We start from the raw sequence: 57,671 nt of genomic DNA, 5'->3' as shown, positions 1-57,671 counted from the left end.
GAACTGAAAAAGAAGGGTGTCATTAGAACCGTTAAGGAAAAAAGAAAATACTCTGATCAGCCTCAGGTCTAGAAGAGCGAAGTCTAGCTGCTGAGCGCTGAAGCTAGACAGGTCTAATATCTTTCTAAAAAACTGCAAATCTTTTTGCAGTTTTTTCTTTTGATTGAAAGCTTATGCCTACTCCTGTATAATTAGAAAGTCTGAGGGGTGAACGTACCAATGTTAAAATCAAAAACAAAATGGATTGTTCGCAATTCTGATCGTAATCTCGCCCAAATGCTTGTAAATGAATTGAAAATCACACCGCTAGTTGCATCCCTACTTGTAAACCGTGGACTTAATACCGTAGAATCTGCTCGGTATTTTTTATTTGGAAAAGATGAGTTTCACGATCCTTTCTTACTAAAAGGAATGGAAACAGCGGTTAAGCGAATTCGTGAGGCGATTGAAAAACAAGAACCTATCCTCATTTTTGGAGATTATGATGCAGATGGTGTAAGCAGCACCTCGGTGTTAATGATTACACTTCGTGATTTAGGGGCAAACGTCCAATTTTATATCCCTAATCGTTTTACAGAAGGTTATGGACCAAACGAACCCGCATTCCGTCAAGCGGCGGAAAATGGTATAAAATTGATTATTACCGTCGATACAGGAATAGCTGCCGTTCATGAAGCATCAGTTGCGCATGAAATTGGCTTAGATCTTATTATTACCGATCACCATGAACCTGGACCGGTTTTACCAGAGGCCCTAGCAATCATTCATCCCAAACTGCCTGATAGCATTTATCCCTTTCGTGAACTGGCCGGAGTAGGAGTAGCTTTTAAACTCGCCCATGCATTGTATGGGGAAATTCCCGAGCATTTATTTGAAATCGCCGTTATTGGCACGATTGCTGACTTAGTATCGTTGAAAGGTGAAAATCGCCTTATCGCTAAAAAAGGCCTCGAAAAACTTAAAGTAACCCAAAATATTGGACTAAAAGCAATCTTAAAAGTAGCAGGTGTGGATCCGATGTCGATCAATGAAGAGACGATTGGATTTACACTTGCACCTAGAATAAATGCCGTCGGCAGGCTGGAAGATGCCGATTTAGCCGTTCAATTATTATTGACGGACGACCCGCACGAAGCGGCGAGCTTAGCAGAAGAAATGGATGCCTTAAATAAAACCAGGCAGGAGATTGTCAATGCTATTACGGTTGAAGCGATCGAAGAGGTTGAAAAAAACTACCCAATTGAGACCAATAAAGTACTGGTTATTGGTAAAGAGGGCTGGAATCCTGGTGTTATTGGAATTGTGGCTTCAAGACTTGTTGAAAAGTTCTATCGGCCAACGATTGTGCTGAATTTTGATCCGGATAAAGGGCTCGCTAAGGGTTCGGCAAGAAGTATTGTGGGATATGATTTATTTAAAAATTTATCCACCTGCCGAGAACTTTTGCCGCATTTTGGCGGACATCCGATGGCTGCAGGGATGACTTTGAAACTTGAAGACGTGGCAGAGCTTCGTGAACGCTTAAACCGCCTTGCTGACGAGCAGCTGACGGATACCGATTTAATTCCGATAACACAGCTCGATGAGGAGATTCGTCTTCGAGATATTAGCTTATCCTCATTAAATGAACTCAGTTTGCTGGCGCCGTTTGGAATGGACAACCCAAAGCCAAAAGTGTTAATAGATAATGTGGCGATTACAAGTATGAGAAAAATTGGCAGTGAACAGAACCATCTTAAGGTTTTAGTCAGTGAAGAAGATTCAACCCTTGACGGAATTGGATTTGGTTTGGGAACTCTCGTTGACCATATTTCACCTGCCTCAAAAATTTCATTAATTGGGGAATTATCTATTAATGAATGGAATAATATACGTAAACCACAAATCTTTATTCATGATATGGCTGTTCATTCGTGGCAATTATTCGATTTTCGGGGGCAAAAGCGAGCGAATCATATCGAAACCACAGTACCTGCTGAAAACAGAAAAATTATCCTTTTTAATAAAGAAAACCTTGAAAAATTAAAACCTGAGCTGCGGTCTGAAGTGATTTTTATCCAAGATATGGAAGAGGCTAAGTCGTTTGATGGGTACAAAGCTAATATTGCATTAGTGGATTTCCCCCCGTCAAAAGACCTTTTAAAAGGATTGTTCGCCGGAAAAGAACCTGCAAGAATTTATGCTTATTTCTTTAAAGAAGCAAGCGATTATTTTTCCACCATTCCTACACGCGATCATTTTAAATGGTTCTATGCCCTCCTGTTAAAAAAGGGCCCAATCGACTTGAAACTTCATGGTGAAACGATCGCGAAACACCGCGGCTGGTCGCAGGAAACGATTAAATTTATGTCAAAGGTGTTTTCTGAACTGGATTTTGTTACAATAAACAATGGATTTATTACTTTGAAAACGGGAGCGCCAAAGCGTGACCTGACTGATTCCCAAACTTATCAAACAAAACAGGCCCAGTATGCTCTTGAAAGAGAATTATTGTTTTCCTCATTTCAAGAATTAAAAGGCTGGTTCGATCAAGTCATTCAAGGATCGGTTGAATCTGAGGAGGCAATTAAAGAATGGATTTAAGAGAATTTATTACAATCGTACCCGATTGGCCAAAACCAGGAATTAAATTTAAAGACATTACCCCTTTAATGAATAATGGTGAAGCCTATAAATACGCAACAGACCAAATCGTGGCATATGCAAAAGAGAGGCAAATCGACATTATTGTTGGACCGGAAGCGCGAGGCTTTATTATTGGCTGCCCGGTTGCCTATTCGTTAGGAGTAGGGTTTGCACCAGTCCGTAAAGAAGGAAAGCTGCCACGAGAAACGATTAAGGTCAGCTATGGTTTGGAATATGGTAAGGATGTTTTAACAATTCATAAAGATGCCATTCAGCCAGGACAAAGGGTGTTAATCACTGATGATTTGCTGGCAACAGGAGGCACGATCGAAGCAACAATTCAATTAGTAGAGCAGCTTGGCGGTGTTGTAGCGGGGATTGCTTTCCTAGTAGAATTGAGCTATTTAGAAGGCCGTAGTAAACTAGACGGCTACGATGTTCTTACATTGATGCACTATTAATGGAGAATCGAGGGCACTCAGGAAACGAGTGCTCTCTTTATATAATAGTTGAGGTGAGTTTTTTTTACGTAAAACTCATGTTGACAAGCTTTATAAGTGAAAAAAACGACAAATATTTCGTGATTTAGTAAAAAAACAGCACAATCTCTTTACAACTTCGCTATTTTTTTCGATAATAGTAACAATCATTCTAATTTAGTAACCATTTTTTTAAAATATATTTATTTATTGATTTTGTCCAACAGGTATAGTTCCAAAAAACTTTGATATAAAAAATGAGATGAAAATAAAGGTGATTTCATGGCGAACGATCAAGTGTTAACGGCCGACCAAGTCATCGACAAGACCAGAAAGTATTTGAATGATGAGCATGTTGAACTAGTCAAAAAGGCTTATGAGTACGCGAAACATGCCCATCGTGAACAATATAGAAAATCGGGAGAGCCATATATTATTCATCCTATTCAGGTAGCCGGTATTTTAGCCGACCTTGAAATGGATCCGGCAACGGTGGCCGCTGGTTTTCTCCATGACGTTGTAGAAGATACCAATGTAACCTTAGGGGATATTGCAGAGGCTTTTAACGGCGAAGTGGCAATGCTTGTTGATGGGGTTACAAAGTTAGGGAAAATTAAATACAAGTCTCATGAGGAGCAGCAGGCAGAGAATCACCGGAAAATGTTTGTGGCAATGGCGCAGGACATCCGCGTGATCCTTATTAAGCTCGCTGACCGCTTGCATAATATGCGGACACTTAAACATCTTCCTATGGAGAAACAGCGCCGAATTTCAAATGAAACACTTGAAATTTTTGCACCTTTAGCTCATCGTCTTGGTATTTCTAAGATTAAATGGGAGTTGGAAGATACCGCATTAAGATATTTAAATCCGCAACAATATTACCGGATTGTCAACTTAATGAAGAAAAAACGTGCAGAACGTGAGCAATATTTGGATGATGTCGTTGAAGAAGTAAAGGGCCGCCTGGATGAAGTATCTATTAAGGCAGAGCTTTCAGGCCGACCAAAGCATATCTACAGCATCTATCGAAAAATGGTACTGCAAAATAAACAATTCAGTGAAATTTATGATTTGCTAGCGGTTCGAATTGTTGTCAATAGTATTAAGGACTGCTATGCCGTTCTTGGCATTATTCACACCTGCTGGAAGCCAATGCCCGGCCGTTTCAAGGACTATATCGCGATGCCGAAACCGAACATGTATCAGTCCTTGCACACAACGGTTATTGGACCAAAAGGAGATCCGCTTGAAGTACAAATCCGGACGTACGAAATGCACCGAATTGCGGAATTTGGGGTTGCGGCACACTGGGCATATAAAGAAGGAAAAACGATAAGCGATAGCTCCACTTTCGAGCAGAAACTTACCTGGTTTAGAGAAATCCTTGAGTTCCAAAATGATACGGCGAATGCCGAGGAGTTTATGGAGTCATTGAAAATTGATTTGTTTTCCGATATGGTATTTATTTTCACACCGAAGGGTGATGTTATCGAACTGCCATCTGGTTCTGTTCCTATCGATTTTGCCTATCGGATTCACTCTGAAATCGGCAATAAGACGATTGGCGCAAAAGTGAACGGCAAAATGGTGACACTTGATTATAAATTGAAGACCGGTGATATCATTGAGATTCTCACATCAAAACACTCATACGGACCAAGTCAAGATTGGTTGAAGCTTGCTCAGACATCACAAGCTAAGAACAAGATTCGCGCATTTTTTAAGAAGCAGCGCCGGGATGAGAATGTCATTAAAGGCAAAGAGCTGGTTGAAAAAGAAATCCGTAATATGGAATTTGATCTTAAGGAAATTTTAACACCGGACAATCTAAAAAAAGTCGCCGAAAAATTTAACTTTATGAATGAAGAAGATATGTATGCGGCAGTTGGATATAACGGTGTGACAGCCTTGCAGGTGGCAAACCGCTTAACGGAAAAAGAACGAAAAAAACGAGATAAGGAACAATCGGCAACCATTGCCAATGCCATTACCGATTTGAAATCCTTCCCGTCAATGAAAAAGTGGGAATCAGGTGTACGAGTTCAAGGGATTGATAACCTTTTAATCCGGTTGTCAAAATGCTGTAGTCCTGTCCCTGGGGATGAAATAGTTGGTTTTATTACGAAGGGGCGCGGTGTCTCTGTCCATCGTTCCGATTGCCCTAATATTGATTCCAATGATGCTCAATCCAGACTGATTCCGGTTGAGTGGGAATCTTCCTTGAACGACCGTAAAGAGTATAACGTTGATATCGAAATCAGCGGTTATGACCGTCAAGGGCTCCTTAATGAGGTGCTCCAGGCAGTTAGTGAGACGAAGACCAATATTTCGGCTGTTACCGGGAAGTCTGATCGGAATAAAATGGCGACGATTATTATGTCGATTGCTATTCATAATGTTAACCACCTCCAAAAGGTTGTGGAACGCATTAAGCAAATCCCAGACATTTATTCGGTTCGCCGGATCATGAATTAAGGAGTTTCTAGCATGAGAATAGTAGTGCAGCGCAGCAAGGGGGCTAAGGTAACTGTCGATGGTGAAATAACCGGACAGATTACCAAAGGCTTTGTCCTGTTGGTTGGGGTGACACACGACGATAAGGAAGAGGATGCCGCCTATTTAGCGGATAAAATTGCTAACTTACGGATCTTTGAAGATCATGATGGGAAAATGAATCATTCTTTATTGGATGTTGGCGGAGAAATTCTCTCTGTCTCCCAGTTCACCCTTTATGGGGACTGCCGAAAAGGCCGGAGACCGAACTTTATGGAGGCAGCAAGGCCTGAACAGGCGATAGTCTTATATGAAGCCTTTAATCAGATGCTTCGTGACAAAGGAATTACCGTTGAAACTGGTGTGTTTGGCGCCATGATGGATGTAGAACTAGTCAATGATGGCCCTGTAACGTTGATTGTGGAAAGCAAGTAGGCAGCCTTGGCATTCATGCCGGGCTTTTTTTGTTGCGATTCTCTCAAAAAAATTTCTAAAAATAACTTCTAGTAAGGTAGAAATTGGCTCTGGCAGCGAGTGGAAGTAGTCGTTTTCCTAAGAAACAAGCCTGATACCCAGCCAAAACTACCGGACTTATACTCTATTTTCCCCCAATAATACTTCTACTTTTTTGTCATCGTAACCTCCTTTATCAGTTTAGTTTATCGTAAAAATCCCAAAAATTATTCCTTAATTAGTTAATTACGCCAATTTTACTAGAAGTAAGCCATAAAAATCACCTAAACATGTAAGATTTTTGCCGGAGTGGAAATACTAGAAAAAAAGACTGAGGTGATTGGTTATGAGATCGAGTGATAAGGGAATGAACATACAGTCAATGGACGGCCGTCTTTTTGGAGCAGATTTTCATGATTTTATACAAAAAGAGGGTCATTCAAACTCCATTGAGCTTGCATCTGAATTTGGGCTAACGATGGGCGATATCAGAAAGTTAAAAAAACATATGGGAAGGTCTTAAATGTCTCTTGACATTACCATTGTTGCTACGTATTATTATATAAATATGAAAGATATTCGGAATAACCAATGATGGAGCATAGTAATTAAGATAATCCATGAAAAGAGAGGAAATGCCTTAGGCTGAAAGCATTTCTACATGTACCTTAGTGAAAGAACACTCCGTAGGCTTCTCTCTGAAAAAGCAGCCGCTTTATTAGGAGATGAACGTTGCAGGCGTTAACTGTTTAAGCGGAAGAGCATTTTTTTCATGTTCTTCAACTAGGGTGGCACCGCGGGACTAAAACTCTCGTCCCTTGTATGATTACAAGGGATGGGAGTTTTTTTGTGTTTCCAGAAAAAGCAAGCACCCTAATAGCGTCTATTTAACAATATCTACATAAGCGTTATGTTTATAAAGGAGGTAAATCACCATGTCAATCAGCATCCCGAGAGGCACGCAAGACATACTGCCTGGTGAAGTAGAAAAGTGGCAGTTAATTGAAGCAAAAGCAAGAGAACTTTGTGAAAAATACCAATATCAAGAGATTCGTACACCAATCTTTGAACATACAGATCTTTTTTCTAGAGGCGTCGGCGATAGCACCGATATTGTCCAAAAAGAAATGTACACCTTTGAAGACAGAGGCAAACGCAGTTTAACGCTTAGACCTGAAGGAACAGCTGCAGTCGTTCGCTCGTTTGTAGAGAAGAAAATGTTTGGTCTTGCTAATCAGCCTGTTAAGCTTTATTACATGGGACCTATGTTCCGTTATGAACGCCCGCAGGCAGGACGATTCCGCCAATTTGTTCAATTTGGTGTGGAGGCATTAGGAAGTAACGACCCAGCGATTGATGCAGAGGTAATTTCTTTAGCCATGAATCTTTATAAAGAAATGGGATTGCAGAAGTTAAAACTTATCATCAACAGCTTAGGGGATAAAGAAAGCCGGACGGCTCACCGTGAGGCGCTAGTGAATCATTTCAAACCGCGGATTGGGGAGTTTTGTCATGACTGTCAAAACCGTTTAGAAAAAAATCCGCTTCGAATCCTGGATTGTAAGCAGGACCGTGACCACGAATTAATGAAAACGGCGCCTTCGATCTTAGATTATTTGAATGATTTTTCTAAAGCTTACTTTGAAAAATTACAACAGTATTTAACGCAGCTCGATATTCCATTTGAAGTAGATTCAAACTTAGTCCGTGGCTTAGATTATTATAATCATACGGCATTTGAGATTATGAGTAATGCGGAGGGCTTTGGAGCAATTACCACCCTTTGTGGAGGCGGACGTTATAATGGTCTTGCAGAAGAAATTGGCGGCCCTGAAACGCCTGGAATCGGTTTTGCTTTAAGTATTGAGCGGTTTATTGCGGCACTTAATGCGGAAGGTATTGATCTTGAAATCAATCAAGGAATTGACGTGTTTGTAGCTTCACTTGGGGAAGAAGCAAAGGATTATACGGTCGGACTTTTGCAGCAGCTTCGAATGGCTGGTTTTTCTGCGGAAAGAGATTACCTGGACCGGAAAATCAAGGCCCAATTTAAAGCAGCTGACCGTTTAAAGGCTAAATATGTAGCGATACTTGGTGATGATGAGCTTAAAAATAACAAAATTAATGTAAAAAATATGGCTACAGGTGAACAGGTAGAAATAGACTTAAACACATTTATTAAACAATTCCAGGAATTCCAAGCTTAAAAGGGGGATAAACATGTTTGGCAGATCGTATTTTTGTGGAGAAGTTCCAGAATCAGCAGTAGGTGAGAAGGTAACATTAAAGGGCTGGGTTCAAAAGCGCCGCGACCTCGGCGGGTTAATCTTTATTGATTTGCGCGACCGTTCCGGAATTGTTCAAGTAGTGTTTAATCCAGATACATCAAAGGAAGCACTGCAAATTGCAGAAACAATCCGTAACGAGTATGTTCTAAATGTGGTCGGAACCGTTGTCGGCCGTGAAGCAGGAACCATTAATGAAAACATTACAACTGGAACGATCGAAGTTCAGGCTGAGGAAGTAATGATTATCAATGAAGCGAAAACGCCGCCGTTCCAGATTTCTGATCGGACAGATGCTTCAGAGGATATCCGCTTAAAATATCGCTACTTAGATTTCCGCCGTCCGGTTATGTTTGAGACACTCAAGATGCGCCATCAGGTAACAAAACATATTCGAAACTACCTTGACAGTGAGGGTTTCTTAGATATTGAAACACCAATTTTAACAAAAAGTACACCAGAGGGAGCACGTGACTATTTAGTGCCTAGCCGTGTCCATCCAGGTGAGTTCTATGCATTGCCACAATCACCACAGTTGTTTAAACAATTGTTAATGGTGGGCGGAGTAGAACGGTATTATCAAATTGCCCGCTGTTTCCGTGATGAGGACTTGCGTGCAGACCGTCAGCCGGAATTTACCCAAGTCGATATTGAAACAAGCTTCTTAAGTCAAGAAGACATTATCAGCATGATGGAAAAAATGTTGTCTGGATTAATGAAGGAAGTTAAAGGGGTGGAAGTCCCTGCAAGTTTTCCGCGGATGACCTATGCAGAAGCAATGAGCCGATTTGGGTCTGATAAACCAGATACACGGTTTGGATTAGAGCTTGTGGACCTTTCTGAAATTGTGAAGGATTCAGGTTTTAAGGTGTTTGCTGCAGCAGTTGCAAATGGCGGCCAGGTAAAAGCCATTAATGTAAAAGGCGCAGCTGATAAATATTCTCGTAAAGATATTGATGCTTTAACTGAATTTGTCGCTGTCTATGGTGCAAAAGGCCTTGCTTGGTTAAAAGTTGATGCTGAAGGCTTAAAGGGACCAATTGCTAAATTCTTCACCGAAGAGGATGCACAAGCAATTAAGGCAACACTTGATGCGGCTGATGGAGATTTACTATTATTTGTTGCCGATAAAAAGAGTGTTGTAGCGGATTCCCTTGGTGCATTAAGACTTAAACTTGGGAAAGAGTTAGGCTTAATCGACCCAAGCCAGTTTAACTTCTTATGGGTAACTGACTGGCCGCTGTTAGAGTACGATGAAGAAGAAGGCCGTTATTATGCAGCACACCATCCATTTACAATGCCATTCAGGGAAGACCTTGAACTATTAGATACAGACCCTTCCCAGGTCCGTGCGCAGGCATATGACATTGTTTTAAATGGATATGAACTTGGCGGCGGCTCACTGCGGATTTTCGAACGCCACATTCAAGAAAAAATGTTTAGTGTGCTTGGATTTTCTCCAGAAGAAGCGCAGGAACAGTTTGGCTTTCTCTTAAATGCCTTTGAATATGGAACACCCCCACATGGTGGAATTGCTATCGGTCTAGACCGCTTGGTGATGCTGCTTGCAGGCAGTACCAACCTGCGTGATACGATTGCCTTTCCAAAGACAGCAAGTGCAAGCTGCTTGTTAACGGATGCACCAGGTGAAGTTTCTGAGGCGCAATTGAAGGAATTAAATTTGTCACTAACTGTTAATAAATAGCAAGAATTCGCTTTCATAAATCCTTGATGAACGTTTAAGGATATGATATGATAAAAGCAATTAAAGAAGAGTCCTGAAATGTACGTTGTGTTACCTGAAGTTTTGACCGAACATTAATGATACGGGAGTCTAGAGTTTTCTGCCATGCGTAAATGCCCCACCTATACGGTATAGGGACTTACAATAGCGGAAACAGGACACCCACCTGCTAGTAGCGGGATCAAAACGAAGGATTATAAGCGACGGCACCATTGGGACTCTTCGTTATTTTCCTAAAAAATAACCTTCTGCTTAGGCAGAAGGTTTTTCTTTTATGAATAATTCCTAGTTGATTACTTGTTTTTATAAGCAAGTATGATATATTCTTATGGTGAAAAAATATAATAAAAAGTGATTATAAATTTGGAGTGAATCTAATGCTGCATCAATTTTCTCGAAACGAGCTTGCTATTGGTAAAGAAGGACTAACTATTATGAAAAACAGCACGGTTGCTGTTTTAGGAATCGGCGGTGTCGGTTCATTTGCGGCGGAAGCTCTGGCCCGGTCCGGGGTTGGCAGATTAATTTTGATTGATAAAGATGACGTAGATATTACTAATATCAACCGTCAGCTGATTGCACTATTATCCACGGTCGGCAGACCAAAGGTAGAAATCATGACAGAGCGGATTAAAGATATTAACCCTGATTGTGAAGTCATTCCGTTGAAAATCTTTTATACAGAAGATACCTATGAAGAAATATTTAGTCATAAATTGGATTTTGTTGTGGATGCTTCGGATACGATTGTTTATAAAATTCATTTAATGAAAGAATGCCTGAAGCGAAATATCCCGATTATTTCTAGCATGGGGGCAGCAAACAAAATGGATCCGACTCGTTTTAAGATTGCGGATATTTCAAAAACGCATACGGACCCGATTGCAAAGGTCATCCGTACAAAACTTCGCAAAGAACGGATTCACAAAGGGATTCCGGTAGTCTTTTCTGATGAAAGTCCAATCGTGATTCGGGAGGATATTAAAAAAGAAGTGGGAAATGAAAATGCACCGATTCGCAAAGCGCAAATGCCGCCTGCCTCTAATGCTTTTGTGCCTTCTGCAGCTGGCTTGATTATGGCGAGCTATGTTGTCAGAGAATTGCTAAAAGACATTAAAATTCAGCGCGTTGCTGATGAAAAATAAGCAATTTGCCCTAAACTATTTGATGTTTAGGGTTTTTCTTTTTGCATCAGTCTTGAGACCTAGAGATTATCCATCCGGAGCCGTTTTAACTCGCTCTTCTTTTTTGTTACAATACTTTCCGAATATAGGAAGGGAGAATTTTTTACTAGATTCAGGTAAACTTGATTAATATAGTTTGTTCCTGAGAGGAGAGAGAAATTGGAGAGCATTGTAGAACTTAAAGAGGTTACGAAGGTTATTAAAGGAAGAACCATTATTGATCAAATTAGCTTCCGAGTAAATAAAGGGGAAGTGTTTGGATTTTTAGGTCCAAACGGAGCAGGGAAAACCACCACCATTCGGATGATTGTTGGTTTAATGGGAATTACCTCCGGTGACATAACTATAGGCGGTTATAGTATAAAATCTCAATTCGAGGAGGCAGTCGGTCATATCGGAGCGATTGTTGAAAATCCGGAAATGTATAAATTTTTAACAGGTTATCAGAATTTGGTTCATTATGCACGCATGTCGAAAGGAATCTCAAAAGATAAAATTGCGGAAACGGTAGAATTGGTAGGACTGTCAGAACGAATCCATGACAAAGTCAAAACCTATTCACTTGGAATGAGGCAGCGGTTGGGGCTGGCTCAATGTCTTTTACATGACCCGGCTGTATTAATTCTTGATGAGCCTACTAACGGATTAGACCCTGCAGGGATTAGAGAAATACGCGATTATGTCCGCCTGTTGGCCCGAGAAAAAAATATGGCTGTGATTGTTTCTAGTCATTTACTGTCTGAAATGGAAATGATGTGTGACAGAATCGGAATCATTCAAGATGGCAGGTTAGTCGATGTACAGCGTGTTAATGAATTTGTGCATGAAGGTACCGAGGTAACCTATGAGCTGGAAGTAATACCGGCTGAAAAAGCAATGATTCTTTTAACTGTGCATCATCCAAATCTTAAAGCAAATCATTCAAGAAATGGCTTAACTGTTGAATTGAGCAAAGAGGAAATCCCTAATTTAGTTAAATTACTAGTTGCCGATGATATTTCCATTTTTGGGATTAAGGAAGTAGGGAAAACATTAGAAGATCGCTTCCTTGAAGTGACGTCTGAAAAGGAGGTGGCTTTACGTGGTTAATTTAATTAAAAATGAATGGATGAAAATTTTTAGGCGTCCTGGAACGATGGTTATGATTGCTATTTTGATTCTTTCCTTAGCTGTAGTTGCTATTGTCATTAAATCACAACAAACTAGTATGGATGTGCAGCAGGATAATAATTGGCAGCAGGTCTTACAGGAGGAAAACAATGCTTTAAAGCAGCAGATGGCGAAAAGCCAAATCAAATCGGAGAAGCAATATTTCAAAAAAGAAATTGCGATTAATGATTACAAAATTAAACATGATATTCCACCTAAAGAGAAATATACGGTTTGGTCCTTTGTAAAAGATTCATCACAGCTGATTATGTTAGCAGGCGTATTTATTATTATTGTAGCTGCTAGCATAGTGGCCAGTGAGTTTAACTGGGGGACAATTAAGCTGTTATTAATCCGGCCCATTAATCGAACTAAAATTCTTTTATCGAAATATGTGACAGTATTATTATTTGCAATCCTTATGCTGGCGATCATGTTTATTTTCTCTAGCGTATTGGGTGCCATATTGTTTGGTATGCCGGACAAAGCAGTTCCTTATTTAAATTATTTTAATGGCCATGTTACGGAACAGAATATGGTTGTCCATCTGCTCGTTTACTACGGACTAAGTTCTATTGATATGATTATGTTAGTAACCATGGCATTCATGATTTCTGCTGTATTTCGAAATAGTTCACTTGCGATTGGGCTCTCATTGTTTTTATTATTTACCGGGGGTCAATTTACAGCTTTGTTAGCAATGAAATTTGACTGGGCTAAATATGTTTTATTTGCCAACACAGATTTAATGCAATATTTTGAAGGAACACCACTCGTCGAAGGAATGACAATCCCCTTCTCAATTATCATGCTAGTCATTTACTTCGCCCTATTCCAGCTCCTCACTTTCTACGTCTTCAAAAAACGAGACGTAGCAGCATAAACACTATAAGAACATAAATAAAGGTGACAGGCACCATGTGAATTCTTCACATGGTGCCTGTCACCTTTTCTATTGTTTCTACTTTCTCGATCTGGTTAATTTTTCATATACGGTTGCTAGGGCTTGTTCGAATTTGCCTGTTTTTTTAGGCTGGTAGTATGTTTTGTTTTTTAGTTTGTTCGGTAAATATTGCTGAGGTACCCAGCCATTTTCATAGTCATGTGGATATAAGTAGCCAATTCCTCTGCCGAGCGCTTTTGCACCTTTATAATGGGCATCCTTTAAGTGGTCCGGCACTTCGCCGACAATTCCTTTTTGGATGTCATCTAGGGCCGCTTGAATGGCCAAAACGGCTGAATTAGATTTAGGTGATAAGCAAAGTTCAATTACTGCATTTGCGAGTGGAATCCTTGCCTCGGGAAAGCCAATTCTTTCAGCTGTTTCAATGGCTGCTAATGTCCGTGCTCCCGCTTGTGGATTAGCTAGACCTATATCCTCATAAGCAATCACAATCAATCTGCGGCTGATACTTGGCAGGTCACCCGCTTCAATTAAGCGGCCAAGGTAGTGAAGGGCAGCATCCACATCGCTCCCGCGAATAGACTTTTGAAAAGCAGAGAGGACATCATAATGACCATCGCCATCTTTATCTGCAACCAAACTTTTCTTTTGCAAACATTCCTCAGCCGTTTCCACATCAATATGAATGACACCTTCAGCACCTTTATCGGTTGATAGAATGGCCAGTTCCAGTGCGTTCAACGAGCTGCGAACATCCCCATTTGACCCTTGAGAAAAATGCAATAATGCTTCTTCAGAAATCTCTACCTTTTCTCTACCATAGCCGCGCTCATCATCACGGAGTGCTCGCACTAAGGCTTGCTTGACCTCATCCGGGGACAAAGGCTTTAGTTCAAAAATTTGACAGCGGCTTCGAATCGCCGGGTTAATCGCATGATAGGGATTACTTGTTGTGGCTCCAATTAATACGATCATTCCGTTTTCCAGATAGGGGAGAAGAAAATCTTGTTTGGCTTTATCTAAACGGTGGACTTCATCAAGCAGCAGAATGACTTTCCCAGACATTTTTGCCTCTGCTGCCACAATCTCCATATCTTTTTTATTATTTGTTACCGCGTTTAATGTGCGAAAGGCGTATTTTGTACTTCCGGCAATGGCGCTTGCAATCGAAGTTTTCCCAATGCCAGGCGGTCCATATAGGATCATGGAGGTAAGCTGTTTCGCCTTCACCATTCTTGCGATAATTTTCCCATCCCCCACAAGATGCTGCTGTCCGACAACTTCCTCGATTGTTCGTGGCCGCATACGGAATGCTAATGGTTTTTGCTGCATAATCATCTCTCCAAAATTGAACTGACTGTCTTGCTTGAAAATTTATTTTTTATAGTAGAATAGGTACTGATTTTATAAGGACTAAATAGAATCTTCCAATTTAACTTTACCATTTTCCATTGAAAAAGCATATTAAAGAAGAATATGATATAATTTTTAATGCCTATCAATTTACTGAGATTATTTTTATTAATAGATACATTAACGAATAGGGGTGCAATAGATAGATGAAGATTTCTACTAAAGGTCGTTATGGTTTGACAATTATGATTGAACTAGCTAAAAAACATGGTGAAGGTCCTACCTCTCTAAAGACGATTGCTCAAGCAAATGAACTATCCGAGCATTACTTAGAACAATTAATTGCTCCATTACGCAATGCAGGTTTGGTCAAAAGTATAAGAGGAGCTTATGGTGGATATGAATTGACTAATGTGCCATCAAAAATTACCGCTGGCGATGTCATTCGTGTGCTAGAAGGTCCGATTACCCCTGTCGAAGGGATTGAAGATGAAGAACCTGCCAAGCGCGAGTTGTGGATCCGAATCCGTGATGCGATTAGAGGTGTTTTGGATAACACTACATTAGAGGATTTGGCCAGCCACAGTGATGACCAGGAGCCAGATGGCTATATGTTTTATATTTAGGGTTAAAGATAAAAGCGAGTCAGTAATGGAAGCAGCAGCCATTAATTTATAATATTTTTAGATGAATGATAAATGAGAATTATTTGATTGAAGGTGTAATTATGGAACGAATCTATCTCGACCATGCCGCAACGAGTCCGATGCATCCAAAGGTGATTGACAAGATGGTAACCATTATGAATGCTACATTTGGGAATCCTTCGAGCATTCATTCATTCGGCAGGGAGGCTCGTCATTATATTGATTTAGCGCGGGCCGCACTTGCTCGCAGTATCGGAGCCCAGGAAACAGAGATTATTTTTACAGGCGGCGGGACTGAAGCAGATAATATGGCGTTATTTGGTGTCGCTGAAAGTTACCAAACAAAGGGCAAACATATTATCACAACGCAGGTAGAACATCATGCTGTGCTGCATGCTTGCGAAAAGTTAGAAAAAATGGGCTACGAAGTTACCTATCTGCCAGTGGATGAAACAGGGCGAATCCGAATAACAGACCTCCAAGCGGCATTAAGGGATGATACGATTCTAGTATCGGTTATGTATGGCAATAATGAAGTCGGAACCATCCATCCAATTAACGAAATTGGTCAGCTGCTTCAAGAGCACCAAGCTATTTTTCATACTGATGCAGTCCAAGCTTACGGGGTAGAAGACATCGATGTTAACGATAGTAAAATTGATTTGTTATCTGTTTCTGCTCATAAAATAAATGGCCCAAAGGGAGTTGGCTTTCTTTTTGCAAGATCAACGGTCAAAATAGCACCACGTCTCTTTGGTGGTGAACAAGAAAGAAAACGCCGAGCCGGGACGGAAAATGTTGCTTCAATCGTAGGATTTCATGAAGCGGTTTTGATAGTGAACGAAGAGCGGTCAGTTAAACGTGAAAAGTTTATTGAACTGAAAGAAACGTTAATAGAAAAGCTCCATGAAGGACAGGTTGAATTTAACATAAACGGATCGCTTGAATATTCACTGCCACATGTATTAAACTTAAGCTTTCCTGGAACTAGTGTGGAAGCAATGCTTGTCAATCTTGATTTGGCTGGTGTTGCTGTTTCGAGCGGCTCAGCTTGTACAGCTGGTTCGATTGAGCCTTCCCATGTTCTTGTTGCCATGTATGGTAAACAATCAGAGCGGCTGACCAATTCCATCCGTTTCAGCTTTGGTTTTACTACGACAAAGGAAGAGGTTAGTAAAACCGCTGAAGAAATTGCGAAAATTGTTAAGCGCCTGAAAAAATAGATGTAGATGAATTGCTAGACGAGAGAGGTGAAAACATGGAAAGAAAGGATCCAAAGGATACACGGGTAGTAGTTGGGATGTCAGGTGGAGTGGATTCCTCTGTTGCAGCCCTTTTATTGAAGCAGCAAGGCTATGATGTTATCGGCATTTTTATGAAAAACTGGGATGATACCGATGAAAATGGTGTCTGTACAGCAACAGAAGATTACGAGGACGTTATTCGTGTCTGCAATCAAATTGGCATTCCCTATTATGCTGTAAACTTTGAAAAACAATATTGGGACAAGGTATTTACTTATTTCCTTGATGAATATAAGGCGGGCAGGACGCCAAATCCTGACGTGATGTGTAACAAAGAAATCAAATTTAAAGCCTTCCTAGAACATGCGATGAACTTAGGTGCGGATTATCTTGCGACAGGACACTATGCCCGCGTCGAGTTCCGCGATGGCGAATATAAAATGCTTCGCGGCCTTGATGAAAACAAAGATCAAACCTATTTCCTAAATCAATTATCGCAGGAGCAGATAAGTAAAGTAATGTTCCCAATTGGTAATCTTGAAAAGTCCAGGGTTCGGGAAATTGCCAAGGAGGCAGAGCTTGCTACTGCAACGAAAAAAGACAGTACCGGGATTTGCTTTATTGGCGAACGGAATTTTAAAGAGTTCTTAGGTCAATATTTACCTGCACAGCCCGGGAATATGGAGACGTTTGACGGTGAGGTCAAAGGCAAACATGAAGGACTCATGTATCATACGATTGGCCAGCGTCATGGTCTTGGGATTGGCGGTTCTGGTGAGCCATGGTTTGCCATTGGTAAGGATTTAAAAAGAAATATCCTTTATGTCGGCCAAGGTTTCCATCATGAAAAACTTTATTCCGATGGGATTACAGCTGTGAATGTAAGCTGGGTTTCAAATCGTGAAAAGCCTGCTGAATTTGAATGCACAGCAAAATTCCGTTATCGTCAGGAAGACCATAAAGTCACCGTTCGCCTGTTAGAAGGCGATAAAGTTCAAGTCATGTTCCATGAACCTATCCGAGCGATTACGCCTGGACAAGCCGCTGTTTTTTATCTAGGTGACGAATGCCTTGGCGGCGGAACGATTGATGAAGTTTATAAAAATGGTGAACGTTTAACATATGTTGGCTAAAAAAGATCCTGATTCCTTTATTGGAGTCAGGTCTTTTTTTGCGAGAGTATTGCTGTTTGGCGGAATAAATGGCAATATGGGCGGAATTAATGAAAAAATGTGCGGAATAATTCCAATATGGAGTGGAATAAAAGCTGGATTCGGCGGAATTACTTCAAAAACCGACGGAATCCCACAATACGGTCTCAGCCTAAGATACAAACGGTAACTTTTAATTAAAATATGATATACTTTCTTTTAGGATTGGAGTTGAAAAAATGGATAAAAACCAATTAGGTGTACAATACATGCAAGAAGGTAACTGGGAAGAGGCTGCTAAAGCCTTTAACGATGCAATTGAAGCAAACCCAAAAGACCCAGTAGCCTATATCAATTTTGGCAATGTTCTATCAGCAGTAGGCGACGACGAAAAAGCAATCAAATTTTATCAAAAAGCAATAGAAATCGACGAAAACGCGGCTGCTGCTTACTATAGTATCGGAAACATCCTCTTTAGCCATGACCGCTTCTCGGAAGCAAAACATAGTTTCGAGCAAGCCATGAAAAAAGGACTTGACTCAAGTGACACCTACTTTATGTTAGGTCTAACACTCCTGCAGCTAGACCAAGGCAAGCTAGCTCTTCCATACCTGCAGCGAAGTGTCGAGTTAAACGAGAAGGACTCAGAGGCCCGCTTCCAGTACGGACTATGCCTCGCTCAAAATGATCTTATTGATGAAGCCATCATTGAACTAGAAAAATGCATTGACCTAGACCCTGTTCATTCCGATGCTTATTATAATTTAGGTGTCTCGTATGCATTCAAGGAAAATCAGACCCAAGCACTGGCTATGTTTAATAAAGCACTCGAGATCCAGCCAGACCATTTACTAGCAGGTCATGGCAAGAAATTACTTGAACAAAATCTCTAATATATAAAAAACCGAAAGGAGGGAGCAGAATGGAAAAACAAGACACCCTTGATTTATTCGCGGAACAAGGAAAGTTTGTAAAAGGAAGACCAATTGTAACGATTTTCCATAACGAACAAAACCTCTATACAGTCCTCAGAATCCGCGTCGATGAAACCAATGATCAATACGATGACAAAGAAGCGGTCATAACAGGATATTTTCCGAAAATCCATGAACAGGAAACCTATGTATTTTTCGGAGAGTTTAAAGAACATCCAAAGTTTGGACTCCAGTTCCATACGAATCATTTTCGCAAGGACATGCCTCAGACGAAACAAGGGGTCATTGCTTATTTATCAGGTGATATGTTTAAGGGTATTGGGAAGAAAACAGCAGAGAACATAGTGGAGACTCTTGGTGAAAATGCCATCTCAAAAATTCTTAATCAGCCGTCATTACTCGATTCCATTCCAAAGCTCCCTCCTGAAAAAGCTAAAATGCTTTATGATACCTTAATGGAGCATCAGGGCCTTGAGCAAGTGATGGTCGCCTTAAACCAATACGGTTTTGGGCCGCAAATTTCTATGCGTATTTATCAAGCCTATAAAGATGAAACTCTATCCATTATTCAAAAAAATCCCTATCAGCTTGTCGAGGACATTGAGGGGATTGGTTTTGGCCGGGCGGACGAGTTGGGCTATCAATTGGGGATTTCCGGAAACCATCCTGATCGGATCAAAGCGGCCTGCCTTTACACGCTCGAAAATGAAAGCATGCAAACAGGCCATGTTTTTTTACACGCGGAGGATTTGCTCGAACAAGTAAAGTTACTACTTGAAGAAAATAAGCGCGATCAAATTGAGTTCACTGATATCTCAAGCGAACTGATTAAACTTGAAGAAGAGGGGAAAATAATCGGCGAAGAAAAGCGAATTTATCTCCCGTCATTATTTTTCGCGGAAAAAGGTCTTGTTACGAGTATTAATCGTATCTTACAGCAAACCGAATACAGCGAACAATTCCCTGAATCTGAGTTCCTTCTGGCATTAGGCGGCTTAGAAGAGCGTTTAGGTGTGCAATATGCCCCTTCACAAAGAGAAGCCATTCAAAATGCGCTCATGTCTCCTATGCTCATCCTAACAGGTGGCCCCGGAACAGGTAAAACAACTGTTATAAAAGGGATTGTCGAGCTTTACGGTGAACTGCACGGCTGTTCGCTTGAACCAAAGGATTACTTTAAAAAAGAGGAACCGTTTCCGATTTTACTAGCAGCCCCGACCGGCCGAGCAGCGAAACGAATGACTGAATCCACAGGACTGCCTGCCGTTACGATTCACCGCTTACTTGGCTTTAATGGGACAGAAGGATTTGACCGTGATGAAACAAGTCCGCTAGAGGGGAAAATATTGATAGTCGATGAGACGTCGATGCTGGATATATGGCTTGCTAATCAATTGTTTAAGGCCTTGCCGGAACATATTCAAGTCATCATGGTAGGTGACGAGGATCAGCTTCCATCAGTCGGACCTGGGCAAGTGTTAAAGGATTTACTGAAGTCTGAGCGGATTCCGACTGTTCGCCTAACGGATATCTACCGTCAGGCAGAGGGATCTTCGATTATTGAACTGGCGCATGATATTAAAAAGGGCTATCTGCCGCCAAATGTCACCGCAAAACAAGCTGATCGCTCTTTTATTAAATGTTCAACAGCACAAGTGGCTCAGGTTATCGAAAAAGTGGCCCTTAATGCCAAAAACAAAGGATATACCGCAAGAGATATTCAGGTGCTCGCACCGATGTATCGTGGACCTGCTGGTATTGACCGTTTGAATGTCTTATTACAGGAGATATTTAACCCTAATCCTGATGGGAAACGTAAGGAAATCGTCTTTGGCGATGTAAAATACCGAATTGGTGACAAGGTGCTTCAACTCGTTAATCAACCGGATAGCAATGTATTTAACGGAGATATCGGTGAAATTATCTCGATTATCTATGCCAAAGAAAATACCGAAAAACAAGATATGATTTATATTTCCTTTGAAGGAAATGAAGTCGAATATACAAGGCAGGACCTAAATCAAATAACTCATGCGTATTGCTGCTCCGTCCATAAATCACAGGGCAGTGAATTTCCAATTGTCATTCTTCCTATCACAAGAAGCTACTATAGGATGCTCCAAAGGAACTTAATTTACACAGCCATTACTCGTAGTAAACAATCATTGATAATTTGCGGGGAAGAAGATGCACTGAGGATGGGGATTGAACGGGCAGATGAACTCCAAAGACAAACAACACTCTGCCAAAAGCTTCAAGAATCCATCATAAATGTGACTCAAACGAATGTTGATACTTCCAGTGAGTTATCCTATGAGGAAGAAATGATGCAGGTCCATCCAATGATTGGGATGGAAAACCTTACACCTTATGATTTTCTAGCTAATGACGGAAACTAAGAAATGTTCGGGGGGTGGAAACTCTTTGCGGACATTTTCTTTATTAAAAGGGCAGCCTGTTTTTGAAACTAAAAGCGGAACCAAAATAGGTGAGATTACCGATCTTTGTATAGCAAGCACCGGAAAAGTCGAAGGCCTATTAGTTAAAAAAGGGATATTCTTCAAGCAAACGTTCTATTTGGATATTCAAAAAGTGGCCTCCTTTGGCTGGGATGGGGTAATGGTTGAAGATACTGGGTATTTAGAAAAACTAAAAGAGAGTCCTGAATATACGTTAAACCACCAACATTCCTTAGACGGCATGATGATGCTTTCTAAAAGCGGTGATTCGCTTGGATTGTTAAAGGATGTATATTTTCAGGAAGAATTGGGCACAATCGTAGGGTATGAAATTACGGATGGCTTCTTTTCGGATATCACGGAAGGCAAACAAGTCATTCAATCCGGGAAGCCCATCGCGATCGGAAAGGATGCCATTATCGTAGATGTAGAAAATACGTGAGGTGTCTTTTCATGTTTAAGTGTCCCAATTGTCAGAGCAAAGATATTGGCAAAATTGGTATTAACCAGTATTATTGCTGGAACTGTTTTATCGAACTCTCTGTAAACAAAGGTATCATCAATACCCATCAGGTCGAAGAAGACGGGTCATTAAGTTCGTTGGATGATTTGTTTGAAGAAGAAGAACGTCGTTATACGATTTAAAACCGAGGGACCTCGGAAGTCTGGCCAATCTGTTAAAGAGGTGAGACGAATGAATAAAATGATGACGACAATGGTTGCTTTTGGTGCAGGGATGGCAGCGTACAATATAGCCCAAAGAAATAATATGATGTCAGCCCGCAATATGAAAAAGATTCAAAAAAAGGTAAAGCGCGCGATATTTTAGGTTATTCCCCCTCAAGGTCCTTGAGGGGGATTTTAGCATAACCTGTATATTTCCACCATCAGTCTCCAAAACTAATCGAAGGAGGTCCTTGATGTGGATATTCGTGTAAAATGGTATTATCGAATTGGGTTCTTGCTCCTTTTATTAATCGCAATCTTCATTTTTTTAAAGATTAGTTCACTATGGATGCCGATTGTTAAAATAATTGGAACGATCATTTTTCCTTTCATTATTGCTGGTTTTATTACTTATTTACTGCACCCGATTGTAGAGAAATTGCATGAAAAAGGACTGCATCGTGGTCTTGCTATTATCCTCATTTATTTTATTTTTTTTGGTGGTATCGGCTTTTCATTATATAAAGGAATACCAGTCGTCATTGACCAAATAAAAGATTTATCTGAAAGTGCTCCCATCTTTGCTGAGCAGTATCGGGACTGGATTTCATTGCTGCAGAAACATACAAGGGAATGGCCAGATGGTCTGCAAGCAAGGGTTGATGAGGGAATCGATGCAATTGAAAACAAGCTCAATTCTCTATTAACGATTATTGTCAACATTCTTGTTAACATTCTGAATTCTGCCTTACTGATGATGATTATTCCGTTTATTACCTTCTATATGCTAAAAGATTATCCGCTATTAAAAAGGACTGTTTGGTATTTAACACCCAAAAGATGGCGCAAGAAAGGCTCGTTGTTTCTTAAGGATGTAGACCATTCACTTGGGGGTTACATTAGAGGGCAGCTGCTCGTTTGTGTTATTATTGGCAGTATTTCTTCGCTGTTATTTTGGCTCTTTCATCTAAATTATCCGCTGCTTTTAGGAATGATTGTCGGTGCCACCAATGTAATACCTTATTTTGGTCCAATTATCGGGGCTGTCCCCGCAGTTATTATTGCTGCCACCATCTCGATGAAATTGGTTATTATTACGATTGTCATTGTCTTTGGATTACAGTTTCTTGAGGGGAATATTTTATCACCTTATATTGTTGGGAAAAGTTTACATATGCACCCTTTGTTAATTATGGCGGCCTTAACCACTGGTGGTGAAGTTGGCGGGATTTTAGGGTTAATCCTCGCCGTTCCAATCCTTGCTATCCTCAAAGTGGGCATTATCCATGCAAAAAACCACTTAATGAAGGAATCAAATTGACAAACGTTTTGTTGGTGTCTATAATTCGTGATATAGAATAATTGTTTGAAAATGTAGAAGGATTGAGTATGTTGTAGTCCATCTGTAACGCTTAGCGTAAAAGAGAGGAGCTTCCCAGGCTGAAAGAAGCTCTAGATGAAGGATAACAGAAAGCTAATCTGGAGTGCAGCTAATCACTGCCGTCACTGCCGCGTTAAGGCAGATTTTGAGAGATGGATACAGAATTTTGTATTCATAATCAGGGTGGTACCGCGAGATAAGCTCTCGTCCCTGTTTTGGGATGAGGGCTTTTTTGTATGCATTTTTAAAATGGATCTGTTAGACGACATTGTTGTTTTTTATACTTTGTTGATTGGAGCAGAAGGCGCTCGGCTCCTCGAAAATGCTAACGCATTTCCTTCGTGCGTGGGCGGCTTCCAGGATGTAAAATCAATGTCCTGCGGGAGTACGGGGCCGAGGAGGCTCCCCGGCACGCCCGCGGGTTTGCTGAGCGCCTGGAGCGGAAATCAACAACCAAATTTAACAGAGCCTTTAAAATTAAGGAGGTTTATAAAAAATGAAAAAATTAACAGGAGCTCAAATTCGTTCCATGTTTCTGCAATTTTTTAATGAAGAAAAAGGACACAACATTGAACCAAGTGCCTCACTTGTCCCGCATGATGACCCATCATTATTGTGGATTAACAGTGGAGTTGCAACCCTAAAGAAATATTTTGATGGTCGTGTGGTTCCAGAAAATCCAAGGATTACGAATGCGCAAAAGTCTATTCGTACAAACGATATCGAAAATGTCGGAAAAACAGCCCGCCACCATACATTCTTTGAAATGCTAGGTAACTTCTCCATCGGAGATTATTTCAAGGATGAAGCAATCGTGTGGGCTTGGGAGTTTTTAACTTCGGATAAGTGGATTGGCTTTGACCCAGAACTGCTAAGTGTTACGGTCCACCCAGAAGATCATGAAGCTTATGACATTTGGAATAAAAAGATTGGAATACCTGAGGAACGAATTATCCGTTTGGAAGGGAATTTCTGGGACATCGGGGAAGGACCAAGTGGACCTAATACCGAAATTTTTTATGACCGTGGCCCAGAGTATGGCGATGACCCTAGTGACCCTGAATTATATCCTGGCGGTGAGAACGAACGCTACCTTGAGGTTTGGAATCTTGTATTTTCACAATTTAACCATAATCCGGATGGTACATATACACCACTGCCAAAGAAAAACATTGATACAGGGATGGGGCTCGAGCGGATGGCGTCCGTTGTGCAAAATGTTCCTACCAACTTTGATACTGACTTATTTATCCCAATTATCCGCTCAACAGAAGAAATCTCTGGCGTAAGCTATGGCATAGACAAAGAACAAGACGTTGCTTTCAAAGTCATTGCTGACCATATCCGTACGGTTGCCTTTGCTGTTGGTGATGGAGCCCTGCCATCAAATGAAGGCCGCGGCTATGTGCTGCGTCGTTTACTGCGCCGTGCCGTTCGCTACGCAAAGCAAATCAATATTAATCGTCCATTTATGTTTGAACTTGTACCGGTAGTTGGCGAGATTATGCAGGACTATTATCCGGAAGTAAAGGATAAAACAGAATTTATTCAAAAGGTTATCAAAAATGAGGAAGAGCGTTTCCACGAAACCCTTCATGAAGGATTAACGATTTTAGCTAGTGTAATCAGCAAGGAAAAAGAAAAGGGCAGCGATACAATCTCCGGAGCTGATATTTTCCGCCTCTATGACACATACGGTTTCCCTGTTGAATTAACAGAAGAGTATGCAGAAGAAGAAGGCATGAAGGTTGATCATGATGGATTTGAGACTGAAATGGAGCAGCAGCGTGAACGTGCCCGGGCAGCCCGTCAGGATGTCGATTCCATGCAGGTTCAAGGCGGTGTCCTCAGGGACGTTAAACTTGAAAGTAAATTCGTCGGTTATGACGAACTAAACACTCAATCTTCCGTAATCGCCATTATTAAAGACGGTGAACTTATTGAACAGGCTGGAATGGGTGAAGAAGTTCAGGTTCTCCTTGACAACACTCCTTTCTATGCAGAAAGCGGAGGTCAGATAGCTGACCGGGGCTTCCTTAATGGTGATAGGGTGACCGCTTTGGTTAAGGATGTTCAAAAAGCACCAAATGGTCAAAACCTTCACAAGGTAATTGTAGAGAGCGGCAGTTTGAAAACTAATCAACAGGTTACCGCTGCGGTTGACGCTGAAAATCGGGTCAAAATTATTAAAAACCATACGGCAACACATCTGCTTCATCGTGCCTTAAAAGATGTGCTTGGGGAGCATGTTAACCAGGCAGGCTCACTCGTTGAACCTGATCGTCTCCGTTTTGACTTTTCCCACTTTGGTCAAATACAGCCGGAAGAGTTGGAACAAGTTGAACGAATCGTTAACGAAAAGATTTGGCGCAATATTGAAGTAAATATTAGCTTAAAGCCAATTGCTGAAGCAAAAGCATTGGGAGCAATGGCACTGTTTGGTGAGAAATATGGCGACATTGTCCGCGTCGTTAGAGTTGGAGATTACAGCTTAGAACTTTGCGGTGGATGTCATGTACCGAATACCTCTGTCATTGGTCTGTTTAAAATTGTTTCAGAGAGCGGAATTGGTGCCGGGACTAGAAGAATTGAAGCTGTAACAGGTGAATCAGCTTATAAATTATTAAATGAGCAGGTTGGTTTATTAAAGGATGCAGCTGATAAATTAAAAACCAATCCAAAAGATATTGGCAGCCGGATTGAGGGTCTGATGACTGAAATTAAGCAGCTTCAGCGTGAAAATGAATCACTAGCTGCAAAGCTTGGAAATATTGAAGCTGGCAACCTTGTTTCAAATGCAAAAGAAATTGAGGGAGTAACGGTTTTATCTGCAAAAGTCCAAGCTGCTGATATGAATAACCTTCGGAATATGGCCGATGATTTGAAACAAAAGCTTGGATCAGCTGTGATTGTCCTTGGCAGCGCGCATGATGGAAAAGTAAATCTGATTGCGGCAGTTACAAAGGACTTAATCGAAAGAGGCTATCATGCTGGTAAATTGATTAAAGAGGTTGCTTCCCGATGCGGCGGCGGCGGCGGCGGCCGTCCGGATATGGCGCAAGCCGGCGGAAAAGATCCAGAAAAATTGGATGCAGCACTTCAATTCGTTAATGAATGGGTGAAATCCATTTGATAATGGGACAAAGTAGTGTAAAATGTAAATAAACTACCACTAGAAAAGCTGCAGTCCATAACACTGCAGCTAGACAATACTCGTCAAATAATAAGCGAGGTGCATGAAATGAGCTCATTTGATAAAACGATGCGGTTTAATTTTCCAGAAGAGCCGTTTGAACACGACGTAAATGATGTTCTTTTGCAAGTCTATGAGGCCTTACAGGAAAAAGGGTATAATCCAATCAACCAAATAGTTGGATATTTACTATCAGGAGACCCTGCCTATATTCCACGTCATCGTGACGCTCGTAACATTATACGTAAGCTGGAACGGGATGAAATTATTGAGGAATTGGTAAAATTCTATCTAAAACAACAACGAGAGGGTTAATGAATGCGCGCAATGGGATTAGATGTAGGCTCAAAAACCGTCGGCATTGCCTTGAGTGATGAGCTCGGCTGGACGGCCCAGGGCTTGAAGACCCTAAAAATCAATGAAGAAAAAAAACAGTTTGGTTTTGAGGAAATTGGGCAATTAATAAAGGAGTATCAAGTCGATACAGTCGTTATTGGATTACCTAAAAATATGAACGGGACGATTGGACCACGCGGGGAGGCAAGTAAGCAATATGCAGCCGAGATTGAGAGCAGATTTTCTGTTCCAACCGTTTTGTGGGACGAGCGGTTAACAACAATGGCTGCTGAACGTGTCTTGCTTGAGGCAGATGTCAGCCGCAAAAAGCGCAAGAAGGTTATTGATAAAATGGCAGCAGTTATGATTCTCCAAGGTTATCTTGATAGCAAAAATTAATGAGGTGAAAAAATGGCACACGAACATAATCAGGAAGAAGATCGTTACATTACACTTGTTGATGAAAATGGTGATGAACAATTATTTGAAATACTTTTCACATTTGACTCTGACGAGTTTGAAAAATCCTATGTATTCTTTTACCCAGTAGGTGCAAATGAAAATGAGGAAGAGGAAATTGATATCCTCACCTATGCTTATATTCCAACTGAAGACGGTGGTTTCGGAGAGTTAATGGAAATCGAAACGGACGAAGAGTGGGATATGGTAGAAGAAGTATTTAATACCTTTAACGAGGAACAAGAAGAATAAGTTTTAAAACCGGCTGCTAATTTAGCCGGTTTTTTTAATGTTTGATAAGGGAGCTTTGACGTTGAAAATGGTCCAGCTCCAGCGCCCTAGTGGCTAGTGTCCTTCGAACTCCGCCCTACGATAAGTCAACATCGAATCGCTTACGCTCTTCGTGTTTTCCTTTATCTCAGTTGGAGTTCTCCAGTCCATACGCCGCTGACCAAGGCGCTTACGCTTTTTCTTATGACATATTTATTGATAAATTGACATTTTTCATACTATATGCTGAAATATTATGGATATCTATTTTAAGATAATTTATTAAATAGTAGAATACCATTGGTCTTGGGAAGGGGGAACAGAATGACAAAAAAAGAAAAAGGCAATAAACAAGATGTCATTCGACAAAAAATGCTAGAACAACATTATGAAGCGAAAATTGTCCGCAAAATTGTTTTATTTATAGCTTTATTCCTGCTATTATTCATAGTTTTAATTGGCGGTGGAGGTTACCTCTACATTCAGTCTGCCCTAAAGCCTATTGATGCAAATAGTAAGATGTATAAAACAGTAGATATTCCAATCGGATCTTCTGTGACAGGGATTGGTGAGAGGTTAGAGAAAAATGGAATGATTAAAAATGCAAAGGTTTTTAAGTACTATGTGAAGCTTAAAAATGAAGGCGGCTTTATGGCGGGAAAATATCAGCTAAGCCCATCAATGGATGTTCCTGAAATTGTCAGCCGTTTGAAAACAGGAAAAGTTTTGGCGGAAGCTACCTTTAAAATCACGATTCCTGAAGGTAAACAGCTGAAGGAAATTGCCGCGATTATTGCAAAAGCTACTCATCAAAATGAAGCTGATGTATTTAACAAACTAAATGATAAACAATATATCAAATCGCTTATGATCAAATATCCTGATATCTTAACAGATGAAATCTTGCATTCTACTGTAAAGTATCCGCTCGAAGGGTATTTATATCCGGCAACGTATCCATTTTTTAAGCCAAATCCTTCCGTTGAAGAAATAGTTACAGCCATGCTTGATAAAACAAGAACAGTATTATCTGATTACACGGAAAAAAGTAAAGAAAAAAAGTTATCCATCCATCAATTATTAACGATGGCCTCTCTTGTTGAGGAGGAAGCAACCGGTAAGGCTGACCGGAAAACAATTGCCAGTGTATTTTACAATCGGCTGAAATCAGGAATGCCGCTCCAAACAGATCCTACCGTGTTATATGCGCAAGGAAAACACAAAGAAAAAGTTTTTTATAAGGATTTAGAGGTTAATTCTCCATATAACACCTATAAAAATACGGGATTGCCGCCGGGGCCAATTGCCAATTCCGGCAGGGTTTCGATTGAAGCAGCACTTGATCCGAACCAAACCGATTATTACTATTTCCTAGCAACAGCAAATGGCGATGTTATTTTTACAAAAACATTAGCTGAGCATAATCAAAAAAAGTCTGAGTATATTTCCAATGAAAAATAAATATAACTTGGGGGAAAGATTAGCATTCCCCTTTTTTTTATGGTAAAATAACTCAGGTGTTTTAATAAGTAATCTATAGCGTAACCCACAGTTAAAGGAATTGGAGGCAGTAACTGCCCCAAGAGCACACAAGCTTTTCAGCTTGTCTGGTTATCCGCATCTGTGAGCGCTATTTTTTCATGTCTAAAGAATACATCTTTGGCAAATACTAAAAGCATTTGATTTTAAGAATGGTCCGGATATTAGCGTCCCGCGCTGCCGGCTATCTTATGAGGATAGAGGTGACGGCAGCTTGTTAAATAATGAGAAGCTGCATTCTTATATTGAGAGTCTATTTCCTGACAGGAACCCCTTGTTTAGCGAAATGGAGAATTATGCAAGTGAACATCATGTTCCGATCATGGAACTGGCCGGAATTGAAACCATGCTGCAATTATTGAGAATCCACCGCTCAAGTAGAATTCTTGAGGTCGGTACAGCGATTGGTTATTCGGCATTACGAATGGCTGCAGCCCTACCTGAGGCAAAAATTGTCACGATTGAACGGGACATCGAGAGAATTCAAACAGCAAAAGAATATATCCAGCGATCCGGCAGGGCTGAACAAATCACCTTAATTGAGGGAGATGCCCTTCTTGTGGAGGACGCTGTTCGCAGCCATGGCCCTTTCGATGCCATTTTTATTGATGCAGCTAAAGGCCAGTATAAAAAGTTCTTTGAGCTTTATGCAACGTATCTTAAAGCTGAAGGGATGGTTATTACAGATAATGTCTTGTTCAAAGGCCTTGTTGCAGAAGCGGAGATTGAATCAAAAAGAATCCGTAATCTTGTCAAAAAAATAGATGAATTTAATCAGTGGTTGATGAATCACCCTGAGTATGATTCTGTTATATTACCAGTTGGTGACGGAATTGCTATTAGCACAAAGAAGAGGTGAGAGGAATGAAAAAACCAGAATTGCTTGTTACTCCATTAACTGTTGATGATATTTTGCCATTAGCAGAAGCAGGTGCAGATGCGTTTGTAGTGGGGGAACAGCGCTATGGTCTTCGGCTTGCAGGTGAATTCAACCGTGAAAATGTCCGGAAGGCAATTGAAATAGCGCATAGTAAGGGCAAAAAAGTCTATTTGGCAATGAATGCAATTTTTCATAATGAAAAAATTGAAGAGCTTGGTGACTATATTCAATTTGCAAATGAAGCAAATGCAGATGCGATTATTTTCGGAGACCCAGCAGTTTTAATGACGGCAAGAGAAGTGGCTCCTGAGATAAAGCTTCATTGGAATACAGAAACAACCGGGACTAACTGGTTTACCTGTAATTATTGGGGCTCAAAGGGTGCGAAACGTTCGGTTCTAGCCCGCGAGATTAACATGGATGCCATTGTTGAGATAAAAGAGAATGCAGAAGTGGAAATTGAAGTACAGGTTCATGGTATGAGCTGCATGTTCCAATCTAAACGTTCCCTGCTTGGAAATTATTATGAATATCAGGGCAAGGTTATGGAAGTTGAAAACCGCAAAATGGATGAAAATATGTTTTTGCATGATAAAGAACGCGGTAATAAATATCCAATCTTTGAAGATGAAAATGGAACCCATATTATGAGCCCAAATGATATTTGTATCATTGATGAGCTCCAAGAAATGATGGAGGCCGGTGTCGACTCGTTTAAAATTGATGGGATTTTAAAAAGCCCAGAATATATTTTAGCTGTTACTAAAGCCTACCGTGAAGCTATCGATTTATGTGCCCAAGATCCAGATACGTATGATGACAAAAAGGCCGAGCTGTTAGAAGCAATCGAAGAAATTCAACCAGCCAATCGTCCGTTAGATACAGGATTCTTTTTCAAAGAGACGGTTTATTAGAAAAGTGGAGGCGACTGTTTAGTGCCGACTCAAAATCATTGAAATATTTATGGGAGGGGTTCAATCGTGAAGACAGTTAAAGACAAAATTTCTGAAATCATTGATGGAAAACGTGTCATTGTAAAGAAGCCGGAACTCCTCGCTCCAGCAGGCAATCTTGAGAAATTAAAAATTGCTGTACATTATGGTGCGGATGCCGTCTTTATCGGCGGCCAGGAATATGGCCTTCGTTCGAATGCCGATAACTTTACCTTTGAAGAAATGAAAGAAGGAGTAGAGTTTGCAAAGAAATATGGTGCGAAAATTTATGTAACAACGAACATTTTTGCTCACAATGAAAATATTGACGGGTTAGAAGAGTATATTCTAGGCTTAAAGGAAACCGGGATCGCAGGAATTATCGTAGCGGATCCACTTATCATCGAAACATGCCGCCGCCTGGCTCCCGAAATTGAGATCCATATTAGTACCCAGCAATCACTTTCCAACTGGAAGGCAGCCCAATTTTGGAAAGAAGCAGGAGCAGAACGAGTCGTTTTAGCCCGTGAGGTTGGGGCCGATGAAATTAGAGAAATGAAGGAAAAGGTTGATGTTGAAATCGAAACCTTTATCCATGGGGCGATGTGTATTGCTTATTCCGGCCGTTGTACATTGAGTAATCATATGACAGCAAGGGATTCAAATCGAGGAGGCTGTTGTCAATCTTGCCGCTGGGATTATGACCTTTATAAACTCGAGGGCGAGGATCAAGAAACGGCGCTGTTTGGCGAAGGAGACGCAGCATTTGCGATGAGTCCTAAAGACCTTAATTTAATCCAAGCTATTCCGAACATGATTGAGCTTGGAATCGACAGCTTGAAAATTGAAGGACGGATGAAATCGATTCATTATATCGCAACTGTCGTTAGTGTTTATCGTAAAGTCATTGATGCCTACTGTGCTAATCCAGATCATTTTGTTATTCAGAGAGAATGGTTAGAAGAGTTAGACAAATGTGCAAACAGAGAAACGGCTCCAGCCTTTTTTGAAGGAATTCCTGGGTATAAAGAGCAAATGTTTGGTAATCATAGCAAGAAGACAAAGTTTGAATTTGTTGGTCTTGTATTGGACTATAACGAAGAAACACAAATCGTAACCTTACAGCAGCGGAACCATTTTAAACCCGGGGACGAAGTGGAATTCTTTGGACCTGAAATCGAAAACTTTACACATGTAGTGGATAAAATTTGGGATGAAAAAGGAAATGAATTGGATGCTGCAAGACATCCGCTTCAGATTGTACAATTTAAAGTGGACAAACCGGTATACCCTAACAACATGATGCGAAAGGAGAACGCATAATGCGCAAACCGGTTGTTATTGGTGTAACCGGCGGCTCCGGCTCCGGAAAAACCAGTGTAACAAATGCCATCTATGAAAGTTTGAAAGATCTCTCTATCTTGGTCCTTCAACAGGATTATTATTATAAAGACCAGCACAATGTTCCATTCGAAGAACGATTAAAAACAAATTATGATCATCCGCTAGCATTTGACAATGACCTTCTGATCAAACATATTGAGAAGCTTTTACGATATGAAGCAATTGATAAACCTGTTTATGATTATTCCATCCATACACGCTCTGATAAGGTGATTCCTGTTGAACCTAAAGAAGTAATTATCTTAGAAGGAATTTTAGTCCTTGAAGATGAGCGTCTACGGAATCTAATGGATATTAAGTTATACGTTGATACAGATGCCGATCTAAGGATTATCCGCAGGCTAGAGCGAGATATCAGCGAACGAGGGCGGACGTTTGATTCGGTAATCGCCCAATATTTAAACGTTGTCCGGCCGATGCATAACCAGTTTATAGAACCGACTAAACGATATGCAGATATCATTATTCCGGAAGGCGGGCAAAATCATGTGGCGATTGATTTAATGGTCACAAAAATTCAAACAATTCTTGAACAAAAGTCATTTTTATGACACAATAGCAAAAGAATAGACTTAAATAAATAGTTATAGTGCGCGCCCTTTTTTGAAAGGACGCGCTACTATGTATTTACCGTATGGTATTATACCTACATAATATTATTACATACACAATTCTTATGGGGGATTGTGAAGACTAGAAGGAGTGAGGGTATTGGCTACAGAGAAAGTATTTCCAATGACACAGGCAGGAAAAGAAAAACTTGTCCAAGAACTTGAATACTTAAAATCAGTTAAGCGTAAAGAAGTGGTAGAGAGGATTAAAATTGCCAGAAGCTTCGGTGATTTATCTGAAAACTCCGAGTATGATTCTGCGAAGGAAGAGCAGGCATTTGTAGAAGGACGGATTACTACCCTAGAAAATATGATTCGTAATGCCAAGATTATTGCTGAAAGTGAAATGGCAGCAGACTCTGTTTCGTTAGGCAGCTCTGTTACGTTTATTGAGCTTCCAGACGGTGAAGAAGAAACTTATTCCATCGTAGGTAGTGCGGAGGCTGACCCGTTTGAAGGAAAAATCTCAAATGACTCACCTATTGCTAGAAGTCTTTTAGGGAAAAAAGTGGGTGACCAAGTTACGGTTCAAACTCCAGGCGGAGAAATGAGCGTACGGATTGTTTCCATTAAATAATTAAACACTTGTTTGAAAACCTCACACCTCGTCAAAACTTTTGACGAGGTGTTTTTTATGTGGAAAAGACGGGCAATTGGATGGCTTATTGTATGTATTACAGGTTTGGTACTGCTTTTAGTCCGGCTTATGGAAATTCAATTAATTGAAACAGAGACGTTTTCAAAGCATAACGTCAATTTACTTGAGGAAAGTGTTAAGCAAAGAACACAAGAGTTAGTGATTGATAATGGCCGGGGAAATTTTCTTGATCGAAATGGCGATATGCTTACCCATAAAAAAGTTTCTGTCCTCGTCCTATTTCCTTTTTTAAAAAAAATCGACTGGGATGCGAAAAAGGTTTCTGAAATTACCGGAATATCGGAGAACGTACTTAAAATGGCTGTTGCAGGGGCAAAAAAACCGTTTGCTTATGGTGACCCACAACCATTGGAGTTAACTTCATTACAAATGGAACGAATTAACGAATTAAATATTCCGGGTGTTTTTGCGATTGAAAAAAAGTTGGAACGATCCCAAATACCTGCAGAACAATTAATTGGTCTGACGGGTGAAAACCCTGAGGAAGTGAAAAAACGTTATCCTAATAAAGAATTGTCAGAGAAAACCTTACTTGGTGTATCAGGGCTTGAAGAAAGCTTTGATGAATTTCTGCTTCCTGAAGGGAAATCTAAACTAGTTTATCATGTAGATGGCTCCGGTGGTCCTTTATTTGGCATCAATGTTAAGTATGTCGACCCGGCCAACCCTTTTTATCCTGTTAATGTGCGTACTACCCTTGATAAGGGTATCCAGCAAAAGTCCGAAGACTTAGTGGACAAGTACCAAATTAAAAAGGGCGGTCTTGTCCTGCTTAATATTGAAGATAACACTGTCCTTGCAATGGTATCCCGGCCTGCTATTAATAAAAAGGATCCCTACAGCAGTGCAGGAATCACCAATAAAATGTTGAAACAGCAGATTATCGGTTCTGTATTCAAGACCGTTGTCGCAGCGGCCGCAATTGATAATGATCTAGATAACCCAATGCGTCAATTTAATTGCAGTAAGAAAATAAATGGGAAACCTGAACTAAAATATAATTATGGTATGCTTGATTTCACGAATAGTTTTGCAAGAAGCTGTAACCGTACGTTTGGGGAGCTTGGCAAGGAATTACAAAAAAAGGACCCGCACCTATTAGAGGAATATGCAGGCAAACTTTCATTAACCACCACAGTGGGCTGGCAGGGAGATGTCTATCATACAAGTAATTTCAAACAGCTTACAGAAGAGGAGGCTGGCCGTGTATTTGTTTCGGATGAGGCAAGGAAGGATGCCAACATCGCAGCGATGTCTGGAATCGGCCAGCAAGAAGTCCGCGCCACCCCTTTAGCAGTGGCGAATATGATGGCAACTATTGCAAGAGGGGGGGAAAAAGAGATGGTTAGGACAGTGTCCAAAATTGAATATAAAAATGGGACCACATTGGTGGATTTTCCTGTCCGAAGCCTTGAAGGGGATTCGATCTCCCCGTACACCAGTATGAAACTGCAAAAATTACTTCGCGGGGTTGTAACTAATCCTAATGGTACAGGCAGGTGGTTTAAAGATTTACCATATGAAGTTGCCGGAAAATCAGGGACTGCTGAAACAGGAAAATATTTGGCAGGTAAGCAGCTTCATAATAAATGGTTTGCCGGATATTTTCCATATAAAAAGCCAAAGTATGCACTTGTCGCTGTAAATTTGGATGTGTTAGATTTCGAGGGCGGAGTGAATTTGTTATTTGCAGATATGGTGAAGATGCTCTATGAAACAGATTATGAAAAAAGTAGTAAGTAGGTTTTCCCTTCAAGTTCTCTTTAAATCATGTTAGAATATTAAGAGCCTTATTTATAGGAGGGAAAAATCTTGAGCAATGATTCCAATTCACGTTCGGGTTATCGAGCGAAACGAAAAAAAACAAATGTGGTTCTGAATACTTTGATTGTGGTTGTCCTGCTATTAATTATTTTTGTTGCTTATAATATATTTTCATCAGGAAATGATAATGCTGCGTCGTCAAAGACGGAAAGTACAAAAACGGAACAAACAAAAACTACAGATAAAGAAAAAACAACAGATAAAGAATCAACAACCGATGCGAAGACGAAGGACGACACTGGATCAAGTGATGACAGTTCTTCTTCAGAGGATCAAACGGCAGCCGAACAAGAAAGTCAAGAAACAACCACACCTGAACAGCCAGATGATACACAGGCTGTTGTTACTGATGATGGAACTTCTTCCACGACACAATCAGGTGAGCATAAAATGACATTTGAGGGTGAAGATTGGCAGGCCATGTTAAATGCCATTTCCAAAGCAACAGGTCTTGACCAAAGCAATATGACAGTATATTGGCTTGGCAGTGATAAGTCTACTAGCAATGGAGCCGTTGGGACCGTTGCCTCTAAAGATAAGTCACAGAAATATAAGGTTTATATAAAATGGGTAGATGGCCAAGGCTATGTTCCTACAAAGGTTGAACCACAATAATGAAAATAGGATGGTGCATCTAATGGCACCATCCTATTTCTTTTTAAAATGCACAACCGCTGTAAAATAGGTCTGACCGTTTTCGTTCACATGCATTTGATGTGAAACAGAGTGGACGGATAGCATAATAGCACGATTTTCATCAATCTGTGACTCAATCTTTTTCTGCAATGTATTTAAATGATCCGCCTCAAAAAATTCTACCTTATCCTCAATAAAGTCAAGTTGAAAATTCATCTGGCTCCCCCTTTCCCTATGTTGATTTTAGTAAATTTAATGTTTGTATACAATTGTTTTATCCTTAATCTAGCACGTTGTTTTTAAATGGTGATAGAATAGGGTTTGCGGATACGATGCAGGAATACGCGGAAGATTATATTCGTACATTCAAATATAAAAACTAATTGCTTACACTAACCTGACAATACATAACTGAATACAATAATACAATCCCATTTTGATGGAGTGTATATATTTATTTGTCCGGGTTAATGGAAGGCTACAGAAAGAAGAAAGAGGTAAATATATGAAGATCGCAATTATTGGAGCAATGGAAGAAGAAGTAACCTTACTACGAGATCATATTAAGGGTCAAACACAAGAAACAGTTGCGGGCTGCGAATTTACATTTGGTAACATGCATGATTCAGAGGTCATCTTACTGCGTTCGGGTATTGGGAAAGTAAATGCGGCGATGTCGACGACCATCCTGCTTGAAAAATATAAGCCCGATTGCATCATCAATACCGGTTCAGCAGGAGGATTTAATCCTTCGTTAAACGTTGGAGACGCTGTTATTTCAACAGAAGTCCGTCATCATGATGTCGATGTAACTGCCTTTGGATATGAATATGGTCAGGTACCCCAGCTCCCTGCTGCCTTTTTGGCGGATGACAAATTAATTTCTGTGGCTCAGTCTGCCGCAATGGAACTTGATGATTTTCGAATTGTTAAGGGACTAATCGTAACCGGTGACTCATTTATGGAAGACCCGGAAAGGGTTGAGTTCGTTCGGTCGAAATTTACGGACCTTCAGGCGGTAGAAATGGAAGCTGCAGCGATTGCGCAAGTGGCCCACCGTTTCGGAGTTCCATTTGTGATTATTCGTTCGCTTTCTGACATTGCCGGAAAAGAGTCCGAAATCTCATTTGATCAGTTTATCGACAAAGCAGCAACTAATTCTGCTACTTTGGTTATGAAAATGGTAGCTGCATTAAAATAGTACTTAGGGGTGGAGCAATGCAGTTTTACAAAAACGTCCATGAATTAATTGGGCATACACCTATGGTTGAAATTACACAATTTTCTTTGCCTAAAGGCGTTCGTATTTTTGCAAAGCTTGAATTCATGAACCCAGGGGGAAGTGTCAAGGACCGGCTTGGAATTAAACTTTTAGAAGAGGCGTTTTCAAGCGGGAAACTAAGGTCTGGCGGTACTGTCATTGAACCCACTGCTGGAAATACCGGAATTGGTCTGGCGCTAGCCGCGATTAATAAAGGAGTACAGGTCATTCTGTGTGTACCAGAGAAATTTAGTATCGAAAAACAGGAATTAATGAAAGCACTGGGAGCTAAGGTCGTTCATACTCCAACAGAACAGGGGATGAAGGGAGCCATAGCTAAAGCTGACGAGCTTTTAAAAGAAATCCCGGGTTCCTATTGCCCGCGGCAATTTGGGAATCCGGCTAACCCTGAAACATATTATAAAACACTCGGGCCTGAAATTTGGGAACAAATGGATGGGAACGTCCATATTTTTGTTGCCGGGGCAGGCACTGGCGGAACCTTTATGGGGACCGCCCGGTATTTAAAAGATCAGAACCAAGCAGTTAAGACTGTTATTGTAGAACCAGAAGGATCCATATTGAATGGCGGCAAATCGGGACCTCACAAAACAGAAGGAATTGGGATGGAATTTTTACCAGGCTATATGGATCCCACTTATTTTGATGCGATTCATACCGTTTCAGATGTTAATTCCTTTCGTCTGGTAAAGGAATTAGCTATGCAGGAGGGACTGCTTTGTGGGAGTTCTTCAGGTGCAGCCTTCTATGCAGCCTTAGAGGAGGCAAAGACGGCAAAAGCAGGGACCAATATTGTGGTTATTTTTCCGGACGGCAGTGAACGTTATTTAAGTAAGAAGATTTTTGAAGGAGGCATATAGCTTGAGACCGAAAACAAGATTAATTCATGGCGGTATCAGTGAAGACCCTGCAACTGGCGCTGTTTCTTTCCCAATTTATCAGGTAAGTACGTATAAACAGGAGGGGGTTGGAGGGCACAAGGGCTTTGAATATTCCCGAACCGGAAATCCTACTAGACATGCGTTAGAGGAGCTTATAAAGGAAATTGAAGGCGGTACAGCAGGTTTTGCTTTTGGCTCTGGAATGGCGGCGATTACGGCTGTATTCATGCTGTTTAACAGCGGGGATCATGTCGTCATCACAGATGATGTCTACGGTGGGACGTTCCGTGTATTGACGAAGGTATTAAAGCGCGTTGGTATTGATTCAACCTTTGTAGACACTAGCAATTTGGAAAATATTCAACGTGAAATTCGTCCAAATACTAAAGCAATTTACATCGAAACACCGACCAACCCGCTCTTAAAGATTACCGATATTGAAGCAGCAGCAAAGCTGGCAAAGAAGCATAATTTGTTAACAATCGTTGACAATACTTTTTCCACTCCTTATTGGCAAAATCCGCTTGAGCTCGGCGCAGATATTGTTCTTCACAGTGCGACAAAATATATTGGCGGCCACAGCGATGTGGTGGCTGGTTTAGCGGTGGTAAACAGCAGCAAGCTTGCTGAAGACCTCCATTTCGTTCAGAACTCCACTGGCGGCGTTTTAGGGCCGCAGGATTCATGGCTATTAATTCGCGGGATTAAAACTTTGGGAATTCGTATGGAGGAAACGGAAGAGAATACGAAGGCGATCGTCGCATTTCTACAAACCCATCCAAAGGTCAACAAAGTATTCTATCCAGGCCTTGAAACCCATCCTAATCATGAGATTGCCAAAAAACAGGCAAGAGGGTTTGGCGGCATGGTTTCCTTTGATGTTGGCAGCGGGGCAAATGCAGATCTGATCCTTAGCAGAATTAAATACTTTACCCTGGCAGAAAGTCTTGGAGCCGTCGAGAGCCTAATTTCCGTGCCAGCACGCATGACCCATGCTTCAATCCCGGCTGAACGAAGAGCCGAGCTAGGCATCACAGAAGGTCTAGTCCGAATATCTGTAGGCATTGAAGACGTCGAGGACCTGATCGAAGACCTATCACAAGCATTAAAATAATCATAATGCAGCAAAAGGTGACAGGCACCATGTGAAATTTTCACATGGTGCCTGTCACCTTTTCTAATATTTACATACTGTTTAGCTGCTACATCTGTGGTAAAGTAGGTTAGTAGATTTTAAGAAAGACAGGTGATAAGTAGTGAAGCAGCAAACCAAGGTGTTGTATGAGAAGATGGTCGATTTTAAACGTTTCGGAACTGTCTTATTGGCTGTTGGAATCTTTTTTTATTTAGGAGTTATTATTCCGGTTGAAGCAAAAACTGAACTCGCACTAAATTTGATGGTCCTTTCTTCCACATCCTCTATTGCTTTGTCAATTTTGTTTTTTATCCAGTACAAGCAATGTCAACTAAAGCTGTTTGAAATGGATGATCACGAAGATTTAAATAATTAAACGCTAGGCGCACCGATTTTTAGTCGGGGCGCCTTTTTACGTATTTTAAGAGGGCATTTTCCTTATTTGAAAAAAACTTACAAAAAATGGTTTACAAAGTTAGTTAGCGTGGATATAATTACCATAGAAAGTGAAATATTCCAAAGGAGGTCGAAGAAAATGATGTTAAATAGAGCCGTTTACTCAAGCACTGTAACAGCGTCCACTAGTGTGAAAACTGTATATCTGAGTATCACCCATTCGACCAGATTGGAATGGATCACTTAGCGTATCAATTGCGCAAAGAGACAATACATATCCATGCCGCAGGGAGAATGACGCCTTGCGGTATTTTTGTGCCTAAAAATTAGGCTCTGGCCGCAGGGAATCTCTTTCTGCGGCCTTTTTGTGCCCTTTTTAAAAGCCATTTGGATATGTGGTGCATAAGGTAAAACTGCAGGCATTGGACGTATCAACTTCTCTTTGGTTTCAGCTGTCATTTAAAAATTTTTATTTAAGGAGGTGGTTGTACATGACCCTCAATATTCTATTTTTCTCGATTACCATCAAAAAACGAAAAATCAGCACCGAAGAAGCAATTCATCAAGAAATGGTTGAAAAGCTGTATGAACAAAACAAAGACAGACAAATTTCTATGTATCGAAACAATTAGAAGTAACTATTAAAAATTATACAAGGAAAGGTGGTTTTTGATATGATGTTTTTTCTAATGCAAGGACGGGGAGCAAGCTTATGGGGTATGAAGGATACCACCTAGTCAAGGAAGAAAAAATAGGAGGTAAAATCACAATGCCACTGCATACTATATTCTTATCATTAATAATTTTTAAATGGAAGAAAACAAACAAACACACCACTTCGTAACGAGTCATAAATTAGCCATGTTAGTAAACCTCTTATCAATTGTTAACAAAATGTTCATGATTCCTTTAGATTGGTACTGTGAAAATATGATAAATTCAAATTAGAAAATAACAGATCTCTAAGGGGTGGAGAACATGTTTATGGTTGTAATGGCTCTCATTATTACAGGGGCAATTGGATGCGTAATTTCAGCTAAGATAAGTGTAGAATAATATAAAATAAATGAGCATTGGCTTAAAAAAGCCGATGCTCATTTATTTATCTCGATTATTTCTTTTCAGTTAATTCAAGGAATTCATCGATATCAGCAAGACAAGTACCTACGGCTTTTTCCCAAAAGTCTTTTTGGGTTAAATCCACTTGTAAATGTTTTTTTGCCAAATCCTCTACCTTCATGGAGGCTGTGTCTCTTAACAAAGCCATATATTTTTCCTCATACCCTTTCCCCTCTTCAAGGGCCTGTGCATAGATTCCCAACGAGAAAAGGTAGCCAAATGTATAAGGGAAGTTATAAAACGGTACATCCGTGATAAAAAAATGGAGCTTAGAAGCCCAAAATAGTGGATGATATTCCTCTAAAGCATCACAGTAAGCCTCTTTCTGTGCTGCCAACATCAATTCACTAATTCGATCTGCAGTGACAGTCCCAACTTTCCTTTCCTCATAAAAACTCGTTTCAAATAAGAAGCGGGCATGGATATTCATAAGAAGGGCAACCGTCCGCTGGATTTTATCATCCAATAGAACAAGCTTTTCTTCTTCGTCCTTAGCATTTTTAACAGCTGCATCTGCCACAATCATTTCGGCAAAGGTTGAGGCTGTTTCTGCCACATTCATGGCATAGTTGCAATTGAGAAAGGGGACGTCTCTCATTGCATAGGAATGAAATGCGTGACCAAGCTCATGGGCGAGTGTAGATACATTTGATGGCGTACCGGAGTAGGTCATAAAAATTCGCGATTGTTCGTTCTCTGGAAGATATGTACAAAACCCTCCCGGTGCTTTCCCTGGACGGTCCTCTGCTTCAATCCATCGTTCCTCGAAAGCATTTTTCGTAAAGGCCGCGAGCTTTTCTCCAAAAAGGGCAAAGTTCTGTTCAATAAAGTGGGCCCCTTCTTGGTAAGGTACCTTTGTTTCCGTTTTTCCGTAGGGAGCATCTAAATCAAACCAGCTTAACTTCTTAAGTCCAAGGAGATTAGCCTTGCGCTCCAAATAATCAACAAGCTTTTGTTTATGCTGCGAAATAACGGACCACATCGTTTCCAATGTTACTTTTTCCATCCGGTTAATGCTGAGTGGTTCTTGTAAGACATCTCCCCAGCCTCGCTTCTGGTAAACACTTAAACGGAATCCCGCAAGATGATTAAGTGTTTTGGCCAGAATGTCGGCTTGGTTTCCCCAGGCTTGTTCCCAATTTTTAAAAACAGCAGCACGAATCTCACGGTCGGGGTTTGAGAATTTGTTAAAAGCTTGTCCGACGGAAAGCTGTTGTTCCTCACCGTTTTCGCTAAAGGGAACTTTTATTTTACTAACTATTAAATCATAGAGTTGTCCCCAGCTATGATAGCCGTCAACTTCAAGGGTGCTGATTATGGCTTCTTCTTCTTTTGAAAGTTTCTCTTTAGCTTTTTCTCGGCTCTCCGTTAAAACAAAGCTAAATTCTTTCAACGGTTCTGCAGCAACTAACTGCCCCCAGACTGTGTCATTAATTGTGGTGAAGTAATGATCCAGTGAACCTATTGCTGTTTGAAATACCGCTCCCAAACTTGTTATTTTTGCATCAAGAGAGTAGGCCTTTTTATCTTTTGTGTTTTGTGCTAATAGACAGCCAATAAACGCCCCTGCATGAGTTAACTTCTTTGCTGCCTCTTCTAAATCGCGTAAAAGTTCCTGCAGGTATTCGCTGTCCTCCACTGAATTAAGGGGTGTCCAATTAGTTACCTTTGCTTCAAACCCTTTAATACTTTCTTCCGTTTGAATGATGAACTTATGTAATTCATTGGAATCACTTCCTCTAGGGAAGAATACATCAAGATTCCATACTTCTGAATATGTATTGACTTTCATGTTTGTACCTCCTCAAATATGTACTCCTTCATTATAATCCATTTATCAAAAAACTCTCTTACTTTGCACTATATAAAAATGGCTTATGCAGTGAGCACAAGCCTGAAAATATACTTTCAACAGAACTGTGTATACCACCACCAGCCACCAAAGATTAATAGGAGAACGAATAAGATGATGATGACTGCAATCCATATCCCACCGCCACCGTAGTTATAAGGAACAGGGCAGGCAGGATATGGGGCTGGGTAACCGCAGGGATATGAATAACCAAATGGCAACTGAATCACCCCTTTGCCCTTTTATATTAAGGTATGAGGACTCCTATTAACGGTATAGGCAAACGTGTATGTCCCACTAAAGACAAATAAAATTTAGAGATAAATTACGGAAAGCGGTTTTCCAGCGGAAGATTATTTGACAACCGTATGAGGAGTGGGGTATAAGTGGATGGATAAGGATTCCTAACCAAATATCTCATATTTTAATATTATAGGAGGGGAAAAAATGAAGCTTACGATTAAAACGTTTTTTGTTTTTCTTTTAGGAGTAGTGCTGGTTATATCAGGATGCTCTAATAAGAGTCAGGTGAAAGAAGAAACAAGTTCGAAAAATAAAGCTGCTTTTCAAATTGTTGATGCGGGTTCCATAAGCTTGAAAAATATCCGCGGGATTGGCTACCCGGGCAACGATACTGCCCTATATATTGCCGGAAATGATGGACTAAAACTTTATAAAGATAAAAAGTGGTACAAAACAACGGCAAACCAACATGACTATATTGGTTTTCAAGCTGTCGAGACAGGATTTATCGCCAGCGGCCATCCGCAAAAAGGCTCGGGCTATAAGGATCCGCTCGGTCTAATTAAAAGCGTTAATAAGGGAAAAACCATTCAGAAGCTGGCTTTTTATGATAATGCTAACTTTCATTTTACTGCCGCTAGTTACTCCGGAAATGGACTTTATGTCATTGGGGAAGCGCAAAGTGATGAGGTAAGTTTGGGTGTAAACTATTCTACTGATAACGGGGTCACTTGGAAAAAAAGTGCACTTAAAAATTTTAGTGCAGATTCAATGGGAATGATGGCAGTTCATCCGACTAACGGAAACACAATGGCGATGTCAACAAGATCTGGTATTTATTTTTCAACAGATAACGGGAATACCATGAAACTGATAACAGGGCCAATTATGGTGACGGCATTAACCTTCAGCGGGGATTCAATTCTTTTTTCTAGTGTTGAAAATGAGAAAATTTTATTAAAAACAGTTGCCCCTTCTACTGGTCAACAGGCCGATTTGTTTATACCGTTTCTTGATTATGATAACCCTATTACCTACTTGGCTGTTAATCCAAGAAATACTAACCAGCTGGCCTTTACTACATACAAAAATGATTTATATGAATCCACTGATGGCGGGAAAACGTGGAACAATTTGTTGAAGGACGGTAAGGATAAGTAAACTCAAACAAAAAGGGCAGGAGGAGAACTCCTGCTCTTTTCGGCAATGCCATATTCTATTCATCATGATAACAACCTTATTTTTTCTTCCGATCTTTTTCAGCACGGTAAAACTCATGGAACATTTTCATCAAAGCTCGTTTTTCAATCCTTGATACATAGCTTCTTGATATCCCTAGTTCTTTCGCAATTTCCCGCTGCGTTTTTTCCTTTTGTAAATCCAGACCGAATCGGCCGATTATCACTTCCTTTTCCCTGTCATCTAGCACTTCAATATACTTTTTTATTTTTTCAAGCTCCATGTTAAGTTGAATGGTATCCACTACATCTTCCGATTCTGATTTAAGTACGTCAATTAATGAAATTTCATTGCCCTCCTTATCCTGACCGATTGGGTCATGCAGAGAAACATCCTTTTTTGTTTTTTTGAGCGCTCTAAGGTGCATGAGGATTTCATTTTCAATACATCTTGCAGCATAAGTGGCGAGTTTTGTGCCTTTCCCTTCTGAATAGCTCTCAATTGCTTTTATTAATCCTATCGTTCCAATGGAAATTAAATCTTCTGAATCCTCGCCGGTATTTTCGAATTTTTTTACGATATGGGCGACAAGGCGTAAATTGTGTTCGATTAACATATTACGTGCGTGTGCATCCCCTTCTGCCATTAACCGTAAGTACTTTCTTTCTTCGGCTGCAGAGAGGGGTTGAGGAAAGGCATTATTTTTTACATAAGAAACAAGAAATAAGAATTCCTTCATTAAATATCCAAGAGCTGTTAAGATTCCAGTCATCTACGTCCACCCCCGTGCTTTTTTGGACTCTAGCCCTTTTATTAATTCCTATGAAGAAAACAAGAAATTGTGTCTGTCCTGATAATTTTATTTGCAAAAAATAAAAATGACCTATCTAGCAAGCCACTAGAGAAGGTCAGATTTGTTTGGATATATATTAAGTCATTTTTTTCTTATACTTTTTTCAGTTTAAAGGAGCTGACCATTAGAAATGATAAAATAATCATAATAAATAAGAACGTTTGTGAGGGGAGGTAAGGGATTGCCAAATAACTTAAGGTTGCAAGACAGCCCGCTGCCGTAATAGGTAATCCTGTAAAATAACCATTACTCTCTGTAATGTTAAACCGTGCTAACCGAAAGGCACCACAGCTAATGTAAAAAACCGTAAAAAATGAACCTGGTCCGCCAAATTCAAATAAAATTCCTTGGTATAGTAATAGTGCGGGTGCGACTCCAAATGATATAATATCACTCATGGAATCCAATTGTTTCCCTAATTCCGATTCGATATTAAACTTTCGGGCGATCATACCATCAAACCGATCGGCTAGGGCTGCAATAAAAATGAGTAATAAGCTTAGGCGTAAATTTCCATGCAAGCCAAGGACGATTGCAAATCCACCGAGTGAAAGGTTTGTTATCGTAATAACATTTGCTGTTTGGGATTTCAGTTTTTTAATTGTGTGATCCAATACATCTAATAAAAACATTCTCCACACCACTCCTTTTTTTTAAAACAGAAGGGAATTATACTTTTTTTAGGTTATTCTATATTATTTAATTCTAAGGGTTTTATGTCATTGCGTAAAGAGTATTTTTACACTATTTGGGGGTATTATCATGTTACAGGGTTTATATCGTCTGTTAATAGAATTGACCAATGGAAGATGGACATCAGGGATTTTGAAAAAATTCGCTCGTTCACCTGTTAGTCGGTTTGTTGTCCCATCGTTTGCAAGGATTTATCAAATAAATCTGGAGGAAATGGAAAAAGGGCTGTCTGATTATCCTACATTGCACGATTTATTTGTGAGAACGCTAAAAAAAGAAGCAAGAAAAATTGATCCCCAAACGGACACTGTAGTCAGTCCTGTCGATGCGGTTTTAGAAGACGTTGGGAAAATTGAAGAAACAAGTGACATCATGGTAAAAGGGAAAGTCTATTCTATCGGTGAGATGCTTGGGGATCGTGATATTTTGTCCAAATATTTGAATGGTACATATATGATTTTATATTTAAGTCCAAGCCATTACCATCGCATCCATAGTCCTGTCAATGGAACAGTTATCAAACAATGGGAACTTGGTTCGAAATCATTCCCGGTTAATAAATGGGGATTAAAGTACGGTCGGGAGACCCTTTCAAAAAACTATCGCGTCATAACTGAGGTGAAAACAAATTATGGTCATGCAGCCATCGTTAAGGTTGGAGCAATGTTCGTAAATTCAATTGAAACCACTCATAAGGGCAGTGAACTAGAAAAAGGGGGAGAAATGGCTTACTTTAGTTTTGGGTCGACAGTTGTCCTGTTATTTGAAAAAGGGATCTTTCAAATGGACAAAACACTGCATACTCCACAAGAGCTTAAGGTTGGGGAAAGACTAGGAATACTAGTAAAGTAATTCAAAACGGCGCTTTTTAGCGCCTTTGTTATTTTTACTCCCATATAAAAAGAAAAGCCCTTAAAGGGCAGAAAGTTAGAATTAAGAAGATTTTTTGATTTTATTGTATAAAGAACGTCGGTGAATCTCAGACTCAATGAGACCAATAAATTCTGGGCTTAAGTTTAATTCTCTGGCTTTAAAATATGATTCGATTAATAATTCATCTGACAGTTTCCGCATGTCAGAATCCACCTCCGATTAAAATAAAATGGTTCTATTTTATAAGAACAAAACATAAATTGGTAAGTTCAATAGCTGTAACCTAAATCTACCAAATTTATTCCTTTAGAACAATCGTTCTCTTTATCCACAGATTCACGTGGATAACTTGTGATTAATTTGTTTATAAAGTAACCAAATGTAAAGGTTTCAATGGGTATAATGTTAATAAGGTTATCCACAGAGCAGCATACTGATGGGTTTTGTCGAAAAATATTTATTTTTAATTTCATGAAATCAGTAATTCCTTTAAATTTAACGGAAAGTAATCATATTTGAATTTCATGTTTGTCGATATTTGAAGGATAATAAGAAATAAAGTAATTTTTATTAGTAATCTTGGGCCCTTTCACTTTTCTTTTGAAACGTGGGGGGAAATTGGTTATGATGGTACAATAAAAGAAAATGGTGGTTGTTCATCCATCATTTTATTTAGAACTAATGAGGTGTACGCTTAGTGTTAAAACAATTTTTACCAAATGAACATGTGAAAAGCATTCTTGATATTTCACCTGAAGAATTAAAAGCAAGAGGGATTAAGGGGATTATTACCGATTTGGATAATACCCTTGTAGAATGGGACCGTCCCAGTGCTACGCCACAATTAATCAAATGGTTTGATGAAATAAAAAATCATAATATCCTGGTAACCATTGTTTCTAATAATAATGAAGAAAGAGTAAAGTTTTTTTCAGACCCTCTCAACATACCGTTTATTTATAGAGCACGGAAACCAATGGGACCGGCGTTTCACAGGGCAATACAACAAATGGGAATAAATAAGGAAGAGGCAGTTGTCATTGGTGACCAATTATTAACCGATGTCCTTGGAGGAAATCGGAGCGGATTTCATACGATTTTGGTTGTGCCTGTTGCCTCGTCCGATGGTTTTTGGACGAAATTCAATCGGTTTGCGGAACGAAGAATTTTAAATTGGTTCCGTAAAAAAGGGATGCTTCAATGGGAGGATTAATCTGTGAGTAATCAACAATATATTTGTATGGGCTGTGGTATAAAAGTCCAAACGGAAAACCCTAACGAAATTGGTTATGCTCCTTCTTCTGCTTTGGAGAAAGAGACCATTATTTGCCAAAGATGTTTTCGGTTAAAACACTATAACGAGGTTCAAGACGTAAATTTAACAGATGATGACTTTTTAAAGATTTTAAATGAGATTGGCAAGTCTGACGCCCTCATTGTCATGATTGTAGATATCTTTGATTTTAACGGGAGCTGGCTTCCGGGCTTGCACCGATTCGTTGGTAATAATAAGGTTGTTCTTGTGGGAAACAAAGTTGATTTACTGCCAAAATCTGTGAAGCATGCCAAGTTAGTGCAGTGGATGAAGCATGAATCAAAAGAACTCGGACTCAGACCGGAAGAAGTATTTTTAGTAAGTGCTGCTAAAGGACTAAATATTGGAGATACGGCCGCAGCCATTGATGTTTTGCGAAATGGAAAAGATGTTTATGTGGTTGGTTGTACGAATGTTGGAAAGTCAACATTTATCAATCGAATCATTAAGGAAGTAACCGGTGAAGAGGACGTTATCACAACTTCTCATTTTCCTGGTACAACATTAGATATTATCCAAATTCCGTTAGATGATGAGAAATTTTTAATTGATTCACCGGGAATAATCAATCACCATCAAATGGCGCATTTTATTAACAAAAAAGATTTGAAAATCATCACTCCAAAGAAGGAAATAAAGCCAAAAGTATTTCAATTAAATGAAGGCCAAACCTTGTTTTTTGGGGGATTGGCACGTTTTGATTATATAAGCGGCGGCAGAAGATCCTTTGTTTGTTATGTATCCAATGAATTGAATATCCATCGGACAAAAGTGGAAAATGCTGACGATCTATATGAAAAGCATCTAGGGGAAATGCTGACACCACCAGGACCAGAAGATTTAGAATTTTTTCCGGAGCTAGTCAAACAAGAATTTACTGTCAAAGAATCCAAAACAGATATCGTTTTTTCGGGCCTTGGCTGGATTACCATAAATGAGCCTGGGGCAAAAGTGGCTGCCTATGTGCCCAAAGGTGTACAAACTTTAATGCGGAGATCATTGATTTAGTATAGAAAGTGTTAACAGGGTGGGGGAAATAGATGAAAAAGTTATTTGGAGTATTGGGGAATCCGATTGGCCATTCGATGTCACCGGTAATGCATAATGATTTGTTTTCTCTTTATAATATCGATGCAGAATATCTTCCTTTTCTAGTAAAGGAGGATGAATTAAGAGATGCGGTAAATGGATTAAGAGCACTGGGAGCAGGTGGATTTAATGTCACCATTCCTCACAAAAGCAGCATTATCCCATTTCTTGATGAAGTGGATGAGTTAGCAGCCAGTATTGGTGCTGTTAATACAGTTGTCAATAAAGATGGCAAATTGATAGGCTACAATACTGATGGTCTGGGGTTTTTGAAAGGGTTAGATGCCTATAAAACCAAGATTCAAAGTCAAAAGATATTGGTAATTGGCGCAGGTGGTGCAGCTAGAGCAATCTATTTTACTTTAGCGAAAGAAAAACCGATTCAGATTGACATTGCTAATCGCACACTTGAAAAAGCTGTTCAACTCATTGAAGAGTGTCCATACTCCATTTCTTCAAGGGGCCTAACCTTAAACCATGCGAGCAGCGAATTAGGTGAATATGACTTGATTATTCAAACAACAATGATTGGTATGGAGCCCAATATCACGGAGCAGCCCATAACTCTAGAATATCTAAATGAGAATTCATTAGTCTGTGAAATCATCTATAACCCGCTTGAAACAAGGATTTTGCGTGAAGCAAAAAGCATAGGGGCAACGGTTCAAAACGGAATTGACATGTTTGTTTATCAAGGGGCTCTAGCCTTTGAAAAATGGACAGGGATATTTCCAGATATACAACGAATGAAAGAAAATGTGTTGGGACAACTAGGAGGAAAATAATGCTAACAGGTAAACAAAAAAGATTTTTACGGTCAAAGGCACATCATTTAGATCCGATCTTTCAAGTAGGAAAGGGCGGGGTAAATGAGAATATGATTAAACAAATTGCCAATGCACTTGAAGCAAGAGAACTTTTTAAAATAAGTGTTCTGCAGAATTGTGAGGAAGATAGAACAGAGGTAGCAGATCAGCTGGCAAACGGTACCGGAGCAGAAATCGTTCAAATTATTGGAAACACGATTGTTTTGTATAAAGAGTCTGCAGAAAATAAAACAATCATTCTTCCCTAAAGAAGTGACCTTTAAAGCAAAGGATGGCGAATGCATGAAGAAAGTTGGAATATTGGGCGGCACATTTGATCCGCCCCATTATGGACATCTTTTGATTGCCAATGAAGTTCTTTCGGCACTTAAGCTCGATCAAATTTGGTTTATGCCAAACCATGAACCTCCACACAAAAAAAAACCGGAGTCTGTTAAGGATGAGGACCGACTTCGTATGCTGGAGCTGGCCATTGAGGGAAACTCGGCATTCAAGGTTCAACCAATCGAACTCGAACGTAACGGGCCATCTTATACAGTTGATACAATGAAAATACTTAACGCTGAGTATACTGACCATCAATTTTTCTTTATAATTGGTGCCGATATGATTGAATACTTGCCGAAATGGCATGATATTGATATACTCGTTAACCTTGTCCAATTTGTTGGGGTAGAAAGACCTTCTTACAGCCATCAAACCGACTACCCTGTTCTTTATGTAGACGTACCTGCCATTGATGTGTCATCTAGTATGATAAGGGATAGAGTGAAAAACGGTGAATCGGTACGTTACTTATTGCCTGACCCGGTTATTGATTATATTGAGGAGAAACATTTATATGGAACGTCAAAAAGCTTTAGACTTAGTTAAACTCCAATTAACGGAACATCGATACCAGCATACGCTAGGGGTAATGCAAACAGCTATTATCTTGGCAGAGAAATATGGAGCAGATGTGAAGAAAGCGGAATTAGCAGCTATTTTTCATGATTATGCCAAGTTTCGCCCAAAGGATGAAATGAAAGAAATTATCATGTCACAAGGTATGCCGCAGGATTTACTTCTATATAATACTGAATTGTGGCATGCTCCAGTTGGTGCATACCTGGTAGAAAAAGAGGCAGGGGTCAGCGACTATGAAGTATTGGATGCCATCCGCTACCATACTTCGGGAAGACCCAACATGACATTGCTGGAAAAAGTGATTTATTTAGCGGATTATATAGAGCCTGGAAGACATTTCCCAGGTGTAGAAGAAGTAAGAGAAATCGCAAATGAGAATTTGGAAAAGGCAATCATAAAAGCAATTCAAAATACGATACACTTCCTAATGAAAAAGAACCAAACGATTTATCCGGAAACATTTTATACCTATAATGATTTAATCCAAAAACTGGAGGACTGATGAATGGATAATCAAGAACTTCTAAAAATTGCAGTAAAAGCAGCAGACGATAAACGGGCTGAAGATATTTTAGCGTTAGATATGAGAGGGATCTCGTTAATTGCTGATTATTTTATAATTTGTCATGGTAATTCTGATAAACAGGTACAGGCGATTGCGCGAGAAATGAAGGATAAGGCCCAAGAGAACGGTTATGATGTAAAAAGAATCGAAGGCTTTGATGAAGCAACATGGGTGCTTATTGATTTAGGAGATGTTGTAGCACATGTGTTCCACCGTGATGAACGAAGCTATTACAATTTAGAACGGTTGTGGGGCGATGCGCCGCTTGTTGATATCCTCAGTGAGTTAAATTCATGAGTTATGAGCAATTTGCTTACTTGTACGATGAACTTATGAAAGATGCCCCATATGACCAATGGGTATCATTTGTTAAGGATATTCTTGCCAAATATGACGTTAAAGCAAACCGCCTGTTGGATTTAGCCTGTGGGACTGGGGAGCTTTCAGTCCGATTGGCTAAACAAGGGTTTGAGGTTACGGGCATTGATTTATCAGAAGATATGCTTTCGGTGGCCCAGGAAAAGGCACAGGCTAGTGGTGTCAAAATACCTTTTTTTCAACAGAACATGGCGAATTTGGAGGGACAAGGACAATTTGATACAATCGGTATCTTTTGTGACTCATTAAATTATTTGCACACGGAAGAAGAGGTAAAATCAACTTTTTCAAATGTGCATCAACATTTACTAGATAATGGGATCTTTATTTTTGATGTACATTCTGTTTATAAAATTACAGAAGTATTTATTAATCAAACCTTTGCCTTGAATGAGGATGACATTTCTTATATTTGGAATAGTTTCCCTGGAGACGATCCCAATAGCGTTGAGCATGAACTCAGTTTTTTTGTTTTAGACGAGCGGACAGGGAAATATGATCGAATCGATGAACTGCATTACCAGCGTACTTATCCTATCGAGCAATATTCCGACTGGTTGGATGCTGCGGGCTTTCAATTGCTTGAGATAAGTGCTGATTTTAAACATCAAGACCCAACAGAGCAATCTGAACGAATTTTCTTTGCAGCAAAGAAAAAATAAAAAAAGCCATCTTTTTTTAAAAAGATGGCTTTTTTATGATTTATTAGAGGAATTTGTAAAAGGTTGGCGAATTATTGTCTAGAGAATTGAATTTCAACCTTTTCTAGATCCTCTTTAAACTTCGTATGGGTTGCTTGGAATACGTGCTCAAATACTGATCCGAGCTCGGCATCTAACACCTTAATCCCTTCACCTGTTATCCCGCCCTTTACACACACCTTTTCTTGTAATGATGGTAACGTATAATGTCCTTGCTTAATTAATTCTCCAAGTCCTACAATCATCTCACTTGCAAAAACAGTCGCGGTCTCCGTATCAATCTCGGTCTGTTTCACAGCAGCCTGAATAAAATTCTGAAGCAGATAGCTAAAGAAAGCAGGTCCACAGCTTACAATATCAGAGGCTACCCTTGTAATTTTTTCATCAATATGAACCGGCACAGAAATCTTTGAAATTAGTTTTTCTAGTTTGGTTTTCCAATGCTCGCTGCAATTTTCCCCATACGTAACGAGTGAAACCCCGGCTAATGCTCGATTTGTAATACTAGGGATTACTCGGACAGTTGAACAGTTTACCCTTTTTTCAATTTGGCGGGTACTGACAGGACTTGTTATCGAAACAACACACTTATCAGGAGTTAAATGTGGATTAATTTCCTCAAGCAGATTACGGATGTCTAATGGCTTTACACAAATAAAGATTATATCGGATTGTGCAGCTACTTCTTCCGGGTTTGCCCCAATCAAAATGTCCTTATATTTATCTTTAAGCAGCAAGGCTTTTGATTTTGTTCGATTCGTGATCATGATGGAAGATGGGAAAGCGGCCTTTCCGTCAATCAAAGCCTCCACTATGATTCGCCCCATATTACCGGTACCAATAATACCTATATTCACAATTCGACCCTCCTTCACATCCCGTATTCTTTTATAACATTATGAAAAAGAAATGTGAAATATACCTTTAGAAAGGATGGATATTCTTGAAGAATTGGTTAATGGAACACAAAATTCATGCTGTTGTAGCGCTGTTGCTCGGTTTTGGAGGTTTTTATTATTTTTATGTTCAGGTTCCTAAGGATTCTGCCCCATTGAATTCCATTAGTCAAGAGAACGAAGCCCTAAAACAAAATGTGGAGACAGATACAGAAAAGAAAGCCACACCAGCCGCTAGCCAGTCTGACAATATAATGGTGGACGTAAAAGGGCAAGTCAATCGTCCAGGCGTTTATCAATCGAACACAGGCGAGAGGGTAATTGACGTAATAGGACGTGCCGGTGGATTAACGAAGCAGGCTGATCAAACCCAAGTTAATTTTGCTGAGCATGTGGAAGATGAAATGGTCATTTACATTCCAGGCAAGGGGGAAGAAGGAAGTAGTTTACCTCCCTCAATTGGAACAAGTGGAACTGTTTCGAGCGCGAATGGACAAAAACAGGGGAAAATTAATATTAATAAAGCGGATGAACAGGAGCTGCAAAATCTTCCAGGGATTGGTTCGGCAAAGGCAGCAGCGATTATTGAGTTTCGAAATACCAGCGGCCCGTTTAAAGCAATTGAAGACTTAAAAAACATTAGCGGAATTGGTGATAAGACATTTGAAAAACTAAAGGATTTAATCGGAGTATAACAAAACTTCCATTGACCTAAATTGGCTTGTACCAGTAAACTTAAAAGAAAAGTCATACAGGGAGTGGAAAACGTGGAGAGAATTTCTTGGGATCAATATTTTATGGCACAAAGCCATCTGCTTGCATTAAGAAGTACCTGTACAAGACTGACCGTGGGCGCAACCATTGTCAGAGATAAACGAATTATTGCCGGTGGCTATAACGGTTCGATTGCTGGCGGTGATCATTGTATTGATAAAGGGTGTTATGTGATAGACCATCATTGTGTAAGAACGATTCATGCTGAAATGAATGCCCTATTGCAGTGTGCAAAGTTCGGTGTTCCGACCGCTGATGCCGAAATTTATGTGACCCATTTTCCTTGTCTTCAATGCTGTAAGGCAATCATTCAGGCGGGCATTAAAACTGTCTATTATGCGGAGGATTATAAAAATCATCCATATGCAATTGAGCTGTTTGAACAGGCAAAGGTAAAAATTGAAAAGGTCGAATTAAAAGAGCAAATCATCCAATTAGGCAAATAATAACCCTCTAAATGGCGCCGGATTACTTCCGGCGTCCACCCTCGAAATCAGTCCACTATCTTTAAAAAACAATCATGGAGAATAAAATAATGAGCGGAAAATATATTTATGTCGCCCTAGGTGCATTTTTAGGTGTATTATGTTCACTTGTAAAATTTTTTCCATTTCTTATATTAGCTTTTTTATATCTACTTACGTTAGCTAAACTTAAGAAATTCACACCAGTCCAAATTTTATTGATCATCCTTTTAGGTTTAGTCTTTTTTCTTAAAGGGGAGTGGGCGGATATACATAACACTTCAAAGCTTTCGCCAGCTAAAACTGTTTTTTACATACAATATACAGAAGACCCTATTATTGATGGCGATTTATTAAAGGTACAAGGAATCGAGCGCGAATATAAAGAACAAGTTTTGCTCCGATATCAAATTAAATCAGAGAAAGAAAAAAAGGTTCTGCAAAATCAAAGCCTTTATGGCTGCCTTTGTCATGTTAAAGGGACGCTAAAGAAGCCCTCAATAGCTAAAAATCCGAATGGATTCGACTATAGGAGCTATTTAGCTGCGAATCGAATTTTTTGGGTCATCGATCTCCAACAAAGCCCGCTCGAAAATTGCAAACCCACCAAATTATCTCCATCCGTATTCATAAAACAGCTTCGCTTTACTGGTATTAGTTATCTGAAAAGTAATTTTCCTGCGGAAATTGCAGGGTTGTCAGCAGCTTTAATATTTGGTGATACAAATATCCTTGACCCCGAATTATTAAGCGACTACCAACATACCGGCATCGTCCATCTTCTGGCTATATCCGGTCTCCATGTTACTTTGTTCATAGGAATGATATTTTTTATCGGAATTAGAAGCGGACTAACTAGGCAGTTTATGACAAACTTTCTTTTGATCCTCTTACCTGTTTACGTTGTTTTAACAGGCAGTTCCCCATCGGTCATACGCTCTTGCTTAATGATCTCTCTGATCTTAATCGCTGAAAAGTGGAAGAACCATCTAAGGCTCATAACCATTGATGCCATAAGTTTGGCCTGTATCCTTTATCTATTTGTTTCACCCATGATCATTTTTGATATAGGTTTTCAGCTTTCCTTTTTAGTCAGTTTTGCTATTATTTTAGCTGCCCCCGAAATCCTCAGAAGGTATAGAGGGAATGGTGCTAAGATGGTGGCCACCTCTGTGACAGCACAGCTGTCCGCCATGCCGCTTTTGCTTTACCATTATTTTGAACTTTCCCTGATAAGTATAGCTGCCAACTTGTTGTACATACCGCTATTTTCATTTGTGTATCTTCCCGCTGTATATGTATTATTTATTATTCAATTACTGTTTGGAAGCACCCCAAGGATACTGATTAACCTCATAAAAAAGACCATTGAGTTATCCAATAAGCTGCTTGAGGTTATTGGGAATATACCTTTCACCAGTTATACACCTGGGAGACCTCATAACGTCGTTATTTTTGTTTACGTTATCCTTATTGCTTCATTATTTTACGTATGGGAAAGGGGGCCTTATTTAAACAAGAGAGTGCATTCAATCGTTCTCGTGGTTACTCTTTTATCGATCCAACCCTGTTGGAATTGGTTGAATCCTTATGGTGAAGTGACAATGATTGATGTAGGACAGGGGGATAGTATATTGATACATTTTCCACATGGACGAGGCAACTATCTTATTGACACAGGCGGTTCGTTGAACTTTAAAGAGGACGAGTGGAAAATGCGGTCAAAACCATTTGAGGTTGGACGGGATGTCGTTGTTCCCTTTTTAAAAGGGAAAGGGATTACAAAAATTGATAAGTTAATCTTAACCCATGGTGATATGGATCATATTGGCGGTGCTAGTTCGATTCTTTCAGAACTTGAGGTCAAACAAATATTAATGCCATCAGTAACTGAACCTTCGGAGACAGAGGAACTTATTTCTAAGGAAGCAGCAAAACAAGGGATACCAGTCATAAAAGTATCATCAGGAGATAATTGGAATCAAAATGGAAATCCGTTTTATATTCTTTCTCCAGAAAGAAATTTTACGGGTGAGCGAAATAGAGGCTCAATAGCTTTTGTGGCAGTGATAGGTGGTATCAGCTGGTTTTTCGGTGGAGATCTCGATCAGGAAGGAGAAGAGAAAATTATTGCACAACATCCTAATTTAACCATTGATGTTTTAAAAGCTGGTCATCATGGCAGCAAAACGTCAAGCGCAGATGCCTTTATTAATCAAATCAAGCCAAAGGCAGCCCTTATTTCTGTCGGTGAACATAACCGGTTTGGGCATCCCCATCAAGAAGTCTTAAACCGTTTGGCAGCTGTTCATATCAAGATATATAGAACTGATCTACAGGGGGCAATTACCTATTATTTTTATGGTGGAAAAGGAACCTTTTCAACCTATTTGCCATAAGTTATACTAAATCTTTTAATTAAAAAAGACTGCACCATTGCAGCCTCTTTGATACATTATGTAGCATTCATTTAGGAACCAATTAATTTAATGACTGTAGCAATAATAAATATTACAGCAAAAAAGCCGAAAGAAACTCCAAAACCTATCCCAGAATCGATCGCATCATTACGTTTGCTTTGCACTTCTTTTTCAAAATGATTCACGCTCTACCCCTCCTATTTTCAAGTATAGTATAAGCTATTTGTCTGAAAAAATCCAGCATCCTTTCGCTTCTTTCCTATACTGACAAGAGTTGTCAAAATAGTTCGACTCAAAAAGGGCTACAATATAAGTAGTCAGGAACCCCGCCAGGCAATATAAGATCCTAGGGAAAATATTGCTGGCGTTCAAATAGATTCGGGAATTGGCATTTGTTGGATAAAATATGCTAATTCCCTTTTAATACTTGTCAAAAGGTCCAAGCTTCTTTACGATAGAATATGAGTGAAAAGTAAGGGGAGCGCTGGACAAATGGTACTTGAAATATGGAGAAAAATCAAAAAAAGGGAAATTGCTCCTATTTATTTATTATATGGAACCGAAGCATTTTTAATCAATGAAACAAAACAATTGCTTCTGAGCCAAATTCTTAATGAAGAAGAAAAGGATTTTAATTTTTCAGCTTATGACTTAGAGGAGACTCCGGTTGATTTTGCATTAGAGGACGCCGAGACCTTTCCTTTTTTAGGCGAGAAAAAGGTTGTTTTTTTACATAATCCCGTTTTTTTAACGGCAGAGAAAACAAAGGAAAAGGTAGAGCACAATCTGGCAAAATTGGAAGCATATTTAAAAGAGCCTGCCCCCTATACGGTAATGGTCATTTCCGCTCCATATGAAAAATTGGACGAGAGAAAAAAGATTACCAAAGAACTTAAACGAAATGCAGAATTAGTTGAGGCGAAAAAGTTATCT

At 39.9% G+C, this 57,671-nt stretch carries 62 protein-coding genes, 1 other RNA gene and 1 other annotated feature (2 of these 64 cut by a window edge); of the genes, 54 read left to right on the top strand and 9 right to left on the bottom strand.

Annotated elements, in window-relative coordinates; translation table 11 throughout:
• From secDF to M3226_RS05960, 12 genes are all read left to right on the top strand, one after another.
• Positions 1-72, top strand: the 3' end of a protein-coding gene (secDF, locus tag M3226_RS06015; RefSeq protein ID WP_251563535.1) for a protein translocase subunit SecDF. Its footprint begins 2,193 nt before the window's first position; the window shows 72 of its 2,265 coding nt (coding positions 2,194-2,265); its start codon lies off the left edge, out of view; its stop codon occupies positions 70-72.
• Between the two features lie 147 nt (positions 73-219).
• Positions 220-2,583 carry a single-stranded-DNA-specific exonuclease RecJ gene (gene recJ / locus M3226_RS06010; RefSeq protein ID WP_251563534.1) on the top strand — a complete coding sequence of 788 codons (2,364 nt, stop codon included), beginning with the start codon at positions 220-222 and terminating at the stop codon, positions 2,581-2,583.
• Entirely contained in the window at positions 2,574-3,086 is a 513-nt protein-coding gene (locus M3226_RS06005) for an adenine phosphoribosyltransferase (protein WP_251563531.1), read from the top strand. The genes recJ and M3226_RS06005 overlap by 10 nt, the downstream gene beginning before the upstream one ends.
• Before the next feature lie 300 nt (positions 3,087-3,386).
• Positions 3,387-5,582 carry a RelA/SpoT family protein gene (locus M3226_RS06000; protein WP_251563529.1) on the top strand — a complete coding sequence of 732 codons (2,196 nt, stop codon included), beginning with the start codon at positions 3,387-3,389 and terminating at the stop codon, positions 5,580-5,582.
• Positions 5,583-5,594: 12 nt separating this feature from the next.
• Positions 5,595-6,035, top strand: coding sequence for a D-aminoacyl-tRNA deacylase (gene dtd / locus M3226_RS05995; protein WP_251563528.1), 441 nt, complete (start codon positions 5,595-5,597; stop codon positions 6,033-6,035).
• Positions 6,036-6,399: 364 nt separating this feature from the next.
• Complete coding sequence (locus M3226_RS05990) at positions 6,400-6,576, top strand: hypothetical protein (RefSeq protein ID WP_251563525.1); 177 nt, start codon at positions 6,400-6,402, stop codon at positions 6,574-6,576.
• Between the two features lie 59 nt (positions 6,577-6,635).
• Positions 6,636-6,875: a binding site (T-box leader), on the top strand.
• 113 nt (positions 6,876-6,988) lie between these two features.
• Entirely contained in the window at positions 6,989-8,260 is a 1,272-nt protein-coding gene (gene hisS, locus M3226_RS05985; RefSeq protein WP_251563523.1) for a histidine--tRNA ligase, read from the top strand.
• 13 nt (positions 8,261-8,273) lie between these two features.
• Positions 8,274-10,043 carry an aspartate--tRNA ligase gene (gene aspS, locus M3226_RS05980; protein ID WP_251563521.1) on the top strand — a complete coding sequence of 590 codons (1,770 nt, stop codon included), beginning with the start codon at positions 8,274-8,276 and terminating at the stop codon, positions 10,041-10,043.
• A gap of 67 nt (positions 10,044-10,110) precedes the next feature.
• Positions 10,111-10,305, top strand: a non-coding RNA gene (ssrS, locus tag M3226_RS05975) — 6S RNA.
• A 154-nt stretch (positions 10,306-10,459) separates the two neighbouring features.
• The gene (locus tag M3226_RS05970; RefSeq protein ID WP_098529882.1) at positions 10,460-11,227 is read left to right on the top strand and encodes a tRNA threonylcarbamoyladenosine dehydratase; all 768 of its coding nucleotides are present in this window, start codon (positions 10,460-10,462) and stop codon (positions 11,225-11,227) included.
• A 198-nt stretch (positions 11,228-11,425) separates the two neighbouring features.
• Complete coding sequence (locus M3226_RS05965; RefSeq protein ID WP_251563519.1) at positions 11,426-12,355, top strand: ABC transporter ATP-binding protein; 930 nt, start codon at positions 11,426-11,428, stop codon at positions 12,353-12,355.
• On the top strand, positions 12,348-13,298 hold the full coding sequence (locus M3226_RS05960; RefSeq protein WP_251563518.1) for an ABC transporter permease: 951 nt from the start codon (positions 12,348-12,350) through the stop codon (positions 13,296-13,298). The genes M3226_RS05965 and M3226_RS05960 overlap by 8 nt, the downstream gene beginning before the upstream one ends.
• Positions 13,299-13,376: 78 nt before the next feature.
• On the opposite strand, the gene M3226_RS05955 is transcribed toward M3226_RS05960, so the two are convergent.
• On the bottom strand, positions 13,377-14,651 hold the full coding sequence (locus M3226_RS05955) for a replication-associated recombination protein A (protein WP_251563516.1): 1,275 nt from the start codon (positions 14,649-14,651) through the stop codon (positions 13,377-13,379).
• Positions 14,652-14,878: 227 nt separating this feature from the next.
• Between M3226_RS05955 and cymR the strand changes: the two genes are divergently transcribed.
• The 23 genes from cymR (at position 14,879) to M3226_RS05840 (ending at position 35,876) form a co-directional block, all read left to right on the top strand.
• Positions 14,879-15,298: a cysteine metabolism transcriptional regulator CymR gene (cymR, locus tag M3226_RS05950; protein ID WP_251563514.1), complete on the top strand. Its 420-nt coding sequence runs from the start codon at positions 14,879-14,881 to the stop codon at positions 15,296-15,298.
• 101 nt (positions 15,299-15,399) lie between these two features.
• Positions 15,400-16,542, top strand: a complete 1,143-nt coding sequence (locus tag M3226_RS05945) for a cysteine desulfurase family protein (RefSeq protein ID WP_251563512.1) — start codon at positions 15,400-15,402, stop codon at positions 16,540-16,542.
• Between the two features lie 35 nt (positions 16,543-16,577).
• Positions 16,578-17,696, top strand: a complete 1,119-nt coding sequence (mnmA, locus tag M3226_RS05940; RefSeq protein ID WP_251563510.1) for a tRNA 2-thiouridine(34) synthase MnmA — start codon at positions 16,578-16,580, stop codon at positions 17,694-17,696.
• Complete coding sequence (locus M3226_RS05935) at positions 17,686-17,904, top strand: hypothetical protein (RefSeq protein WP_251563508.1); 219 nt, start codon at positions 17,686-17,688, stop codon at positions 17,902-17,904. The genes mnmA and M3226_RS05935 overlap by 11 nt, the downstream gene beginning before the upstream one ends.
• A 49-nt stretch (positions 17,905-17,953) precedes the next feature.
• Positions 17,954-18,607, top strand: coding sequence for a tetratricopeptide repeat protein (locus M3226_RS05930; RefSeq protein ID WP_251563506.1), 654 nt, complete (start codon positions 17,954-17,956; stop codon positions 18,605-18,607).
• A gap of 29 nt (positions 18,608-18,636) precedes the next feature.
• Positions 18,637-21,048: an SF1B family DNA helicase RecD2 gene (recD2, locus tag M3226_RS05925; RefSeq protein ID WP_251563504.1), complete on the top strand. Its 2,412-nt coding sequence runs from the start codon at positions 18,637-18,639 to the stop codon at positions 21,046-21,048.
• Between the two features lie 25 nt (positions 21,049-21,073).
• Positions 21,074-21,550 (top strand): PRC-barrel domain-containing protein, encoded by a 477-nt coding sequence (locus M3226_RS05920; RefSeq protein WP_251563502.1) that lies wholly within the window; start codon positions 21,074-21,076, stop codon positions 21,548-21,550.
• 11 nt (positions 21,551-21,561) lie between these two features.
• The gene (locus M3226_RS05915; RefSeq protein WP_098529891.1) at positions 21,562-21,753 is read left to right on the top strand and encodes a hypothetical protein; all 192 of its coding nucleotides are present in this window, start codon (positions 21,562-21,564) and stop codon (positions 21,751-21,753) included.
• Between the two features lie 49 nt (positions 21,754-21,802).
• On the top strand, positions 21,803-21,937 hold the full coding sequence (locus M3226_RS05910; protein ID WP_251563500.1) for a YrzQ family protein: 135 nt from the start codon (positions 21,803-21,805) through the stop codon (positions 21,935-21,937).
• 93 nt (positions 21,938-22,030) lie between these two features.
• Positions 22,031-23,095 (top strand): AI-2E family transporter, encoded by a 1,065-nt coding sequence (locus M3226_RS05905; RefSeq protein ID WP_251563498.1) that lies wholly within the window; start codon positions 22,031-22,033, stop codon positions 23,093-23,095.
• A 135-nt stretch (positions 23,096-23,230) separates the two neighbouring features.
• A complete protein-coding gene (locus M3226_RS05900) occupies positions 23,231-23,704 on the top strand; it encodes a hypothetical protein (protein ID WP_251563496.1) in 474 nt (157 codons plus the stop codon).
• Positions 23,652-26,288, top strand: a complete 2,637-nt coding sequence (gene alaS / locus M3226_RS05895) for an alanine--tRNA ligase (RefSeq protein WP_251563494.1) — start codon at positions 23,652-23,654, stop codon at positions 26,286-26,288. Before M3226_RS05900 ends, alaS begins: the two co-directional genes overlap by 53 nt.
• Positions 26,289-26,396: 108 nt before the next feature.
• A complete protein-coding gene (locus M3226_RS05890; protein ID WP_251563492.1) occupies positions 26,397-26,663 on the top strand; it encodes an IreB family regulatory phosphoprotein in 267 nt (88 codons plus the stop codon).
• Positions 26,664-26,666: 3 nt separating this feature from the next.
• A complete protein-coding gene (gene ruvX / locus M3226_RS05885) occupies positions 26,667-27,083 on the top strand; it encodes a Holliday junction resolvase RuvX (protein ID WP_098529896.1) in 417 nt (138 codons plus the stop codon).
• A gap of 12 nt (positions 27,084-27,095) precedes the next feature.
• Positions 27,096-27,395 (top strand): DUF1292 domain-containing protein, encoded by a 300-nt coding sequence (locus M3226_RS05880; RefSeq protein ID WP_251563490.1) that lies wholly within the window; start codon positions 27,096-27,098, stop codon positions 27,393-27,395.
• A gap of 342 nt (positions 27,396-27,737) precedes the next feature.
• A complete protein-coding gene (mltG, locus tag M3226_RS05875) occupies positions 27,738-28,874 on the top strand; it encodes an endolytic transglycosylase MltG (protein ID WP_251563488.1) in 1,137 nt (378 codons plus the stop codon).
• Positions 28,875-29,166: 292 nt separating this feature from the next.
• Positions 29,167-29,811 (top strand): O-methyltransferase, encoded by a 645-nt coding sequence (locus M3226_RS05870; protein ID WP_251563487.1) that lies wholly within the window; start codon positions 29,167-29,169, stop codon positions 29,809-29,811.
• 5 nt (positions 29,812-29,816) lie between these two features.
• On the top strand, positions 29,817-30,746 hold the full coding sequence (locus M3226_RS05865) for a peptidase U32 family protein (RefSeq protein WP_251563485.1): 930 nt from the start codon (positions 29,817-29,819) through the stop codon (positions 30,744-30,746).
• A gap of 66 nt (positions 30,747-30,812) precedes the next feature.
• Positions 30,813-32,087: a peptidase U32 family protein gene (locus M3226_RS05860; RefSeq protein ID WP_251563483.1), complete on the top strand. Its 1,275-nt coding sequence runs from the start codon at positions 30,813-30,815 to the stop codon at positions 32,085-32,087.
• Positions 32,084-32,719 (top strand): uridine kinase, encoded by a 636-nt coding sequence (gene udk, locus M3226_RS05855; RefSeq protein WP_251563951.1) that lies wholly within the window; start codon positions 32,084-32,086, stop codon positions 32,717-32,719. Before M3226_RS05860 ends, udk begins: the two co-directional genes overlap by 4 nt.
• 160 nt (positions 32,720-32,879) lie before the next feature.
• Entirely contained in the window at positions 32,880-33,356 is a 477-nt protein-coding gene (greA, locus tag M3226_RS05850; RefSeq protein ID WP_251563482.1) for a transcription elongation factor GreA, read from the top strand.
• Between the two features lie 57 nt (positions 33,357-33,413).
• Entirely contained in the window at positions 33,414-35,180 is a 1,767-nt protein-coding gene (locus M3226_RS05845; RefSeq protein WP_251563480.1) for a peptidoglycan D,D-transpeptidase FtsI family protein, read from the top strand.
• A gap of 69 nt (positions 35,181-35,249) precedes the next feature.
• Positions 35,250-35,876, top strand: a complete 627-nt coding sequence (locus M3226_RS05840; protein ID WP_251563478.1) for a YrrS family protein — start codon at positions 35,250-35,252, stop codon at positions 35,874-35,876.
• A gap of 33 nt (positions 35,877-35,909) precedes the next feature.
• On the opposite strand, the gene M3226_RS05835 is transcribed toward M3226_RS05840, so the two are convergent.
• Positions 35,910-36,113, bottom strand: a complete 204-nt coding sequence (locus tag M3226_RS05835; protein WP_251563476.1) for a DUF2536 family protein — start codon at positions 36,111-36,113, stop codon at positions 35,910-35,912.
• A 289-nt stretch (positions 36,114-36,402) separates the two neighbouring features.
• On the opposite strand from M3226_RS05835, the gene mtnN reads away from it, so the two are divergent.
• The 5 genes from mtnN to M3226_RS05810 all read left to right on the top strand — a co-directional run bounded on the left by mtnN (position 36,403) and on the right by M3226_RS05810 (position 40,223).
• The gene (gene mtnN / locus M3226_RS05830; protein ID WP_251563473.1) at positions 36,403-37,098 is read left to right on the top strand and encodes a 5'-methylthioadenosine/S-adenosylhomocysteine nucleosidase; all 696 of its coding nucleotides are present in this window, start codon (positions 36,403-36,405) and stop codon (positions 37,096-37,098) included.
• A 17-nt stretch (positions 37,099-37,115) separates the two neighbouring features.
• Positions 37,116-38,039, top strand: coding sequence for a PLP-dependent cysteine synthase family protein (locus M3226_RS05825; RefSeq protein ID WP_251563472.1), 924 nt, complete (start codon positions 37,116-37,118; stop codon positions 38,037-38,039).
• 1 nt (position 38,040) lies between these two features.
• The gene (locus M3226_RS05820; RefSeq protein ID WP_251563470.1) at positions 38,041-39,174 is read left to right on the top strand and encodes a bifunctional cystathionine gamma-lyase/homocysteine desulfhydrase; all 1,134 of its coding nucleotides are present in this window, start codon (positions 38,041-38,043) and stop codon (positions 39,172-39,174) included.
• A gap of 142 nt (positions 39,175-39,316) precedes the next feature.
• Positions 39,317-39,571, top strand: coding sequence for a YrhC family protein (locus tag M3226_RS05815; RefSeq protein ID WP_251563468.1), 255 nt, complete (start codon positions 39,317-39,319; stop codon positions 39,569-39,571).
• Between the two features lie 511 nt (positions 39,572-40,082).
• Positions 40,083-40,223 carry a YrzI family small protein gene (locus M3226_RS05810; protein ID WP_251563466.1) on the top strand — a complete coding sequence of 47 codons (141 nt, stop codon included), beginning with the start codon at positions 40,083-40,085 and terminating at the stop codon, positions 40,221-40,223.
• A gap of 479 nt (positions 40,224-40,702) precedes the next feature.
• Here M3226_RS05810 and M3226_RS05805 read toward each other — a convergent pair whose 3' ends face one another.
• Both M3226_RS05805 and M3226_RS05800 read right to left on the bottom strand, forming a co-directional pair.
• Complete coding sequence (locus M3226_RS05805) at positions 40,703-42,502, bottom strand: M3 family oligoendopeptidase (RefSeq protein WP_251563464.1); 1,800 nt, start codon at positions 42,500-42,502, stop codon at positions 40,703-40,705.
• 116 nt (positions 42,503-42,618) lie between these two features.
• On the bottom strand, positions 42,619-42,783 hold the full coding sequence (locus M3226_RS05800; protein ID WP_251563462.1) for a hypothetical protein: 165 nt from the start codon (positions 42,781-42,783) through the stop codon (positions 42,619-42,621).
• 226 nt (positions 42,784-43,009) lie between these two features.
• Here M3226_RS05800 and M3226_RS05795 point away from each other — a divergent pair, with 226 nt between their 5' ends.
• The gene (locus M3226_RS05795; RefSeq protein WP_251563460.1) at positions 43,010-43,966 is read left to right on the top strand and encodes a F510_1955 family glycosylhydrolase; all 957 of its coding nucleotides are present in this window, start codon (positions 43,010-43,012) and stop codon (positions 43,964-43,966) included.
• A 76-nt stretch (positions 43,967-44,042) separates the two neighbouring features.
• On the opposite strand, the gene sigK is transcribed toward M3226_RS05795, so the two are convergent.
• Complete coding sequence (gene sigK, locus M3226_RS05790; RefSeq protein ID WP_251563458.1) at positions 44,043-44,756, bottom strand: RNA polymerase sporulation sigma factor SigK; 714 nt, start codon at positions 44,754-44,756, stop codon at positions 44,043-44,045.
• Between the two features lie 173 nt (positions 44,757-44,929).
• Positions 44,930-45,469, bottom strand: a complete 540-nt coding sequence (gene pssA, locus M3226_RS05785) for a CDP-diacylglycerol--serine O-phosphatidyltransferase (protein WP_098529915.1) — start codon at positions 45,467-45,469, stop codon at positions 44,930-44,932.
• A 130-nt stretch (positions 45,470-45,599) separates the two neighbouring features.
• On the opposite strand from pssA, the gene M3226_RS05780 reads away from it, so the two are divergent.
• Complete coding sequence (locus tag M3226_RS05780) at positions 45,600-46,382, top strand: phosphatidylserine decarboxylase (RefSeq protein WP_251563456.1); 783 nt, start codon at positions 45,600-45,602, stop codon at positions 46,380-46,382.
• 81 nt (positions 46,383-46,463) lie between these two features.
• Here M3226_RS05780 and M3226_RS05775 read toward each other — a convergent pair whose 3' ends face one another.
• Entirely contained in the window at positions 46,464-46,604 is a 141-nt protein-coding gene (locus tag M3226_RS05775; RefSeq protein ID WP_251563454.1) for a sporulation histidine kinase inhibitor Sda, read from the bottom strand.
• Positions 46,605-47,100: 496 nt separating this feature from the next.
• Between M3226_RS05775 and M3226_RS05770 the strand changes: the two genes are divergently transcribed.
• Genes M3226_RS05770 through M3226_RS05735 form a run of 8 tightly spaced genes read left to right on the top strand, consistent with a single transcriptional unit; the run spans position 47,101 to position 52,145 of the window.
• Entirely contained in the window at positions 47,101-47,616 is a 516-nt protein-coding gene (locus M3226_RS05770; protein ID WP_251563452.1) for a YqeG family HAD IIIA-type phosphatase, read from the top strand.
• Between the two features lie 3 nt (positions 47,617-47,619).
• A complete protein-coding gene (yqeH, locus tag M3226_RS05765; RefSeq protein ID WP_251563450.1) occupies positions 47,620-48,726 on the top strand; it encodes a ribosome biogenesis GTPase YqeH in 1,107 nt (368 codons plus the stop codon).
• Positions 48,727-48,758: 32 nt separating this feature from the next.
• On the top strand, positions 48,759-49,592 hold the full coding sequence (gene aroE, locus M3226_RS05760; protein ID WP_251563448.1) for a shikimate dehydrogenase: 834 nt from the start codon (positions 48,759-48,761) through the stop codon (positions 49,590-49,592).
• Positions 49,592-49,882, top strand: coding sequence for a ribosome assembly RNA-binding protein YhbY (gene yhbY / locus M3226_RS05755; protein ID WP_251563446.1), 291 nt, complete (start codon positions 49,592-49,594; stop codon positions 49,880-49,882). The genes aroE and yhbY overlap by 1 nt, the downstream gene beginning before the upstream one ends.
• A 34-nt stretch (positions 49,883-49,916) precedes the next feature.
• Positions 49,917-50,507, top strand: coding sequence for a nicotinate-nucleotide adenylyltransferase (locus M3226_RS05750; RefSeq protein ID WP_251563444.1), 591 nt, complete (start codon positions 49,917-49,919; stop codon positions 50,505-50,507).
• Positions 50,476-51,042 (top strand): bis(5'-nucleosyl)-tetraphosphatase (symmetrical) YqeK, encoded by a 567-nt coding sequence (gene yqeK, locus M3226_RS05745; RefSeq protein WP_251563442.1) that lies wholly within the window; start codon positions 50,476-50,478, stop codon positions 51,040-51,042. Before M3226_RS05750 ends, yqeK begins: the two co-directional genes overlap by 32 nt.
• Positions 51,043-51,045: 3 nt before the next feature.
• A complete protein-coding gene (rsfS, locus tag M3226_RS05740) occupies positions 51,046-51,402 on the top strand; it encodes a ribosome silencing factor (protein WP_251563440.1) in 357 nt (118 codons plus the stop codon).
• Positions 51,399-52,145, top strand: a complete 747-nt coding sequence (locus M3226_RS05735) for a class I SAM-dependent DNA methyltransferase (protein WP_251563438.1) — start codon at positions 51,399-51,401, stop codon at positions 52,143-52,145. The genes rsfS and M3226_RS05735 overlap by 4 nt, the downstream gene beginning before the upstream one ends.
• Before the next feature lie 71 nt (positions 52,146-52,216).
• Here M3226_RS05735 and comER read toward each other — a convergent pair whose 3' ends face one another.
• Complete coding sequence (comER, locus tag M3226_RS05730; RefSeq protein WP_251563436.1) at positions 52,217-53,041, bottom strand: late competence protein ComER; 825 nt, start codon at positions 53,039-53,041, stop codon at positions 52,217-52,219.
• Between the two features lie 86 nt (positions 53,042-53,127).
• Between comER and M3226_RS05725 the strand changes: the two genes are divergently transcribed.
• The 3 genes from M3226_RS05725 (at position 53,128) to M3226_RS05715 (ending at position 56,717) form a co-directional block, all read left to right on the top strand.
• The gene (locus M3226_RS05725) at positions 53,128-53,775 is read left to right on the top strand and encodes a helix-hairpin-helix domain-containing protein (RefSeq protein ID WP_251563434.1); all 648 of its coding nucleotides are present in this window, start codon (positions 53,128-53,130) and stop codon (positions 53,773-53,775) included.
• A gap of 72 nt (positions 53,776-53,847) precedes the next feature.
• On the top strand, positions 53,848-54,300 hold the full coding sequence (locus M3226_RS05720; protein ID WP_251563432.1) for a ComE operon protein 2: 453 nt from the start codon (positions 53,848-53,850) through the stop codon (positions 54,298-54,300).
• Between the two features lie 89 nt (positions 54,301-54,389).
• Positions 54,390-56,717, top strand: a complete 2,328-nt coding sequence (locus tag M3226_RS05715; protein WP_251563430.1) for a DNA internalization-related competence protein ComEC/Rec2 — start codon at positions 54,390-54,392, stop codon at positions 56,715-56,717.
• Positions 56,718-56,788: 71 nt separating this feature from the next.
• On the opposite strand, the gene M3226_RS05710 is transcribed toward M3226_RS05715, so the two are convergent.
• On the bottom strand, positions 56,789-56,923 hold the full coding sequence (locus M3226_RS05710) for a YqzM family protein (RefSeq protein ID WP_098529929.1): 135 nt from the start codon (positions 56,921-56,923) through the stop codon (positions 56,789-56,791).
• Between the two features lie 307 nt (positions 56,924-57,230).
• Here M3226_RS05710 and holA point away from each other — a divergent pair, with 307 nt between their 5' ends.
• On the top strand, positions 57,231-57,671 hold the start of the coding sequence (gene holA / locus M3226_RS05705) for a DNA polymerase III subunit delta (protein WP_251563428.1). 576 nt of this gene lie beyond the right edge of the window; only the first 441 of its 1,017 coding nucleotides appear in the window; the start codon lies at positions 57,231-57,233; its stop codon lies off the right edge, out of view.

Source organism: Neobacillus cucumis (assembly GCF_023715505.1).
Note: the sequence above shows the minus strand (reverse complement) of the source record. Positions and strands in the feature narration are given on the sequence as shown.

Coding starts and splice junctions, on each gene's coding strand:
- recJ (WP_251563534.1), top strand. CDS start 220: ATGTTAAAATCAAAAACAAAATGGATTGTTCGCAATTCTGATCGTAAT.
- M3226_RS06005 (WP_251563531.1), top strand. CDS start 2,574: ATGGATTTAAGAGAATTTATTACAATCGTACCCGATTGGCCAAAACCA.
- M3226_RS06000 (WP_251563529.1), top strand. CDS start 3,387: ATGGCGAACGATCAAGTGTTAACGGCCGACCAAGTCATCGACAAGACC.
- dtd (WP_251563528.1), top strand. CDS start 5,595: ATGAGAATAGTAGTGCAGCGCAGCAAGGGGGCTAAGGTAACTGTCGAT.
- M3226_RS05990 (WP_251563525.1), top strand. CDS start 6,400: ATGAGATCGAGTGATAAGGGAATGAACATACAGTCAATGGACGGCCGT.
- hisS (WP_251563523.1), top strand. CDS start 6,989: ATGTCAATCAGCATCCCGAGAGGCACGCAAGACATACTGCCTGGTGAA.
- aspS (WP_251563521.1), top strand. CDS start 8,274: ATGTTTGGCAGATCGTATTTTTGTGGAGAAGTTCCAGAATCAGCAGTA.
- M3226_RS05970 (WP_098529882.1), top strand. CDS start 10,460: ATGCTGCATCAATTTTCTCGAAACGAGCTTGCTATTGGTAAAGAAGGA.
- M3226_RS05955 (WP_251563516.1), bottom strand. CDS start 14,651: ATGCAGCAAAAACCATTAGCATTCCGTATGCGGCCACGAACAATCGAG.
- cymR (WP_251563514.1), top strand. CDS start 14,879: ATGAAGATTTCTACTAAAGGTCGTTATGGTTTGACAATTATGATTGAA.
- M3226_RS05945 (WP_251563512.1), top strand. CDS start 15,400: ATGGAACGAATCTATCTCGACCATGCCGCAACGAGTCCGATGCATCCA.
- mnmA (WP_251563510.1), top strand. CDS start 16,578: ATGGAAAGAAAGGATCCAAAGGATACACGGGTAGTAGTTGGGATGTCA.
- M3226_RS05935 (WP_251563508.1), top strand. CDS start 17,686: ATGTTGGCTAAAAAAGATCCTGATTCCTTTATTGGAGTCAGGTCTTTT.
- M3226_RS05930 (WP_251563506.1), top strand. CDS start 17,954: ATGGATAAAAACCAATTAGGTGTACAATACATGCAAGAAGGTAACTGG.
- recD2 (WP_251563504.1), top strand. CDS start 18,637: ATGGAAAAACAAGACACCCTTGATTTATTCGCGGAACAAGGAAAGTTT.
- M3226_RS05915 (WP_098529891.1), top strand. CDS start 21,562: ATGTTTAAGTGTCCCAATTGTCAGAGCAAAGATATTGGCAAAATTGGT.
- M3226_RS05910 (WP_251563500.1), top strand. CDS start 21,803: ATGAATAAAATGATGACGACAATGGTTGCTTTTGGTGCAGGGATGGCA.
- M3226_RS05900 (WP_251563496.1), top strand. CDS start 23,231: ATGAAGGATAACAGAAAGCTAATCTGGAGTGCAGCTAATCACTGCCGT.
- alaS (WP_251563494.1), top strand. CDS start 23,652: ATGAAAAAATTAACAGGAGCTCAAATTCGTTCCATGTTTCTGCAATTT.
- M3226_RS05890 (WP_251563492.1), top strand. CDS start 26,397: ATGAGCTCATTTGATAAAACGATGCGGTTTAATTTTCCAGAAGAGCCG.
- ruvX (WP_098529896.1), top strand. CDS start 26,667: ATGCGCGCAATGGGATTAGATGTAGGCTCAAAAACCGTCGGCATTGCC.
- M3226_RS05880 (WP_251563490.1), top strand. CDS start 27,096: ATGGCACACGAACATAATCAGGAAGAAGATCGTTACATTACACTTGTT.
- mltG (WP_251563488.1), top strand. CDS start 27,738: ATGACAAAAAAAGAAAAAGGCAATAAACAAGATGTCATTCGACAAAAA.
- M3226_RS05865 (WP_251563485.1), top strand. CDS start 29,817: ATGAAAAAACCAGAATTGCTTGTTACTCCATTAACTGTTGATGATATT.
- M3226_RS05845 (WP_251563480.1), top strand. CDS start 33,414: ATGTGGAAAAGACGGGCAATTGGATGGCTTATTGTATGTATTACAGGT.
- M3226_RS05835 (WP_251563476.1), bottom strand. CDS start 36,113: ATGAATTTTCAACTTGACTTTATTGAGGATAAGGTAGAATTTTTTGAG.
- mtnN (WP_251563473.1), top strand. CDS start 36,403: ATGAAGATCGCAATTATTGGAGCAATGGAAGAAGAAGTAACCTTACTA.
- M3226_RS05825 (WP_251563472.1), top strand. CDS start 37,116: ATGCAGTTTTACAAAAACGTCCATGAATTAATTGGGCATACACCTATG.
- M3226_RS05810 (WP_251563466.1), top strand. CDS start 40,083: ATGACCCTCAATATTCTATTTTTCTCGATTACCATCAAAAAACGAAAA.
- M3226_RS05805 (WP_251563464.1), bottom strand. CDS start 42,502: ATGAAAGTCAATACATATTCAGAAGTATGGAATCTTGATGTATTCTTC.
- M3226_RS05795 (WP_251563460.1), top strand. CDS start 43,010: ATGAAGCTTACGATTAAAACGTTTTTTGTTTTTCTTTTAGGAGTAGTG.
- sigK (WP_251563458.1), bottom strand. CDS start 44,756: ATGACTGGAATCTTAACAGCTCTTGGATATTTAATGAAGGAATTCTTA.
- pssA (WP_098529915.1), bottom strand. CDS start 45,469: ATGTTTTTATTAGATGTATTGGATCACACAATTAAAAAACTGAAATCC.
- M3226_RS05780 (WP_251563456.1), top strand. CDS start 45,600: ATGTTACAGGGTTTATATCGTCTGTTAATAGAATTGACCAATGGAAGA.
- M3226_RS05775 (WP_251563454.1), bottom strand. CDS start 46,604: ATGCGGAAACTGTCAGATGAATTATTAATCGAATCATATTTTAAAGCC.
- aroE (WP_251563448.1), top strand. CDS start 48,759: ATGAAAAAGTTATTTGGAGTATTGGGGAATCCGATTGGCCATTCGATG.
- yhbY (WP_251563446.1), top strand. CDS start 49,592: ATGCTAACAGGTAAACAAAAAAGATTTTTACGGTCAAAGGCACATCAT.
- M3226_RS05750 (WP_251563444.1), top strand. CDS start 49,917: ATGAAGAAAGTTGGAATATTGGGCGGCACATTTGATCCGCCCCATTAT.
- yqeK (WP_251563442.1), top strand. CDS start 50,476: ATGGAACGTCAAAAAGCTTTAGACTTAGTTAAACTCCAATTAACGGAA.
- rsfS (WP_251563440.1), top strand. CDS start 51,046: ATGGATAATCAAGAACTTCTAAAAATTGCAGTAAAAGCAGCAGACGAT.
- M3226_RS05735 (WP_251563438.1), top strand. CDS start 51,399: ATGAGTTATGAGCAATTTGCTTACTTGTACGATGAACTTATGAAAGAT.
- M3226_RS05715 (WP_251563430.1), top strand. CDS start 54,390: ATGAGCGGAAAATATATTTATGTCGCCCTAGGTGCATTTTTAGGTGTA.